50 protein-coding genes, 2 pseudogenes and 1 riboswitch (2 of these 53 only partly in view) are annotated in these 57671 nt (G+C 58.5%); of the genes and pseudogenes, 23 read left to right on the top strand and 29 right to left on the bottom strand.

Features of this window, described 5'->3' with window-relative positions:
* A protein-coding gene (locus ACVWZ1_RS03605; protein ID WP_457502536.1) for a DUF58 domain-containing protein crosses the window boundary here: on the top strand, positions 1-88 show its 3' end. 956 nt of this gene lie to the left of the window's left edge; the window shows 88 of its 1044 coding nt (coding positions 957-1044); its start codon lies off the left edge, out of view; it ends in the stop codon at positions 86-88.
* 103 nt (positions 89-191) lie between these two features.
* Here ACVWZ1_RS03605 and ACVWZ1_RS03600 read toward each other — a convergent pair whose 3' ends face one another.
* The 3 genes from ACVWZ1_RS03600 to ACVWZ1_RS03590 form a co-directional block, all read right to left on the bottom strand.
* Positions 192-1151, bottom strand: coding sequence for a patatin-like phospholipase family protein (locus tag ACVWZ1_RS03600; RefSeq protein WP_457502535.1), 960 nt, complete (start codon positions 1149-1151; stop codon positions 192-194).
* 64 nt (positions 1152-1215) lie between these two features.
* Complete coding sequence (locus tag ACVWZ1_RS03595) at positions 1216-1854, bottom strand: histidine phosphatase family protein (RefSeq protein WP_011432118.1); 639 nt, start codon at positions 1852-1854, stop codon at positions 1216-1218.
* A 59-nt stretch (positions 1855-1913) separates the two neighbouring features.
* Positions 1914-2882, bottom strand: a complete 969-nt coding sequence (locus ACVWZ1_RS03590) for an NAD(+) kinase (RefSeq protein ID WP_457502546.1) — start codon at positions 2880-2882, stop codon at positions 1914-1916.
* Positions 2883-3291: 409 nt separating this feature from the next.
* Between ACVWZ1_RS03590 and ACVWZ1_RS03585 the strand changes: the two genes are divergently transcribed.
* The gene (locus ACVWZ1_RS03585) at positions 3292-5517 is read left to right on the top strand and encodes a serine/threonine protein kinase (RefSeq protein ID WP_457502534.1); all 2226 of its coding nucleotides are present in this window, start codon (positions 3292-3294) and stop codon (positions 5515-5517) included.
* Here the strand turns inward: ACVWZ1_RS03585 and ACVWZ1_RS03580 are convergent.
* The 3 genes from ACVWZ1_RS03580 to crtH form a co-directional block, all read right to left on the bottom strand.
* On the bottom strand, positions 5514-5843 hold the full coding sequence (locus ACVWZ1_RS03580) for a hypothetical protein (protein WP_457502533.1): 330 nt from the start codon (positions 5841-5843) through the stop codon (positions 5514-5516). The genes ACVWZ1_RS03585 and ACVWZ1_RS03580 overlap by 4 nt on opposite strands.
* Positions 5844-6471: 628 nt before the next feature.
* Positions 6472-8445, bottom strand: a complete 1974-nt coding sequence (locus ACVWZ1_RS03575; protein WP_457502532.1) for an O-linked N-acetylglucosamine transferase, SPINDLY family protein — start codon at positions 8443-8445, stop codon at positions 6472-6474.
* A gap of 264 nt (positions 8446-8709) precedes the next feature.
* Entirely contained in the window at positions 8710-10266 is a 1557-nt protein-coding gene (gene crtH, locus ACVWZ1_RS03570; RefSeq protein ID WP_457502545.1) for a carotenoid isomerase, read from the bottom strand.
* Between the two features lie 213 nt (positions 10267-10479).
* On the opposite strand from crtH, the gene ACVWZ1_RS03565 reads away from it, so the two are divergent.
* Complete coding sequence (locus tag ACVWZ1_RS03565) at positions 10480-11499, top strand: aromatic ring-hydroxylating dioxygenase subunit alpha (RefSeq protein WP_457502531.1); 1020 nt, start codon at positions 10480-10482, stop codon at positions 11497-11499.
* Here the strand turns inward: ACVWZ1_RS03565 and ACVWZ1_RS03560 are convergent.
* On the bottom strand, positions 11482-12432 hold the full coding sequence (locus tag ACVWZ1_RS03560) for an ABC transporter permease (protein WP_414342559.1): 951 nt from the start codon (positions 12430-12432) through the stop codon (positions 11482-11484). The genes ACVWZ1_RS03565 and ACVWZ1_RS03560 overlap by 18 nt on opposite strands.
* A complete protein-coding gene (locus ACVWZ1_RS03555; RefSeq protein WP_238376942.1) occupies positions 12426-13556 on the bottom strand; it encodes an ABC transporter ATP-binding protein in 1131 nt (376 codons plus the stop codon). Before ACVWZ1_RS03555 ends, ACVWZ1_RS03560 begins: the two co-directional genes overlap by 7 nt.
* A gap of 288 nt (positions 13557-13844) precedes the next feature.
* Here ACVWZ1_RS03555 and ACVWZ1_RS03550 point away from each other — a divergent pair, with 288 nt between their 5' ends.
* A complete protein-coding gene (locus ACVWZ1_RS03550; RefSeq protein WP_457490156.1) occupies positions 13845-14810 on the top strand; it encodes an acetamidase/formamidase family protein in 966 nt (321 codons plus the stop codon).
* A gap of 44 nt (positions 14811-14854) precedes the next feature.
* Here the strand turns inward: ACVWZ1_RS03550 and ACVWZ1_RS03545 are convergent, their stop codons facing one another.
* The 7 genes from ACVWZ1_RS03545 to ebsA form a co-directional block, all read right to left on the bottom strand.
* Entirely contained in the window at positions 14855-15718 is an 864-nt protein-coding gene (locus tag ACVWZ1_RS03545) for a PD-(D/E)XK nuclease family protein (RefSeq protein ID WP_414417217.1), read from the bottom strand.
* Positions 15719-15956: 238 nt separating this feature from the next.
* Entirely contained in the window at positions 15957-16496 is a 540-nt protein-coding gene (locus ACVWZ1_RS03540; protein WP_414331790.1) for a hypothetical protein, read from the bottom strand.
* Between the two features lie 53 nt (positions 16497-16549).
* Entirely contained in the window at positions 16550-18889 is a 2340-nt protein-coding gene (locus tag ACVWZ1_RS03535; RefSeq protein WP_457502544.1) for a DNA polymerase III subunit gamma/tau, read from the bottom strand.
* 122 nt (positions 18890-19011) lie between these two features.
* Entirely contained in the window at positions 19012-19530 is a 519-nt protein-coding gene (locus ACVWZ1_RS03530; protein WP_414332021.1) for a hypothetical protein, read from the bottom strand.
* 36 nt (positions 19531-19566) lie between these two features.
* The gene (gene coaE / locus ACVWZ1_RS03525) at positions 19567-20277 is read right to left on the bottom strand and encodes a dephospho-CoA kinase (protein WP_457502530.1); all 711 of its coding nucleotides are present in this window, start codon (positions 20275-20277) and stop codon (positions 19567-19569) included.
* 74 nt (positions 20278-20351) lie between these two features.
* Positions 20352-22046 (bottom strand): citramalate synthase, encoded by a 1695-nt coding sequence (gene cimA / locus ACVWZ1_RS03520; RefSeq protein WP_457502529.1) that lies wholly within the window; start codon positions 22044-22046, stop codon positions 20352-20354.
* The gene (ebsA, locus tag ACVWZ1_RS03515) at positions 22036-22407 is read right to left on the bottom strand and encodes a type IV pilus biogenesis protein EbsA (RefSeq protein WP_457502528.1); all 372 of its coding nucleotides are present in this window, start codon (positions 22405-22407) and stop codon (positions 22036-22038) included. Before ebsA ends, cimA begins: the two co-directional genes overlap by 11 nt.
* A gap of 467 nt (positions 22408-22874) precedes the next feature.
* Here ebsA and larE point away from each other — a divergent pair, with 467 nt between their 5' ends.
* The 3 genes from larE (at position 22875) to ACVWZ1_RS03500 (ending at position 26243) form a co-directional block, all read left to right on the top strand.
* Entirely contained in the window at positions 22875-23795 is a 921-nt protein-coding gene (larE, locus tag ACVWZ1_RS03510) for an ATP-dependent sacrificial sulfur transferase LarE (protein WP_457502543.1), read from the top strand.
* Between the two features lie 52 nt (positions 23796-23847).
* Positions 23848-25680, top strand: a complete 1833-nt coding sequence (locus tag ACVWZ1_RS03505) for a DUF3769 domain-containing protein (protein ID WP_457502527.1) — start codon at positions 23848-23850, stop codon at positions 25678-25680.
* A gap of 278 nt (positions 25681-25958) precedes the next feature.
* Positions 25959-26243 (top strand): DUF1830 domain-containing protein, encoded by a 285-nt coding sequence (locus ACVWZ1_RS03500; protein WP_457392674.1) that lies wholly within the window; start codon positions 25959-25961, stop codon positions 26241-26243.
* A 24-nt stretch (positions 26244-26267) separates the two neighbouring features.
* Here ACVWZ1_RS03500 and ACVWZ1_RS03495 read toward each other — a convergent pair whose 3' ends face one another.
* From ACVWZ1_RS03495 to ACVWZ1_RS03470, 6 genes are all read right to left on the bottom strand, one after another.
* Positions 26268-26663, bottom strand: a complete 396-nt coding sequence (locus tag ACVWZ1_RS03495) for a hypothetical protein (protein ID WP_414343192.1) — start codon at positions 26661-26663, stop codon at positions 26268-26270.
* Positions 26664-26694: 31 nt separating this feature from the next.
* A complete protein-coding gene (locus tag ACVWZ1_RS03490; RefSeq protein ID WP_457398352.1) occupies positions 26695-27420 on the bottom strand; it encodes a hypothetical protein in 726 nt (241 codons plus the stop codon).
* A gap of 41 nt (positions 27421-27461) precedes the next feature.
* Positions 27462-28007: a DUF3110 domain-containing protein gene (locus ACVWZ1_RS03485; protein ID WP_414374936.1), complete on the bottom strand. Its 546-nt coding sequence runs from the start codon at positions 28005-28007 to the stop codon at positions 27462-27464.
* Positions 28008-28120: 113 nt separating this feature from the next.
* A complete protein-coding gene (locus ACVWZ1_RS03480; protein WP_457502526.1) occupies positions 28121-28372 on the bottom strand; it encodes a hypothetical protein in 252 nt (83 codons plus the stop codon).
* Between the two features lie 247 nt (positions 28373-28619).
* Complete coding sequence (locus ACVWZ1_RS03475) at positions 28620-28964, bottom strand: ArsR/SmtB family transcription factor (protein WP_414330075.1); 345 nt, start codon at positions 28962-28964, stop codon at positions 28620-28622.
* A 376-nt stretch (positions 28965-29340) separates the two neighbouring features.
* Entirely contained in the window at positions 29341-30534 is a 1194-nt protein-coding gene (locus ACVWZ1_RS03470) for a metallophosphoesterase family protein (protein WP_457502542.1), read from the bottom strand.
* A gap of 219 nt (positions 30535-30753) precedes the next feature.
* Between ACVWZ1_RS03470 and ACVWZ1_RS03465 the strand changes: the two genes are divergently transcribed.
* Positions 30754-31188, top strand: a complete 435-nt coding sequence (locus ACVWZ1_RS03465) for a Fur family transcriptional regulator (protein WP_414331897.1) — start codon at positions 30754-30756, stop codon at positions 31186-31188.
* Positions 31189-31235: 47 nt separating this feature from the next.
* Here the strand turns inward: ACVWZ1_RS03465 and ACVWZ1_RS03460 are convergent, their stop codons facing one another.
* The 3 genes from ACVWZ1_RS03460 to ACVWZ1_RS03450 all read right to left on the bottom strand — a co-directional run bounded on the left by ACVWZ1_RS03460 (position 31236) and on the right by ACVWZ1_RS03450 (position 34497).
* Positions 31236-33341 carry a thioredoxin domain-containing protein gene (locus tag ACVWZ1_RS03460; RefSeq protein WP_457502525.1) on the bottom strand — a complete coding sequence of 702 codons (2106 nt, stop codon included), beginning with the start codon at positions 33339-33341 and terminating at the stop codon, positions 31236-31238.
* Between the two features lie 96 nt (positions 33342-33437).
* Positions 33438-33953 (bottom strand): GNAT family N-acetyltransferase, encoded by a 516-nt coding sequence (locus ACVWZ1_RS03455; RefSeq protein WP_457502524.1) that lies wholly within the window; start codon positions 33951-33953, stop codon positions 33438-33440.
* Positions 33954-34029: 76 nt separating this feature from the next.
* Complete coding sequence (locus ACVWZ1_RS03450) at positions 34030-34497, bottom strand: SRPBCC family protein (RefSeq protein WP_414423780.1); 468 nt, start codon at positions 34495-34497, stop codon at positions 34030-34032.
* A gap of 294 nt (positions 34498-34791) precedes the next feature.
* Here ACVWZ1_RS03450 and ACVWZ1_RS03445 point away from each other — a divergent pair, with 294 nt between their 5' ends.
* Positions 34792-35568: a DUF502 domain-containing protein gene (locus ACVWZ1_RS03445; protein WP_238376947.1), complete on the top strand. Its 777-nt coding sequence runs from the start codon at positions 34792-34794 to the stop codon at positions 35566-35568.
* On the opposite strand, the gene ACVWZ1_RS03440 is transcribed toward ACVWZ1_RS03445, so the two are convergent.
* The 3 genes and pseudogenes from ACVWZ1_RS03440 to aroA all read right to left on the bottom strand — a co-directional run bounded on the left by ACVWZ1_RS03440 (position 35565) and on the right by aroA (position 37867).
* Positions 35565-35915, bottom strand: coding sequence for a TIGR03792 family protein (locus ACVWZ1_RS03440; RefSeq protein ID WP_457502523.1), 351 nt, complete (start codon positions 35913-35915; stop codon positions 35565-35567). The genes ACVWZ1_RS03445 and ACVWZ1_RS03440 overlap by 4 nt on opposite strands.
* Before the next feature lie 122 nt (positions 35916-36037).
* Positions 36038-36434, bottom strand: a pseudogene (locus ACVWZ1_RS03435) (IS630 transposase-related protein); the annotation flags it as partial.
* Positions 36435-36532: 98 nt separating this feature from the next.
* Positions 36533-37867 carry a 3-phosphoshikimate 1-carboxyvinyltransferase gene (gene aroA / locus ACVWZ1_RS03430; RefSeq protein WP_457466602.1) on the bottom strand — a complete coding sequence of 445 codons (1335 nt, stop codon included), beginning with the start codon at positions 37865-37867 and terminating at the stop codon, positions 36533-36535.
* Positions 37868-38083: 216 nt separating this feature from the next.
* Between aroA and rsmH the strand changes: the two genes are divergently transcribed.
* Entirely contained in the window at positions 38084-39013 is a 930-nt protein-coding gene (gene rsmH / locus ACVWZ1_RS03425; protein ID WP_457502541.1) for a 16S rRNA (cytosine(1402)-N(4))-methyltransferase RsmH, read from the top strand.
* A 176-nt stretch (positions 39014-39189) separates the two neighbouring features.
* Positions 39190-39738: a hypothetical protein gene (locus ACVWZ1_RS03420; RefSeq protein ID WP_457502522.1), complete on the top strand. Its 549-nt coding sequence runs from the start codon at positions 39190-39192 to the stop codon at positions 39736-39738.
* 129 nt (positions 39739-39867) lie between these two features.
* On the opposite strand, the pseudogene ACVWZ1_RS03415 reads toward ACVWZ1_RS03420, so the two are convergent.
* Positions 39868-40051 (bottom strand): annotated as a pseudogene (locus tag ACVWZ1_RS03415) (hypothetical protein); the annotation flags it as partial.
* 295 nt (positions 40052-40346) lie between these two features.
* Positions 40347-40498, top strand: a riboswitch (cobalamin riboswitch).
* 38 nt (positions 40499-40536) lie between these two features.
* Between ACVWZ1_RS03415 and ACVWZ1_RS03410 the strand changes: the two are divergent.
* From ACVWZ1_RS03410 to ACVWZ1_RS03355, 12 genes are all read left to right on the top strand, one after another.
* The gene (locus ACVWZ1_RS03410; RefSeq protein WP_457466599.1) at positions 40537-42507 is read left to right on the top strand and encodes a TonB-dependent receptor plug domain-containing protein; all 1971 of its coding nucleotides are present in this window, start codon (positions 40537-40539) and stop codon (positions 42505-42507) included.
* Between the two features lie 107 nt (positions 42508-42614).
* Positions 42615-43043, top strand: coding sequence for a DUF1636 domain-containing protein (locus ACVWZ1_RS03405; RefSeq protein ID WP_457466598.1), 429 nt, complete (start codon positions 42615-42617; stop codon positions 43041-43043).
* Positions 43044-43054: 11 nt separating this feature from the next.
* Positions 43055-43924: a (2Fe-2S) ferredoxin domain-containing protein gene (locus ACVWZ1_RS03400; RefSeq protein WP_457502521.1), complete on the top strand. Its 870-nt coding sequence runs from the start codon at positions 43055-43057 to the stop codon at positions 43922-43924.
* 237 nt (positions 43925-44161) lie between these two features.
* The gene (locus ACVWZ1_RS03395; protein ID WP_238376949.1) at positions 44162-44569 is read left to right on the top strand and encodes a hypothetical protein; all 408 of its coding nucleotides are present in this window, start codon (positions 44162-44164) and stop codon (positions 44567-44569) included.
* Positions 44570-44691: 122 nt separating this feature from the next.
* Positions 44692-46740, top strand: a complete 2049-nt coding sequence (locus ACVWZ1_RS03390; RefSeq protein WP_457466595.1) for an ArsA family ATPase — start codon at positions 44692-44694, stop codon at positions 46738-46740.
* Positions 46741-46772: 32 nt separating this feature from the next.
* A complete protein-coding gene (gene ligA, locus ACVWZ1_RS03385; protein ID WP_457466622.1) occupies positions 46773-48833 on the top strand; it encodes an NAD-dependent DNA ligase LigA in 2061 nt (686 codons plus the stop codon).
* Between the two features lie 828 nt (positions 48834-49661).
* A complete protein-coding gene (clpX, locus tag ACVWZ1_RS03380; RefSeq protein WP_457466594.1) occupies positions 49662-51008 on the top strand; it encodes an ATP-dependent protease ATP-binding subunit ClpX in 1347 nt (448 codons plus the stop codon).
* A 70-nt stretch (positions 51009-51078) separates the two neighbouring features.
* Complete coding sequence (locus ACVWZ1_RS03375; RefSeq protein WP_414329043.1) at positions 51079-51768, top strand: potassium channel family protein; 690 nt, start codon at positions 51079-51081, stop codon at positions 51766-51768.
* 11 nt (positions 51769-51779) lie between these two features.
* The gene (locus ACVWZ1_RS03370; protein ID WP_457502520.1) at positions 51780-53252 is read left to right on the top strand and encodes a TrkH family potassium uptake protein; all 1473 of its coding nucleotides are present in this window, start codon (positions 51780-51782) and stop codon (positions 53250-53252) included.
* A gap of 78 nt (positions 53253-53330) precedes the next feature.
* Positions 53331-54437 carry a phosphotransacetylase family protein gene (locus tag ACVWZ1_RS03365; protein WP_457466592.1) on the top strand — a complete coding sequence of 369 codons (1107 nt, stop codon included), beginning with the start codon at positions 53331-53333 and terminating at the stop codon, positions 54435-54437.
* Positions 54438-54902: 465 nt separating this feature from the next.
* Positions 54903-55403 carry a ribonuclease H family protein gene (locus ACVWZ1_RS03360; RefSeq protein ID WP_457466591.1) on the top strand — a complete coding sequence of 167 codons (501 nt, stop codon included), beginning with the start codon at positions 54903-54905 and terminating at the stop codon, positions 55401-55403.
* A 95-nt stretch (positions 55404-55498) separates the two neighbouring features.
* Complete coding sequence (locus ACVWZ1_RS03355; protein ID WP_457502519.1) at positions 55499-57145, top strand: DUF3352 domain-containing protein; 1647 nt, start codon at positions 55499-55501, stop codon at positions 57143-57145.
* A gap of 45 nt (positions 57146-57190) precedes the next feature.
* Here the strand turns inward: ACVWZ1_RS03355 and ACVWZ1_RS03350 are convergent, their stop codons facing one another.
* Positions 57191-57671: the 3' portion of a response regulator transcription factor gene (locus ACVWZ1_RS03350; RefSeq protein WP_011432966.1), read on the bottom strand. The gene runs 263 nt beyond the window's last position; 481 of the gene's 744 nt are visible here — the last part of the coding sequence; the start codon falls outside the window, past its right edge — the gene reads right to left on this strand; its stop codon occupies positions 57191-57193.

Below are 57671 nucleotides of genomic sequence, written 5' to 3'. Positions count from 1 at the left end.
GCTGGCCCATCCCGACCAGGATGGAAAATCTGCCCCGGCCCATCTCATCCACACGGGATCGCTGTTGCAATTTATCCCAATTGAGTGAGCTTCAGGCCCATTTTGATAGCAGGATCCATCTGAGATTGTTTGGAAAGCTTGGGCGCAGATCCTTGCAAAGCTTTAGGTTAAACTGCTGAAGAAGTGGTGGTTCACTGCTCCAACTTTTGTCGCAATTCTGGAATGGCCCGCCGCATTTGTCGATAGCCCTCCTGAATAATCGGATCTGCTTGATGAAAATCGAAGATCCCATACTGGCTCAGCTTGGGTTGTAAGAGCAAATCCGGCGGATGTTCGGCTAAAACACTGCGGGTAACGATTTGCTCCATCACGTTCAACGTCTTGCCAATAACGTCGAAAATATTGGGACCAGAGGGCTCATCTGGAAACCATTGGCTAATTTTTTCTTGGATCCCTTGTTGTAGGGATTGATAGCGTTTGCGAATGCGGGTGATGAAGTTGGTTTCTTCTTCGATCACTTCTCCTTCAGCATTCAAGCGCTGTCGCCGTTGAAGGGTTTCTTCCACCTCTGTTTCTTCCAGTTGCGACTCCACATCCGCAGGATCCACATGGTTGAGATTGACCGCGATGACAACATCGGCCCCCATCTCCCGCACCACCCGCACTGGCACCGGGTTGACAATGCCCCCATCTCCGAGATAGCGCCCTTCGTAGTAAAAGGGTGTAAAGATCCCTGGGATAGAGATGCTGGCCCGCACGGCATCTGCCATTTTGCCCGAGCGCAACAGCACCTCCTGGCCTGTGATCAAGTCGGTAGCCACACAGCAAAAGGGGATCCCGGCCTCTTCAATACACAGCTCTTGCAAATGTTCTGTCAGCAGCTCATAAATTTTGTTGCCATCCAGCAGGCCACAGGTGGGAAAGACCACATCAAACAAAGACAGGATCATCTTCCAGTTGAGATCTCGCACAAAGTCTTCCAGCTCATCCAGTTCTCCCGCTGCATAAATGGCTCCCACAAAAGCGCCAATGCTCGTCCCAGCAATGTAGTCAACGGAGATCCCAGCCCGCTCTAGAGCTCGAATCACACCAATATGAGCCCATCCCCTCGCTCCGCCGCTGCCCAGTGCTAATCCCAGTTTTTTGCCCATGATTGCTCCCTCAAAAAGAGACCCAAAAGACCTCAAGAATCCTAAACCTTGCTCCCTCTAACAATTAGGTACCTGCCCTTTCCCGCAGATCGGAAGGCAGATAACTGCGTTCCCCTAAGATTTCCAGAAGGGGGCCATAGCGGTCGAACTTGACCACGCTGACCGAGGCGGCCAAAACCTCAATGCGATCCCGGTAGCGGCCCAGGTCAATGCCCAGCAGGCTGCAGAGAATAACCCGAATGGTGGCCTTGTGGGAGACGATCAAGACGTGGCCGCCTGTCCATTTTTCCTGGATCTCGGCCACAACCGGCATAGCCCGATTGGCAATTTGCACGGCGGTTTCGCCCCCCGGAGGGGCGTTCCAGGCTGGCTCGGTCATCCAGCGCCAATAGGCTTCTGGGTAGGCTTCTTGCGCCTCAGCGTGGGTTTTGCCCTCCCACTCGCCGTAGTGAATTTCTCTTAGGCCCTCTCGAATCTGCATCTCCAAGCCAACTTTCTCGGCCAGGGGGCTTAGGGTAGCCAAGGCGCGCCGCATTGGGCTGACGTAGAGAGCTTGCCAAGGGATCCCAGCATAGGCTGCGGCAAAGGCTTCTGCCATTTGTTTGCCTTCGGGGGTGAGGTCGGGATCGAGAGCGCCGCAAAAGCTGCCGGAACGGCTGTAGGGAGTTTCTCCGTGTCTAAGGAGGTAAAGTCTCAGGCTCATGGGAAATATGCTTATGGGAGCGAACTTTGCCACTCTAGCTGCCCAACTTTAAGCTCTCCTTATCCCCCCTCGGGGCGGTGGTTGGTGGTGGGGATGTAGATGCGGCTGCCCGCCCACTGCAATTTTTCCCGCAGAGTGCGAAAGTAGGAGAGCTCTTTTTCCAGGATCATCAGCTTGGCCGGTGTAGGCGCTTGCTGAATGTGAACCCACTGGCCGGGATTCACCGACTGAGCCAACACGCCATCTGTCCACAAGCGGGTCAACCCTTCGGGATCGGCAAGAGGCCAAATGTCCACCCTGGCTGTGCCGCTGATGACAATAGGACGGCTAGACAAACTCAGGGGACAAATAGGGGTGATGATGATGGCGTCGAGGGTGGGCTCGAGGATGGGGCCATTGGCTGCCAGAGTGTAAGAGGTGGATCCCGTCGGTGTGGCCACCAGCACGCCATCCCCGTGGTACTGATCCAAAATCTCTCCGTTGACCTCGATCTCCATGATCGCGGCAGGCAGCCGTTCTCGGTTGATTGGCTTCAGGCAGATCTCATTGAGGGCATAGTAGACTTCGCTGGCCGGACGGCCTTGCGACTTTCCCTCTCCACGGGCGGCCAAGGGATCCCCTTGCCCCAACTGCGGCTGTTCCCAAATCTGGGCTTGCAACATCATGCGGGCTTGCAAGAAAAAATCCCCTGCCTGAATGCGATCCCAGGGATCCTGCTGCAATACCCGCTCCGACTGGGCCAAAAACCCCAGCCTACCCCCCGCTTGGATCGGCAAAATCGGGATCCCATGGGGGGATAGGTATCGTGCCGCCGCCAACACCGAGCCATCTCCCCCCAGCACCACTGCCAGATCGATGGGATCGGAGGTGGCCTCCAAAAAGACTGGGTAGGGGTTGTGGTGCAAGCCGGTGGGAGCTGTCAACACCGTAACACCGCGCCGGCGCAACTGCTCCGCACACCTCTGGCAGGCGGCTTTGCTCTCCCGATCCCCCTCTTTGTAGGCAATCACCACCAAGCCCAAGTCCATGGTCAACCTCATCAAGGGATCCCTGTCGATTGTCCCCTTCTTCAGACTGGGGATTGCTCAGGATAATCCAGACTATCCCCCCAAAGTTAACCAGAAAATGTTCTCTTGGACGGTGAAACCGATCACCGCAGCTCTCCCTTGAGCGTCACTGCCCCCGCCAGAGCTTTCTTCTACAACTTTTAAGTAACAGTTAAGTAAATCTGAGAAGTCACCTTGAAGATTAAGTAACAGTTAAGTAAATCTGAGAAGTCACCTTGAAGAATCAACTGAAAACCTCGCCATTTCCAACAGATGGCCCCAATCCGGATCCCTGAGTTCAGCCACCAGCGTAGGCTGGTGCAGACCTCAGCAATTCGGTTTATGGTATGGACATTCCCCCTGCAATTCCTCTTCTCCAAGCTGCAAACCCATGACCGCAGATCTCACCAACCGCATTTTGGGCAACCGCTACCAGCTGATTCAAGAAATTGGTAGCGGTGGTATGGGATCCGTCTTCCGCGCCTTAGACTTACACAACAACGGCCAAGAGGTAGCTGTCAAGATCTTATATGCCCCCATGCTGCTGAGCCGGGGCGACTTCCAGACAGACTTGCGCCGTCGCTTTGCCGAAGAGATCCGCGTTAGCACCCTTCTGGGGCAGCATCCTCGCATCGTCAAGGTTTTGGATCACGGCCAAGAGGGGGAGCAGGCCTACTTGGTGATGGAGTACCTCAAGGGGCAGGATCTGGGCAAGCTGATCCGAGAAAAAGGGGCTTTGCCGGTTCGACAAGCCGTTCGACTAGCCTTGCAGGCCTGTGAGGGGCTGCACTTTGCCCACACGTTTCAGGCCAAGGTAGAGGGTCGCGAGATTCGAGGCGTTATCCACCGCGACATCAAACCCAGCAACCTCTTCATCGAGCAAGTTTTTCAAAACGGCAAGCTCATCCCCCAACTGAAAATCCTCGACTTTGGCGTGGCCAAAACCCTGGCGGATCACACCCTCAGCCTGGGCACCCAAAAAGGGGGAGGATTTATCGGCACAGCTCGCTACGCCTCTCCCGAACAGATACGGGGCAAAGCCTTGGATGCCCGCTCGGATATCTACTCCTTTGGGGTAGTGCTCTACGAGATGCTGACGGGATCCATGCCCTTTCAGCTGGAAACCGACTCCCTGCACAGCTGGATCCACGCCCATTGCTACGAAAGCCCAATCGAGATCAACCCGAAGGCAGCCCCCCAGCCGATCCCACCCCCTTTAGCAGCCGTGGTGATGGATTGCCTGAAAAAAAACCCAGACGAACGACCGCAAACGATGCGGGAGCTGGGGGAACGACTGCTGCAAGCCTATGACCTGACGGCAACCACCCAACTCTCTAGTGGCCAAGCCAGCACTGTGATCCTGCCCACCGGCAGTGCCAAGCCTCAACAGGATGCTCCACCCTCTTCTGAGTCCAAGCCACCGATCCAAGCCACCCGCAATACAGGATCAGCTTCTGGAGCCTTTGAAGATATCCGCGATGAGGATCTGGATCTCATCGAAGATGAGCCGGTCTCTCCCCCCTCCCCAGGTGCAGGGATCCCCTATTACATCACCGAGCGGGAACCCTCCTCAGCAGAAGCTTCGCCGGAAACACCGGATCCCTCTCCCCAAAGTGGGGGCGAAACTCCCAAAACGCCCTCCACAGTGATCCCAGCCAGCAACGCTCTCCCGACCGTTCAGGATCCCCCCGTCGCTCGCCCTGCCACGCCGGCACGAACCGATACTCCCCGCACTCGCCCTCTGCGGCAAGCTGCCCCCCAAACGGTTCTGCAACCTTCCGACAGCAACCTGAAGTGGGTTTTGGCCGGGGGATCCCTAGGCGTCATGGCTCTGCTGGCCGCCTTTTTGCTGTGGCCACGCCCAACGATCCGCGATAGCCGGGAAGAACCGGATCCGATCCCTACCGCTGAAGTAACCCCAACACCTACACTCGAACCTGCTCCCACTCCAACGCCGACACCCACCCCGACTCCAGCGCCAACACCCACTCCGACACCGACGCCCACCCCGACGCCGACGCCGACGCCCACCCCGACTCCAGCGCCAACACCCACTCCGACGCCGACGCCCACCCCGACTCCAGCACCAACACCCACTCCGGTGCCAACGCCCACCCCGACGCCGACGCCGACACCCACCCCGACTCCAGCGCCAACACCCACTCCGACACCGACGCTTACCCCTATCCCTCAATTCACCCCGCTTGTCCCTCGTACTCCTACCCCCACCCCGACTCCATCCCCCACTCCCACTGCCACACCTGCCCCGGCAACGCCAACACCTGCGGCAGAGCTGGCCCTCAGCGGCGAGTGGCTTTACGAGGGAGGATCTTTTATCTGGCAGGGATCCCTGTGCAAGGTCAATGTTGCGGCTGGCGTCCAGGAAACCGTCTCCATTCGTCAGGAGGGCAACCAGATCAGCGTTTCCTCCCCCAGCTTTTCTGAGCGCAGCGGCCAGCTTATCGGCAGCCAACTTTCTGTTAGCGGCAGGATAGGGGGTAGCGGTACCCCAACCGTTGCTTGGAGTGGCACGGTCAGCCCTGACGGGCGCGTGATTCGCGGCAGAGCCACCTGTGGCAGCGCTGACTTTGCCATCAAGCTCACCCGCCAGAGCTAGAGGCCGACACCCCCCCCTCGGTCTCCGCCACCGCCGTTTTCTCTATCCTCCGGTTTCTGTTGCCGTTGAGGCGGTGGAGGAGGAGCAGCAAAGCTTTCGCTCACAACTTCGATGGTGTAAGGGCCTCGCCCAGGGCTACCCGGCCCAGCCGTTGGAGAGGCATTTTGCGCCCAGTAGCTTTCCACCAAGAGCAGGTAGCAGCGGTCTTGCCGTACTGGGATCGTCAGCTCGGAGGTGGTGAAATCACCAGGCTTTGCGTCATCGTTGATGAAGAAGAATTCCGGATCAGTCTCCCTGTTGACATCAAGACCAAAGATGACCAGCACAGGGTCGAAGACTGGACTAGTTAGGCGGATAGTAACTCCTGTAACATTGGCTGCAGAAGGAAAGTAAAGGAATCCATCGACATAAAAGGTAAACGTGCCAGGGGGAGGTGGAACTTCCCGGGCATTTATGACATTGTCCCTCTCATCGAAGTAGATCTCCAAGTCGCTATTTGGCCCCAAGGTTCCACTGCGCCTATCCCCCTGTCGGCGCAGACCAATCGATGCAAAAAGGCCTGGACTGAAGGCTTGTTCGCAGACGTTCACCAGAGGCGGTATTGTACTCCCTCCACTTCCTCCACAGCCTGCCAAAACCGCAGCTGAGGCCAAAAGGCCCAAGAAAACCCTCTGCAGGGATCCCTGCGGAGCTCTAGAAGCATTCGATGCTGGCCCTGGCATAAGCACTCCTCCGGACACCGGATGTCAATGTTCCTCTAGATTACGATGCTCTGAGCAATTCTCAGCAAAATGCAGATCACTGACAGGATTTTCCCACGTTTAGGCTTGCACCGGCCTGGGGGGGCTGTTCCGCTGTTGACCTCGAGAAGGGAGCTTCAAGGGCGTAGTGGGGCCGTTGAGCCAATTTTGTCCTCAGGAAGGGATCCAGAGCAAAACCCTTTTTCGCGGTGGGCTAATCACGACCAGCGTCGGGCTTCTTGGTGAGGGTGAGAAAGAAATGAGCTAGGGCTGCCACACATTCTCGATCTTCAAAGAGTAGGTCGCGTCGCTGCCGAACCTCCTCAGCCATGTGGTAGCGAAACTCAGAATCGGATCCCAGTTTTACGGCCAAATCCTCATAGCTTTTCAGATCCGAGGCAATTAAGCTGTCCAGCTCCATTCTTTTGAGAATGGCATAGGTATGCCGCCCCCGCATCAGCTTTCCAGGGCAAGTGATCACAGGCAATCCGACCGCAACGGCCTCTAAGGTGGTGATCCCACCTGACCAGCCATAGGAATCTAACATAAGATCGGCACAGCGGTTGAGATCCAAGTAGTCTTGATAATCCAATCCGGGCAGGATCAGGCAGTGGTCTTCTACATTGAGGCCATACAAAGAAAAAGCCCGGGTGAGCCGTTCCCGAAATTGTCGGGCAATAGCAGCATTGGGTAGAGTCAAAAAAACAAATTGAGCGTTGGGCACTCGTTGGGCAATAGCGGCAAAAAGATAGTCGTATTGGGGCAGATATTTACCCAAGTATTGACAAGTTAGGTAAACCACTGCATCTTCACGCAGGCCGAAATCCTCTCGATAGCGCTTTTGCTGAGGCAAAACCGGCTTTTCGAAGCAAGTGCCCAAATGAGGTAAACGAATCAGGGTTTCACTATAATGTTCTTGAGCATCCTCTGGCTCCATTAAATCGCTGGAGAGGAAATAGTCAATCGTAGAAAGTCCAGAAGTTATAGGATGAGCCCAAGTGGAGCACTGTATCGGTGCCAGTCGCAGGGAAGCCAGTTGCAGAATGAGAGGCGAAAGGCCGATCTCCAAATACACCAAAATATCTAGCTGATCCTGCAGGATTTGTCGGGCTGCATCCTCGAGGCTGCTGGGAATGTGCCTAAACACATCGGCGTATTGACGATACCGGTCTGTCATGAAGTCGGTTCTGGGATCCAAGTGATAGGCGAAGACTTGAAACTTTCGCTCCGAGTTAGCCTGTCCATCAGCCCAATTGGCGTTCAGGTACTTAACCCAACCCAGAGATAAGCGACTGTAAGAGCAAGCTCGCATGGAAGCTGAGGCAAACCCAACTCGGAGGGGATCCCCTGGTTGGGATTGGCAAGGAAGATATCTCCAATCGGGATAACAGGCGTTGACTATGCGTTGAACAAACTGGGCATATTTTTTCTGCAAATCCAGGTCGTTGTAGCCTTGGTACTGTAGGTAGTGATTGGTTCCCAGTCCTGACGCCCACAGCGCTCTGCGACGTTGCTCCTCCGTTTCTAGGGGAGTTTCCTCAATAAGACAATCCAGATGCTCGATAAAGCGAGCACGAAAGGAGTTGAGTTCTTCCTCGCTCCGATAGACTGCTGGCAGATACAGATGATAAAACCAACGAGCCTGTTCTAACTGGGGATCCAAAGCCATTGCTTTCTCCAGGTGATCCAACGCAACAGCGTGTTCTCCTTGATCTCGACAGGCGATGGCCAGATTCAGATGCACCTGCGCCAAAGGGATCCCTGTCTGTTCATCCGAGTTTTCCAGTAGAGGATTGAGTAGGGCAATGGCTTCTTCGCTACGTCGCAGGTTAACTAAGATTTTTCCAGCTTGAAAGGCAGATCCAGCAGCGTGTGGATTCAGTTTCAGGCTTTGCTGATAACAGGATAGCGCTTCCTCCAGTTGACCCAAAGACTCATAGACGACACCCAAATTGTGGTGATACAGAGCCACTTCGGGATGTTGCTCAATGGCTTCTGCAATGAGAGCCGCTGCCAATTCCGAGTCTCCTCTGGCTTGAGCTACCGTTCCCAACAGGTGAAGGGCATCTGCATGCTCAGGAAAATCCGCCAAGATTTCGGAGTAAATGGCCTCTGCTTGCCGCAGATCTCCTGCCTGCTGAGCTCGGATCCCGGCCAGAAGTTTGTCTGTAGGTGTCAAGTCCGACATCCGCTACAAAGTGGCTAGAAATTCCCCAGATTTCTCTGCCCAGTATAGTCATTTCAAGTGGATACAAACATCCCCCAAGCTCCACCATTAGCCCTTTTCCCAGAGGAAGAGGGGAGTTGGGGATCAACGGAACAACAGTTTCACTGCTATTGGGAATGCCCCCCGTTGTGTTGCTTCTGAGTTGTTGATGTTTGGATGTCTATGTCGGCATTTCGAGGACTTGTAACTCGCTTTTCCAAACCGGTAAGCGAGGAGAAGGGCAACCTAACTCAAATCCGCTGCCACCCGGTGGGCGCAGGCAAAGCCGGAGAAGGCAACGGCATTGAGCCCTTGGCCGGGGAATGTGCTATCCCCCACGCAGTATAGGTTGGGGATGGCGGTGCGATTGAAAGGCATGCCCAGCAAGCCCCAGGGATCCCGGCTGGGGATGGGCCCATAGGTGCCGTTGCTGCGGCTCAAGAAGCGGCGGTGGGTGCGGGGGGTGCCTATCTCTCTGAGCTCAATGTGGGATCCCAGTTGAGGCCAAAGGGCCTCCAGGCGGCGGATGAGGCGGTCGGCGGCTTGCTGTTTTTGGATCTGGTACTGGCTTGGGTTCAACCCTTGCCAGGTGGACATCCAACTGGGGGTAAAGGCATGAACAATGTGGCGGCCCGGGGGAGCCAGGTCGGGATCCAACAGGGTGGGGATGGAGACAAAAAGGGTGCCCTGCTCAGCCTCCATCTGATCCCAATCTTCCAGGAGAATGTGGTGACAATAGCGTTCGCCGGACAGGGCCTCGGCCCGCACCCCCAGGTGCAAGCTCAAGAAGCTGGGGGATTGTTGGTAGCGTTTTTGCCACTGCCGCTCCGCCGTGGGCAGGGATCCCGGCCATAGGCGCTCAAAGGTGTCCCAGCGGGTGGCATTGGAGATGATTGTGCGGGCAAAGAGCTTTTCCCCGCTGGCCAGTTCTACGCCCACCGCCCGACCTCTTTCTTCTAGGATCCGCCGCACGGACGCTTTGTAGCGGATCTGCCCGCCATGGGCCTCTAGTCCCTGGGCCAACTTTTGGGCGATCTGCCCCACCCCCCCTTTGGGATAGTTAATACCGCCGTAGTGTCGGTCACAAAACACCATCCCGGCATTGATGATGGGCGTGCGATCCGCCGGCACCACCGACCAGCAGTAGCACTCCATGTCCACAAAGCGCAGCAAATCCGGATCCCGCAGACAGCGCCGCGCCACCTGGCCCACATTCACCGGCAAATAGCGCGCCAAGGTCAGGCAGCCGAGGGGATTGCCCACAAAAGACCGAAACAGATAGCCCCACTCCTCCAGCGAGAGCAGCTCCATGGCATTGAGGCTGTTGAAGATGGGCCACAGGCTGTCGTAGAACCGGCGAATGCCGGCGGCTTCCTGGGGAAAGTAGCCGGATAGCTCCTGCAAAAACTGCCCGTAATCCCGGTGTACCCGTGGATTGAGCCCCTTGGGCAGGTGGTAGGCAATCTGCACCGGATCGGGGATAGAGTCTATGGACTGGCCCACCGCTGCCAAAGCCCGTGTCAGCAAGTTAGTGGTGCCTTGGGTGCCCAATCCAAAGATCATGGAAGCGCCCACGTCAAAGCGGTAGATCCCGTTGCCTAAGGGATCCGGACGCTCAAAATAGCCGGCACTGCCCCCTGGAATGAGGTATTTTTCCAGCACCAGCACACGGTATCCTTTGGCAGCCAACTGGCTGGCCGCGACCAATCCCCCGATCCCCGCACCGATGACGATGGCATCCCAAGCAGGGGAAGGGGTGTACAGAGCCTGCAAGAGGGTCTGAGAAGGCAAAGTTGAGGTCAAGGGATCCCTCTGGAAACTCAAACGCAAGACCGATACCTTCACCCTACCAGAGGTTCCCAGGTTTCCCCACAAGGTCGGGATCCCCTGGGAGTGGGTTTGCTGGGATCTGCAAGATCCCCAGTATCCCAATATAGAGAGTGTGGCGCGGGCTACGGAACCGAATTCACGAATTTGCTATACAGAATCCGGCCACACGACACAGATGGTTTTGCCATGTTGGTGACCCAGCATCCTGTCTTTCGGCGCTTTTGGTACCCGGTGATGCCCCTCAGCCTATTGGAGCAGGGATCCCCGCAACCTTTCGAGCTGCTGGGAGAGAGGATCGTCCTTTGGCTGGACAAAGCCGGACAGCCCCAGGCAGCCGCAGATCGCTGCTGTCATCGGTCGGCGCAATTGTCCAAGGGAATCGTCTGTGATGACCATATCCGCTGCCCCTACCATGGCTGGGAGTTTGATGGCACGGGAGCCTGTGTCAAGGTGCCGCAACTGCCGGATCAGGCCCGCATCCCAGAGAGCTACCGCATTCCCGCCTATCTCTGCCAGGCCCGCTATGGCTATGCTTGGGTGTGCTTGCATCCCCAGCCTCTACGGGGGATCCCGGTCATCCCAGAAGCCGAGGATCCCAGTTACCGGCTCATCCACGAGTTCTACGAACGCTGGGAATGTGCCAGCTTGCGCATCTGCGAGAACGAGTTCGATGCCGCCCACATCAGCTTTGTACACCAGAACACCTTTGGCAGTATGGAAGACTTGGTACCCAGCCACTTCGAGGTCGAGGAGCTGGACTACGGGATCCGCACCCGCACAGTGCTCGGTGTAGCCAACCCAGAGCTGCAACAGCGCAACCTGGGCATTGCTGCCGCCAAAACCGAGCGCACCACCACTTCCACCTGGCATTTGCCCTTCACCAACCACCTTCACATCCGCTACCCCAATGGCCGCAGCCATGTCATCGTCAACATCCCCACCCCCATCAACGACCGAGCCTCCCAAGTGGTGCAGTTTTGTTTGCGCAACGACACCGAAGCCGATACCCCAGCCGCCGAGGTTATCCGCTTTGACCGGGCTGTAACTTTGGAAGACAAAGCCATTTTGGAGACCACGGATCCCGACGTGCCCCTCACCCTCAGTAGCGAACAGCACATGCTCACCGATAAGCCCGGGATCCTGATGCGCAAGCAATTGGCGGCTCTGCTCAAAGCCCACAGCAGCTCCTCAAACCAGATTTTCTAGGCTGCGGGTGCCAGCGTAGCGGCTGTAGGCGTAGATCAACCCCAGGGTGAGGCCGGTAACCAAAAAGCTGAGGGCCGCCCCGAAAGGGTAGTCCAGGCTAGAGCCAAACTGCAACTGAATCACATTCCCAATCAACAGCGTTTTGCTGCCCCCCAACAGATCCGGCACCACGAACATGCCGAAAGCCGGGATCCCCACCAGAATGAGGCCCGCCGCCAGTCCAGGCAAGGTCTGGGGCAGAAGCACCCACCAAAAGACCTGCCAACCCTTGGCATAGAGATCCCGTGCCGCTTCCGCCAGCCGCCAATCGATGCGCTCCACCGCCGTGTACAGGGGCAAGACCATGTAGGGCAAAAACGTATAGACCATGCCCAGGTAAACCGCCAGCCAACTGGGATACAGAGCCGTTTGCGGCGGGATCCAGCCCAGCCAGGCCGCCAAGCGAGCCGGCCACCCTTCCGGGGCCAGCACCACCATCCAGGCATAGGTGCGGATCACCAGGTTCGTCCAAAAGGGCACCACCACCAAGGTGAGCAACAGATCCCGTTGTCGGGGTGGGTGGGCGGCAATGAAGAAAGCCAATGGGTAGGCCAGCAGCACGCAAAAAAAGGTGGTTACCCCCGCCACCAGCAGGCTGCGGCCCAAGATCTGCCAGTAGATGGGCGTCCATCCCAAGGGGCCAAAGCCGAGAATGCGCAGATAGTTCTCCAGGGTCAGGGGCAGTTGAATCTGGCCAAACTCCCCGCGGCTGAGAAAGCTGCACACCAACAGCAACAGCCCCGGCAGCACCAGAAAAAACATCACCCACAGCACCCCTGGCCCAGCAAAAATTAGGCTGCGCCCCAACTCCTGCCAAGGGGTGAGCAGCTCCCCAAATCGCACCTGGGCTTGGCCAGGGATCCACTTGCCCACAGGAGATGGCAGCTTCAACATCCAGTCTCCTCCTGACGGGGATCCGGTCGCAAACGGATTAGGCTTTTCGGGGGTAGGTGGGCCACCAGCGCTGCGCCGATCTCAAACCCTGCATCCTCAATATCGGTGTTGAGGGCCGTGGCCTTGAGCTGCTGACCTTGGTTTGTCCGCAACAGGTATTGGTTCTCAGCCCCAGTGTAGATGAGGTTTTCCACCCGCACCGGCACCTGGTTGGGCAGCAGATCCCAGCCGCTGCGAGAGAGCTGGATCTTTTCCGGGCGAATAGCCAATTGCACCGGTTCCGAGCTGGCCGGGATCCCCAAGACCTTCAGCTTTCCCAAGGGCGTATCCACACAGTCCGTCCCACAGGCGATCCCCTCGATCAGGTTGCTGGCCCCTAAAAAGTCGGCTACGAAGGCCGTCGCCGGGCGCTCGTACACCTCATCGATAAGGCCCACTTGCTCAATGCGCCCCGCCCGCATCACCGCCACCCGGTCGCTGGTCACCAAAGCCTCTTCTTGGTCGTGGGTAACGAAAATAAAGGTCATGCCCAGGCGGCGCTGCAACTCGCACAACTGCACCTGAAGCTGCTTGCGCAACTTGGCATCCAACGCCGACAGCGGCTCATCCAACAAGAGCACTTCCGGCTCGTTCACCAAAGCCCGAGCCAAGGCCACCCGCTGCTGCTGTCCCCCCGACAGCTCATGGGGCTTCCGCTTGGCCAGAGCTGCAATCTCCACCAATTCCATAGCAGCCGCTACCCGCTTGCGCAGAGCTTCTCCCCGCACACCCCGCATGCGCAGGCCGAAGGCGATGTTGTCCTCCACCGTCATAAAAGGGAAAAGGGCATAGCTCTGAAACACCGTGTTGACGTTGCGCTTGTGGGCGGGCAGGTGGCCTACCGGGCGACCTCGAATCACCACTTCCCCAGCATCGGCCATCTCCAGGCCGGCCAGGATGCGCAGCAGGGTGGTCTTGCCGCAGCCGGAAGGGCCCAGCAGGCCGAAAAACTCCCCCCGCCGGATGTTCAGCTCAATGCCATTGAGGGCCACAAAATCGCCAAAACGCTTGTAGAGGCCCGCCACTTCTACATCCCAGTCGGGATCCCGGACGGTGGAAGTACTGGAGATGACACTCGCGATCACAGTTGACAGCGCTGACAAACCTATCGAACTCAGTATGCAAGTCTCCGAGAAAATTGCAGTTATCCTCCACACCAGGGGCACCAGTTCCACGCTCAGCCCTGCAAACGGGGATCCCTGCCCACAGCCCTTCAAGATAGCAAGTCAAGATAGCAAATGTGGGGAACATTGTCGCCACGCCACCCCTGGGCAAACAGTAGCCAGAGATACCGGCTTGAGGAACAGTCTAATTCAGGATTGGAGGGGATTTTTCTTTAGATTGAATGGGTCTTTTGCAAGGGATCCCTGGCCGTGCCCGTTCACACCCTCAAAGCCACTCCCCATACCGTCCACTTGGGCGGCTTTTCTTCCCAACTGCCCCCGGCCTTGTATGTGCAATCGGGCGATGTGGTGCAGGTGGAAACCTACTCGGGGTTCGCCCACTACGGCAAAGCGCCGGACCGTTTCTTCACGCCCGAATTCCTCGAAATTTGCCAAACCTTGCCTGCCGAGCGCCGAGTGGGGCCGGGCCCCCATCTGTTGACCGGGCCGATCTACGTTGAGGGAGCTGAACCTGGAGATGTGCTGGAAGTGCGCTTGCAAGCGATCACCCCCCGCTTGCCCATCGGTTTCAATGCCATCCGTCCCGGATGGGGGGCTTTGCCCGGAGAATTTGATCAGCCGCGACTGCGCTTCATCGACCTAGATATAGACCAGGGGGTAGCGGAATTTCCTCCCGGCAGCGGCATCCGCGTCCCCATTCGCCCCTTCTTTGGCATCTTGGGGGTGGCGACCGAGGAAACCAGCCGCAGCTCTATCCCCCCCGGCAACTATGGTGGCAACATCGACAACCGCCAATTGCAGGCGGGATCCCGAGTTTTTTTGCCGGTCTTTGTGCCCGGTGCCCTTTTTTCGGTGGGGGATGGCCACTCGGCTCAAGGGGACGGAGAAGTTGATGTAACGGCCATTGAAACTTCCATGAATGGCACTTTGCAGTTGATCCTGCGCAAAGATCTGCCGCTCGAGGCACCGCTGGCGGAAACCCCGACCGATTTCATTACCATGGGCTTTGCCGAGGATCTGGATGCGGCCTTTGAGCTTGCCCTAAGGCGGATGATCGATTTTCTGCATCGGTTTGTCGGCATTGGGCGAGAGGAAGCCTATGTGCTTTGCAGCATTGCTGTCCACTTCCACATCACGCAGGTGGTGAACAGCCCCATGAAAGGTGTGCATGGGTTGCTGCCAAAACAGATCCTGCCCCGCCCTACCCTGATCTAATCGGATCTAATCGCGTCAGCGGGGCGGAGTCCTTACTGCTCCCATTACTGCTCCCAATAAGTATCGGCGATGGGATCCGCAGGTGTCGCGGGCTCCTGCATTGGCCAGACCCAATCCGTGAGGTCTTGAGAGGGGATCCCTTCCGGTAGCAGCCCATGGCAGCGGGAGCGAAACAGACAACTGTTGCAGCGCTCAGTGTGGGGGGTCATGGGAAAGTCTTGCGCCTCCAGTTGCCGCAGGTGGTTCAGAGTGGCTCTTAGGTGGGCCAGGTCTTGCTCATAGGCGGCGGCGCTGTAATACCGGTGGAAGGGCTGCTGCGGATGTTGCACATACCAAAAGGTCAGTTGCACCTGCTCCGGCTCAAAAGGGCCTTCCAGGGGCAGCTGCTGGGCCACCTCGCAGAGCAGCAGAGGGTAAAGGCGCACCTGCCAGTCTTGGGCCAACTGTTCATCGCGAGGACGTTGACGCTCAGTTTTCCAGTCCAGGATGTGCAGGGATCCGGGGATAATCACCAGCCGATCCAAACGGGCTATCAGCTTAAAGCCCTCAATCCGTTGCCACAGGGGCAACTCCGCCAACACCCGTCCCTGGGGATGGGCATGGGAGCTGGCCAAGAACACCTGCCACCACTGCTGCACCCCTTCATCCAGGGCAGACAGACGCGGCTCCACCTGCCGCCCGCGGCTGTGCCACTCCACCAAACGGTGAAACTGCCGTCCGCGCCTCTGCTCCAGCTCGTGCTCAAAAACACTGGCAGCGGGCCAGATCAACCGCTCCAGGTACACATAGCGAAACAGGCGGGGGCAATGGTCCAGCAAGGCCAGCGAAGAGGCGGAGAGGTTGACCTGCTCAAGACTCAACCTCTCCAGAGAAGGGGCAGCAGGGATCCCAGACAAAGTGCTCCGCACCGCTGTCGCGAAGGGGAAGAGCTGGCAAGAGGGGGCTAAGTTCCACTGCTCTTAGGATACCCCCACCGCCACCAGGGGTCGCCCAGCGGAGGAGCTCATTTCCAACCTGCTCCAAATTTCCATCCTGCTGCTCCGCAACGCTTGCGCAGAAGGGCGTGGGCGGGATCTGGACTGCAACCGCCCGCTGGAGCTGGGATCCCTGTCGGGATGGCTAGACCCGGAACCGTCTGTGGTTGCGCTAGGTTCCCACCGGACTTGCCCAGACCCAGATGGCGACCATCCCATCCCAGAGCAACAGAAGCAGAGCAAAACATCCTAGGAGCCCGTACATCCAAGGCTGAACGTAGGGGCGCAGCCCGCCAATCTCCAGTTGAGCGTGCCGTCGAATCTCAGCCAACAGCTGCTTGAACCTGGTCACCCGCATCGGCAAAAGTACGCGATCCCCCCCTCGGCTGACCAAGTAATACACCATACCACCCTGGCTGGTGGAGCGGGGCTCAATGCGCTCGATATCGGCCCACCGGATCTGCCACTCCTGCCGCACAAAAGGCGGCACCCAACTGGGGTAGGTGGCCTGCATGCCCTCTTCGTCCAACTGAATCTGCTGGCTCAGGGATCCCAGGACTACCCCCCATCCCAGCAGCAGAGCAATCCAAAGGGATCCCAGCTCAAGAGGTGTTGCCTGTTGCCGAGCCAGCAGGATGGGTAGGGGCAGAACCAGTCCCCAGTACAGAGCCTGCACAGCGCAACGAATTAAGGGAGAGATGGGGAAGGTCATCGTCGGCAAGATGAGGCTGGCTTTATCAAACTTAAGATAGCGCTAGATAGCGCTTAAAAAGGCACCTCCTCCTCCAAGGACTCCGTCCCGCTGAGGCGAACGGCAAGCTGAGAAGACTGCTCACGCCGGTAGGACGGATTCCTTACTGCATTGGGAAAGTCTACGGGATGAGGACTCCGCCCCGCTGACGCGGACGGCTCTGCTCCTGTTGGCGAGCCGTAGGTCTCACCGGAGAGCAGGTCAGGGGATCCCTCGGCTTCTATAGCCTCTATTGAGGAGAGCTCTTCCGTGGATCCCGTCACGTCAGACTCCAACACCCCTTCCAAATCCACCAAGCTGCCGTTGAAGTGGTCGGCAAAACAGCGGGCAATCTCCGCCAGCTCCTGGGTTAGCTCGAAGGACTGCCCACCGTGCAGGGTGTCGCGGCGCTCTGCACGACTTGGAGAATCGGTCGCGACAGCGGTGCGGAGCACTTTGTTCGCACCGGCGGGAGAAAGTCCTTGGGTTGCCAAGCCGGCCACCTTGGGGCCACCCATAGGATTGTCCCGCTCAGGCTCTGGCGAAGGTGGGCTGGAGTCAGAAGGGGAATGTTGCTGTCGCCGGGCAAGGCCGTGGCTCTGCGGTTCTGCTCTGGGCTCCCTTGAGGAAGCACGACTGTTGGTGCTATCGCTCTGCAACCCCGGCGTGGTGACAGGATCCGGGGCCACGGGGGCGGGGGGCAGGTCTGTTTCTCGGCTGAGCAGTGCCGAGGACTCCGCACCGCTGACGCGAATGGAAACATGCGGCCCGCTGGAGCGCTGCACAATCAAGTTGAGCTGCACAGGGCGCTGCAGCAGGTTGTGGAGCACCGACCGCAGTTCGGCTTCTTTGCTGCGCACTTTTTCCACCAGACCCTTGCTGGGAAAGGCGAGGGTAATTGCTTCAGGAGTCTCTTGGTGCAGGTGGCCGGATCCCATCAGAGCCTTGGTGAGGGGAGAGAGGCGCTTGAGGAACTCGTCCCAGTGGGGGCGCAGCAGCTTGACTGTGGCGGCGTCCCTTGCCGGTTCTCTGGGCTGCTCCGAGGACTCCGTCCGAGTAGCGCGATCTGCCTTCTGGCTCGACGCAACAGCAGGGGAGGCTGAAGGCCCAACAGTTAATTCATCTATCTCACCAACAGTTGATGGGCTTGATGGGCTGATGGTCGCAGCAGGGGCCGGAGGGGCTGTCCCGTCCGGGGGAGTTCTCTGGGGTGCAGGAGATAGGTCAAGGGCTGGGAAAGGACTCCGTTCCGCTGAATCCTCAGCCACCATGCTTGGGCGCAGCTGGCCCAGCAGATCCACTAGGGCAATTTCCAACCACAGTTGGGGCTGTCCGCTTTGACGAATTTGCGGCTCACACTGGCGCAGATGGCTCTGGGCTGCCAGCAGTATCTCCACCGAGTAGCGAGGGGCCCGTTGCTGCAGGGCTGCCCAGGTGGAGTCCGTTACAGCCACCAACTCCCGTTGCTGGGGGGCTGTCTTGACCAGCAGCAGATCCCGGTAAAGGGCCACCAAGTTCTGCAACAGGGCTAAGGGCTCTTTGCCCCGCTCCAACAGTTGCCGAGTTTGGCCGAGTACCGCCTGCACATCCTGAGCCAGCAGCGCATCCATCAGAGCCAAAAGCTGCTGTTCCGGGATCCCGCCCACCAAGTCCCAAACCGCCTCCGGGGTGATGGATCCTTCCAAGAGGCTGAGCTGGTCCAGCAGGCGTTCGGCGTCCCTCAGGCCCCCTTGGGAAAGTTGGGCCACCAGTTGCAGCGCCTCCGGCGTGATAGGGATCCCTTCTTGGGCGGCGATCTTGCCCAGGTGGGCCACCATGGCGTCGAGGGGGATGCGGCGGAAATCGAAGCGCTGACAGCGAGAAACGATGGTGGGCAAAACCCGCTGCGGGTCGGTGGTGGCCAGCACAAACACTACGCGGGGGGGCGGCTCTTCCAAGGTTTTCAGCAAGGCGTTAAAGGCGGCATTGCTGAGCATGTGGCACTCGTCGATGACGTAGACTTTATAGCGGCTGTTCACCGGAGCAAACTGGGCTCGCTCGATTAGCTCGCGGATGTTATCTACGCCGGTATTGCTGGCAGCATCGATCTCAATGACATCTAAGGAGGATCCCGCGGTGATGGAGCGGCATTGGCCGCACGTCTGGCAGGGATCCGGCGTCGGCCCCTGTTCACAATTCAAAGACTTGGCCAAGATGCGGGCGCTGGAGGTTTTTCCCGTGCCCCGCGGCCCGCAGAACAAATAGGCAGGTGCCACCCGCCCCAGCCGGATGGCATTGGCCAGCGTTTGCACCACCGCTCCTTGGCCGACCACATCGGCAAAGCGCTGCGGGCGGTATTTTAAATGCAGGGGTTCATAGTTGCCAGCGGTGGCCATTTCCGGGATCTCCAAGCAAGCAGCGCCCCAACCGGAACCGCGCAAGAGCTCTGCTCTGCTGACGCGATCCCACCGGGGCTCCCCTATTCTGGCTTCTCGATGGCGGGATCCCTCCCTGCCCATCAAGAGCAGGGCTGGACACCAGGGGGGGAGACCGGCAGAGCTTTTGTGCTCCGCTCCGCTGAGGACTTGGGATCCCGGCGACGCAGAGAGGGAAGCTGGGGCAGTTGCACTCTCCAGCCGGGCGAGTCAAGCTGATCCATGTGCTGCACGCGGTAGCTGAGCTGGTACAACTCCTTCCTAAGCTGGCGATTCTCGGCCTGGATGGCGGCGATGCGCTCGCGGATGGGCTGCAGGCGGGCCTGCAGCTTGCGCCGGTAGAGCTCTGGCAACTCTTGAATCATCTGCTCCAGCAACTGCTTCTCTTGGTAAAGCTGCTCGATCTCCGCCTCATAGCTGCGAATTTGCCGGTGTTGCTTTTCTTGGCGCAGCTCCAGAAGGTCTATCTGGCCCTGCAAGATGCGATTGCGCTCTCGCAAAAGCTGGATTTCCCGCTCCCGCGCGGCCAGAGCTTGAGCAAACTCCGTCTCGCCAACGCAGCCTGCTTCCTGCATCGTTTCTCCCTCAACCCACCCGTACATGGCTACCCTCCGTCCCACCGGGGCGTAGGGGATCCCCTATCCGTCACTGTATCCGGCCTGCCGAGGTGAGGCAAATGGCCTCTCTAACGCCAAAGCCTGCTTCACCTGGGCTTCCAGCTCGGCCAGGGATCCGGAGTTGTCCAGCACCACATCGGCACGGCGCACTTTTTCCACCAAAGGCCACTGGCTGGCGATGCGAGCTTCGATTTCTGCCGGTGTAAGAAGATCCCGGCGAGCAAGGCGTTGCCGCTGCTGCTCTGGGGTGCAAGTCACCACCCAAATCTCGCTGGCCCAATTTTCCATGTGGGCTTCAAACAGCAACGGGATCATCAGACAAACGGTTTGGGATCCCTGGGCAGAGGAAAACCCTGGCCCGCTGTTCTTTTGGGAACCAGGCCCTTCCTCAAGCAACACGCCATGCGCCTCAGAGCTCTGCTCCGCTAACCCGAACAGAAAATCTTGCAGTTGAGCTTTAACAAAAGGGTGGATCTGGGCCTCTAGCCAAGCCCGCTCAGCGGCATCTGCAAACACGATCTGGCCCAACCGCCGGCGATCCAGATCCCCGGAGGGTGTTTGGATGGCCTTCCCATAGCGTTCCAGTACCCGCTCGCGAATGGGGGATCCCACCGCCAAGGCCTGGCGGGCCATTTGATCTGCATCGGCCACCGGGATCCCGTGCTGCTCCAGGATGCGGGCCACCGTGGATTTGCCCGTGCCCACTCCGCCCGTCAGGCCGATGATTCGCATAGCTGTCGTGGTTACGGTTTAGCTTGCTGGGGTAGAGGGGCGCTGCCAGGGTAAAGCCAGTTGAAGGTTTTTCTTCAAGGGGAGGCCGTTTTTGCAGCCAGCGGAGAAGAACGGTGCTCTGCCGCAGCCGGCAAAGGAGAGCTGGGCGGCAGCAGGCTATACTCAAAGCCCTCCACCAAGGCCCGACAGGAGGCTTCGATGATGTTGGTGGAAACCCCCACCGTGGTCCAGCGGCGGTGACCGTCGCTGAACTCCACCAGCACCCGCGTTTTGGCCGAGGTGCCGGCCCGCCCGTCCAAAATGCGCACCTTGTAGTCGGACAGGTGAATCGCTTCCAGTTGGGGATAAAACTCCAGCAGCGCTTTGCGTAGCGCCCCATCCAGAGCAGCCACCGGCCCATTGCCTTCCGCCGCCGTCACCCGAGTCTGCCCCTGCACCGCGATTTTCACCGCTGCCAACGATTGCACATCCGTTGCCTCGCCACTGGGATCCCGGTCTTTGCTGTTCCAATCGGAGCGTGTGGTGGTCGTCACGTTGAAGCTGAGCACCTCAAAAGGATGGGAGCGTTGTCCCAGCAAGCCCCGCACCAACAGCTCAAAGCTGGCCTCAGCAGCCTCAAACTGATAGCCCTGCAGCTCCAAAGTTTTCAGCCGCTCCAAAATCAAGCGCGCCTGTGGATCCGACTTGTCCAGCCGGATCCCGAATCCGGCCATTTTGTGGAGAATGTTGCTCAGCCCCGCCTGTTCTGAGACCACGATGCGGCGACAGTTGCCCACTTGCTCGGGGGCGATGTGCTCGTAGGTGAGGGGGTTTTTCTGAACGGCGCTGACGTGGATCCCGCCCTTGTGGGCAAAGGCCGATAGGCCCACAAACGGAGCATGGTCATCCGGGGCCAAATTGACCACCTCGCTGATGGAGCGGGAGATCTCCGTCAGGTGCTTCAGCTTCTCTTCCGGCAGACAGCGATAGCCCAGCTTCAATTGCAGGTTGGGGATGACACTGCACAGGTCGGCATTGCCGCAGCGTTCCCCATAGCCGTTGATAGTGCCCTGAACCATGCGCGCCCCCGCCTGCACAGCAGCCAGGGCGTTGGCCACAGCGGTGCCGGAGTCGTTGTGGGTGTGGATCCCTAGGGGCAAGTGCTGCAGGTGATGGGATTCTGCCAAGACAGCTGCCGTGATCGCCGCAATCTCGTGGGGCAGGGATCCGCCATTGGTATCGCAGAGAACCAGCCACTCTGCCCCTGCCTCGGCAGCCGCCACCAGGGTTTGCAGGGCATAGTCGGGGTTGTGGCGATAGGCATCGAACCAGTGCTCGGCATCGTAGATGACCCGCCGCCCCTGGGATCGCAGATAGGCAATGGTGTCGCGGATCATGGCCAGGTTTTCCTGCAGCGTGGTGCCCAGGCCCTCGGTGACGTGGAGATCCCAAGACTTGCCGAAGACGGTTATATAGCGGGTGCCCGCCGCCAAAATGGCCTGCAGCATGGGATCGTCTGCCGCCCGCCGCCCCGGCTTGCGGGTAGAACAAAAAGCCACCAGCTCGGCTTGCTCTAGGGGCTCTTCCCGCATCTGCCAGAAAAACTGCACATCCTTGGGATTGGCTCCTGGCCAGCCCCCTTCAATAAACGGGATCCCCAGCCGATCCAGCAGCTTGGCAATCTGTAACTTGTCTTGCACCGACAGCGATAGCCCCTCTCCCTGGGCCCCATCTCGCAGTGTGGTGTCGTAGAGGGTGATGGTGGCTGAGCAACCCAGATCAATCTTCATATCGCATCAGTTTCTTGTAAAAGGCGGTGGAGAAATCCGGCGGTTGTCCGCGCTGCACCAAAGCGACCACATCGATCAGATGATCCACAAACTCGTAGTTGGCAATGGAGAGCTGATAGGTGAGATCTGCATCCTGAGCAAAGATCACCTGAACCACCGTCAGATCCGAGGGCAACGGGGACGTATGCCAACTGGCCAAGAAGCGGACAGGCCCCTCTCCCTCGATGGCCCTCTGCCCTTCCAGGCTGGCTTTTTTGTAGAGGCCCACCGCGAGGGCTAGGTACTGTCGGCGGGCAACGGCGTAATAGGGCTGATAAACGGCCACTTCTGGCGGGCTGGCGGGTTCAAGTTGCAAAGCCATGGTGCGCTAGGAGAGGGGTACCGCTTTTTCTAAGTTTCATGAAGTTCTGCAAGATAGGTGGGATCCCTATAACCAAGTAGATATCTCTGCATTGGCTGTAGCAAGTGTCGCCGGAAAAAGCTGTGAGGTCAATTGCGGCAGAGAACCCAGAAAAAATTATAAGGGGCCACTGCAACCCATTCTATTCAGCGTATCGCGAAGCGGTGCGGTTCCCGGTAGGGTGCCGGAGGCATAGCACCATCGCGACAGCGGGTGAGCGGACTACGGATAGATTGCCCAATTGTCTACTTTTCCTTGAGGGATCCCGCATCCCATGCTGGGGAGAAGCGTTGGAAAGTCGGGGATCTCTAGGAAAGAATAGAAAAGGAGAGATCCCTGCCCCTGCTCGCAACCGGCTCTTCTCCTGCCGGCAATAGCGAGATGGCATCCTTGCCTGGTTATCCAAACGCTTGGCATCTTCTGTCTTCATGAGCACAGCCCAAGGCCCAACCGCCTCTCGTCTCGACCCTCTCCCCCCGGGAGAGGGAGGAATAGCGGCCAACCCCCTGCTGGAGTGGGATCCCGTCCTGCAGCACAAGTTCCAGCAGCTTGTCCAGATCTTCGCCGAGATGGAGCGGGTCTTGGTGGCCTACTCGGGGGGAGTTGACAGCAGCTTGGTGGCCAAGTTGGCCTGGGATCAGTTGGGGGAGCGGGCCCTGGCCGTCACCGCTGCTTCTCCTTCGCTGCTGCCGGAAGATTTGGAGGAGGCAATTCAGCAGGCTCGGCAAATCGGGATCCGCCATCAGATCGTCGAAACCCACGAGCTGGAAGATCCGGGCTACGCCGCCAACCCCGTTAACCGGTGTTACTTCTGCAAAAGCCACTTGCACGATACCTTGCGCCTGTTGGCCCAAGCCCAGGGATATAACCATGTGGTGGATGGTCTCAATGCCGACGATCTGGCCGATTACCGACCGGGGACACAGGCAGCTCGGGAGCGCGGCGTGCGTTCCCCCTTGGCGGAGGTGGGGATGAGCAAGCTGGAGGTGCGGCAATTGTCTCGCCACCTGGGGCTGTCTTGGTGGGATAAACCGGCCCAACCCTGCCTCAGCTCTCGCTTTCCCTACGGGGAGGCAATCACCCCTGAGAAGCTGCGTCGGGTGGGAGCGGCGGAGCGCTACTTGCGCAGCTTGGGTTGGCGGCAGGTCAGGGTGCGCTCGGAGAAGGACACCGCCCGCATCGAACTTCCTCCGGATCAGATCGTGGAGTTTGTGCAGAAAACCAATCTGGAAGCGCTGGTCAAGGCCCTGCAATCCTTCGGCTATCTCTATGTCAGTCTCGATTTGGAGGGCTACCGCAGCGGCAAGCTCAACCGAGTCCTCAACCTTTCCCAGTTGGCCACAAGCTAGCGGGCTGGGGAAGCCGTAGGGGATCTGTGTTGAAGTTTTGCGCCGGGTGATTATGAGAGGGTTGCGGTTGCTCTGGCTCTGCTTGGGGGTGCTGGGGTTGGCAGTTGCCGGCCCTACTGCGGCTCAGGTGGAGTCCCAGAAGAAGGGGGGCGCTCAGCCCATGGATACGACTGACCTCAGCGCCGTTGCCGACCGAACGTTACGGCTGCGTTCTGACCGGCAAACCTTCGATCAACGGGCGGAAGTCTTCCAAGCAGAAGGCAATGTGGAGATGCGGCTGGGCCGCTCTGTGTTGCGGGCGGATCGCCTGCGCATTGAACTGCGACAGCGGCGGGCTGTGGCCGAGGGCAATGTTTCTATTCAACTGGATCGGCAACGCATTCAGGGATCCCGCCTAGAATACGACTTTGAGCAGGAGCGGGGATTTTTGGAAGAGGCCTTCGGGCAGGTGGATATTGGCCAGTTGCAGGCCAGTGGATCCCCGGCAGCCGCTTTGGCGCCAGAGCGGTTGGTGCGCTTTCGTGCCGTTCGCATCCGCTTCGATGCCACCACCTGGGAAGGAGAACAGGTGCGGCTGACCAACGACCCGCTGGATCCGCCGGAGTTGGAGATTCGTAGCCCACGGGTGACCTCCACTCTTCAGGCAGATGGTTCCAGCCTGCTGATTGCCGAGGCCGGCCAACTGGCCTTCGACCAGGTCTTGTTTCTGCCTCTGCCCATTCGGCTGCGCTTCGACTCATTAAACCGTCAGCCTCCGGTCAGCATCTTCTACGATGATTTCGACAGGGAAGAATTGCGGCGCGGCTTGATCCTCCAGTCCAACATCGAGCTGCTGCGGGATCCCAATGTGAGCTTGGTGCTCTCCCCGCAACTGTATCCGCAGCGCCTTTGGGGCAGTGAGCAGGGCCTTTTGGATGGGATCGGGCTGCGGGCCGATTTGCGTTGGCGGCAACCGGAGGCGAATGCCCAAACCTCCCTGTTTGCCGAGCTGCGGGGGATCGTCTTCCAGGAGTTTGCTCAGCGCTTGCGAGCTCAGGTCGAACACCGCATCACCACCGGCGATGGTGGAGAAGTCGCCTACACCTACGCCTATCGGGAACGCTTCTTCAGCGGTCGCCTGGGGTTTCAAATTGTGGAAAACCGCCTCGGTGCCAGCTACCGCTCCCCCACCCTGCGCCTAGGGAATACCGGCTTGGATCTCAGCTACCGCATAGCCGCCGACTACATCGATGCCTTGGGGCAGCCGGATGAAATCGACACGGATCCGGAGTTGGCCTTAGCCAACACCACCGACCGCATTCAGCTCTCCCGCCTGCAACTGGGGGCAACCTTGAATCGCTCCTTTCCCCTCTGGAGCCCTCCCAAGACGGCGGCGGATCCCCCACCCCGCTTTTCCGCTCTGCCCATCGAGCAAGGGATCTGGCTCAGCACCGGTGTGAGCAGCAGCCAGTCTTTTTACTCTAATGGCCGAGCCCAGAGCTATACTGCCGGCAGTATTGGCATTGATGCGGTGATTGGGGCTTTTGTGGCCGATACCTTCGACTACACCAACCTGAGGGTGACCTACTCCAACGGTTTTTTGGCCGGAGCCTCGCCATTTTTGTTTGACCGCATCACCACGCGGGAACAGCTCGTCCTGGGCTTTTTGCAACAACTGTACGGCCCGCTGCGGGTAGGGGCAGAGACAACGGTAGATTTGCAGTCGGGCCAGCAGGTGGATGTCGTCTATCGCCTGGGCTACGACCGCCGCACCTATGGCTTTAGCCTGCAGTACAATCCGGTGCGCCAGTCGGGGGCTCTGGAGCTGCGGGTGGAGGGCCTGAACTGGGATCCCGGCCAATCCTCGCCGCAGCCGACGACGGGATCGAGGATCCAAGAGCCCTGATCCCCAAACTCCAAGGCAGCTTAAAAGTGTAGTCTTGACTACTACTCTGCGGAGATTTTCTATGAGAAATTGTCCCATATTGGGGAAAAATCCTAATTCAAATCTTCCTCGAATTGCAGAACCCTCTTGGAAATCGAAACAGTAAGGTAAAATACAGAAGTTATTTTTTCCAGGATTGATTTCTGCCAGTTGGGATCGCCGTATCGCAGACTACCGCAGTGATCCCCAGACGGTGTTAGGGTAGATGGTAGGCTGAGCAACGTGGGCTGGTAATCTGAATTATGCAAACACTCGATGCAATCCCCGATAAAAAACGAGCAGAGCGAATAACCTGTAGCTACATCAATGCGACCAGCTCCATTCAGGTGGTTCGCATCACGAATATCGAAAACTGGTACTTTGAGCGGGTGGTCTTTCCAGGCCAGCGGCTGCTCTTTGAAGCGGTGCCTGGAGCCAAGCTAGAGATTCACACGGGCATGATGGCCAGCTCCATTCTGGCAGACACCATCCCCTGTGAAAAGCTGCGCGTTCGAGAAACGGAGCCGGCGACCGTAGGCGCCTAAATCCCCAGAGGCCAGCGGTGCGGACTAAGTTTCCCGGCCTTGTTGCCTTCTCTCCTCACTCTCTGGGCTGGGGGAAGGCTGAGGTGAGGGGCTGGCGGAGCGGCGCGGCTTCGGGGGTAGTGGGATATCCAGGAAGCGGGCGCTCAACCTCACTGGGCTGGTTTCTTGCCGCTGGGGAGGCCAAGGGATCCCCAACCAACGGGCTGTGAGCTCCAGCAAGCTGGGGGGTGGTGTCGGCGTAGGAGTTGGCGTGGGTGGTGGGGTGGGGTACAGATCTAGGCGCGGTGGCCGTGGGGTGCTAACCCGAAAAGCATCGGGAGGGGGTTGGGTCAGAGGTACATTCGGATCCCCGCATCCCAGCAAGCCCAGCCCGCCGGCAAGCAACAGGCCGTACAATTTTCGAGTGCCTCTACTGCCCATGAGTACGCTGCTGGACACCTCCAACAGGGTATCATCGAGAGCCCAAGGTTCTGAGCTGAGCTTGTAGATCTGCCTCCAGGCCGGACAGCTCACGAGCCAGGGTTGCGTAGCGGTTGCCAGTCAAGTTTTTGGCGGTAAATTGCTCCAACAGTTGCTGATCCCGGGCAACCATTTGGTTGAGATACTGAGCCACAGAGGCTTGTGGATCCTCGATCAAAGCTCGGCACACCTGTAGGGCCATCACCAGTTGGGCCCGCACCTGCAAAAACAGCGACTGGATGTACTTTTGCTCAGCCTCACTGAGTTGCCGAAAATCCCGCCAATGCTGCCCCCCCTGCAGCGATTGCCGAAGCTCGTTGACCCAGTGGTTGTAGTCTTTTACCTTGCGGGCCAGATCGGTGGCAAACTTCATCACCTCGGGGGTGCTGTTGAGCAGATGGGCTTCCTGCCAACGCTGCCGGATGCGATGCAGGCTTTTTCCCAAGCGCAGGCTGACTCTCAGGATCCCCAACAGGAGCAGCAGTAGGATCCCGGCAGCCGCGGTATAGGACACCCAAGAGCCGGGATCCCGCATCCCCAAGAAGATGACCAAGGCTATTGCTATCAAACCAAAGGCCAGCATGCCCCAGGAGCGTAGCCGCTGTTGCTGCAGACGCAGGTACTCTGCCCGCAAATCAAAGGCCTCGCAGCAAGCGTCCAGATCGGCGGCCATGAGCTGGCGAAACTCGTCCACAGAGATCGGTTCCACACTAATCATCGAGGGCACCCTTAACGCAAGTGGATCGAGGCCGAACGGCATCAAGACCTGCCCTGCCAATCACGGGCAGCTTCCGTGCTTTCTTGTAGGGGCTCCAGCGTTTCGCTGGCCGGAACCACCATCAACCCATACCCTCCGCTGCGGCAAAAATCGACGATCTCCTGCGTGTCAAAGCGTTCTGCCACGGGCTTGGGCAGTCCCTGTTGAGCCAACCGCTGCGCATATTTTCTTGCCGCAAACGAGCTCTCGAAAGCAATGACGATATCTTGACCCCCAACCTGGCGCGTGCAGATTCCCTCCTGCCCATTGGCTTGGTAAAGCAGCACAATCACCTGGGGGGGCAAGTCCTCTGGGCTGACCCAAGACAAACCCTTCTCAGCCTGGGATCCCCCGCTAAGCAATACATCCCGCGCCTCATTCAGCCGCGCCAGTTGCGCCTCTAGCAAGGGTCTTTGTCGCTCGTCCTCCAGTTCTGCGAGGGCAGTACTGAGGGTTTGGTATTCCTGAAACAGTCGCCCCCGGATCTGCCGCTCGGTTGCGTCCGGCGGAAGGTTGAGAATCTGAAGGGCTTCGGCGGTGTTCATCATGGGCTCTGATTTATTCAAAATCATTGCCTAGACTAGCTGCTTTGAGAGTCTCTGGAGAGAAATTCTCCTATGATCGTGGCTGCCCGCTTTCTCGGCCAGAAGAGAGGGTGGACTCACCGATCGCGCCAGCGGGCCGGAGGCCTTGTGCGGCGATGATGACTTCCATCTTGAGGCTGCTCAGCAGGGGAATTGACCTGGGGTTGGTCAGATAAAGAGGGAAGGGGGAAGCCCAACTCAAAAGCCTCTCGTGCCAGCAAAGCCAGCAGAGATGGATTTAACTGGGCGCGTTTCACCCGCTCCTTGAGGCGATTCCACAGGTGTGCTCGGTGGATGCGTTCCAACTCTTCTCGCTGTTCACGTATCATGTTGTTCCCACCTCTCTTGTATCAATCCTAACTAAGCAACAGGGGAGCTGGTGTCAGGGAACTTTGATGGATTTTAGGAGATGGGATCCTCATTTTCTCCGAGTTGACCCGCCGGGATCCCTGGGGTTGCCAGCAGGGAACACCATTCACATCTGTAATTTCTTGTGTTGCAGCAAGCCCGTCTTCGGAATGTACAAGGGCGGGATCCGACAGTTTTTCTAGGGACATTTTGGGATCCCTGCGCGCCTTAGAGGTCTTCCACACAGGGAACTGCGGCCTTGACAGGGCCAGCTTGCCCCAATCTATCCAAAAAATGCTGCAGGAGCTGAAAACCGGGTGGGTTGAGGCTGTAGTAAATCCAGCGCCCCTGCTGGCGAGCATTGACCAATTTCGCATCCCGCAGGGTTTTTAGGTGAAACGAGAGCTTGGATTGGCTCACCTTCAGCTCCTCGCAGAGATCACAAACACACAACTCACGCCCCTGCAGCAGTTGCAGCACGCGCAGGCGAATCGGGTCCGAGAGGGCGTGGAATCCCTCCCGCACCTGCTCATCTGTCAAATTCCCCTCTACCTCAACCAGGAACGAAACCATCATTCAACCAGGGTAGCAGGAGTTTTGCGCTCCAGTTGTCGGTCAGTTGGACGGCAGGGAAAAGGCGCAACAGTCAACCGGCTCAGCGACGGTAGGTCAACCGCGCTTGAAGATAACACTGCCAACATTCCGTTGCCAACTTTGTGTTCTCTTTAACGTTTCTTGTTGCTGCCTTCACAAGCTCTCTACAGTTTCGCTGGAATCAATCACCGGCATCCGTTATGCGAGAGACACAGTTGCACCGGCTATGGCTGGTGTTGCTGGAAAAAGCTGCTTTGAATCATCTGTTGAAAAGCCTGGGCTGCTCGCGAAGTGTGCAGAACCCTCGCGAGAGCATCTACAAACGGCTCATCAATCTTTTGCCAAGACGGAGACGTTAATCCCGACACAGGGATCCAATACGAGCTTGGCAGGTGGCGATTTCTTCAGGGGTGAGGTTGTCCCAATTGACGTCGCGGCGCAGCACCAAGCCATTGTGCCCGGTGATGAAGCGGGGCAGCTCTGCTTGGTCGATCACGCTCAGATCCCGCATGTGATAAGTGGTGTAATAGGTAACATCTGGGGTCTCGAAATCCACGTCAATAAGAGTGAGGGTCTTGCGGGGGGGCAGAGGGCTGCCCAAGAGGGGACGAGGGCCAGAGCCGAGAATGCCGCAGTGAAGCAGTTGCAGTTGCCCTTTGTGGCCAGGGTAGTAGCCGTGGTCGTGGCCGCTGATGTAGGTGTGGACGCGGTACTTCTCCAGCAGAGCCCGTTTGGCATCCGCCTCCAGCAGCACTTCTCCCGGATCGTCGCGCCCGACAGTGATGGCGTAGAGGGGCAGATGGCCGATGACAATGCGCAACTTGGCCTTCTGAGCCCGTTCGCTGGCCAGAGCCGCTTCCGCCCAGGCCATTTGTTCGGGCGGGATGTAATTGCAGGTGGCATCCCAGACTAGGTAAAACACATCGTCTTTTTCAAAGGTGTAGTAGAAGGGAAAGTCCCCCCGATCCACAAAGTTCAAACCTGGGTCGTGGGCCGGATCGTTCCAAAACTCGCGGGCCAGATCCCGTTCTTTTTGAAAGAGAAAGCCGCCCCGCGTGGTGCGGGCACAGGAAGCATCGTGATTGCCCAAGGTAAAGCCGTAGGGAAGTTTGGCCGCACGGATTGGGCCAGCCACATGCCGGTCGAAGGCTGCCCACATGGCGCGAATGCGCTCCTCCGACAGGCGGGGATCCTGACCGGCCACCATATCTCCTCCTCCCAAAACAATATCCGGCTGAAGATAGGGGATGAGGCCGATGCCCCGATCCACCTCTGGGTCGTATTCCACCGAGCCGTAGATGCCGTTCATGTCACTGATGACCAAGAGGCGCAGATCTCGGCGGGGGGGGATGTAGAGGCCATGGGGGGCATCTGGATGGGGGACGACGGTGGGGGTGGGCTGGGGGGTAGGAGAGGGGAGAGCGGCTCTAGGGGATCCCATCCCTGGGGCTAGATGAGAGGGCTGCTGCCGACTGGCCCAATAGGCTCCTGCCAATCCACTGCTGCTGGCCAACCCCAACAAACCCAGAATTACCTTGCGCCGCCGCATGATCTTTGCCCCCAACACTCCAGCGGTATTGTAGAAAATCAAAAGGCTGATGTTGGGCTCTTCCATCTGCGCACGGCCTGGACTCGGCTCGAAGATGGCTATGCGCGGCAGCTCTTGTAGAGTTCGGGGTGTTTTTTGAACAACTGTTGACGCACAAATGCTACCTTGGTAGAGATGAGCAACTACCTATCTCAGACTCGGTATGACTTGAGGTTTTCCATGCCTCGCCCCTTGGATTCTTTGGAAGCTGCCTTGGAACGGTGCCGGGAGTGCAATCTGCGTTTGAGCCGACAGCGCCGTTATATCCTGGAGCTGCTGTGGCAGTGTGGCGAGCACCTCTCCGCCCGCGAGATTTACGATCGCCTAAATCAGCAGGGCAAACCGATTGGCCACACGTCCGTTTATCAAAACCTGGAAGCTTTGGCCAGCCACAACATTGTCGAGTGCTTGGATCGTGCCGATGGGCGCCGCTACGGCAACCGCACCCATCCCCACAGCCACGTGAACTGTCTGGATAGCAACCGCATCTTGGATGTGGACGTGGAGCTGCCGCCTGAACTGCTGGCCCAAGTGGAGCAACAAACGGGCACCCGCATCCAAAGTTACCGCATTGAGTTTTTTGGGGTGGAAAAGCCTGCGGAGCCCCAGCAGTAACCTTGGCAAAGGGATCCCTGCTGCCCTGAGCAAAAGTTGGGCAAAGGTCAGTAAGCTCGATTTTGGCCTTTGGTGATTTGGGACTGGATTTGCTCGAGAGAACTGGCAGGGGCCAGGCATTTGTTGCCCCAGCACACCAGCCCTAGAGCTCCTTCCGGCAGAGGTTCGGCTTCGGTGGGGAGAGCAAAGACGGTGGTGGGCCAAGATCGTTGCTGAAAGGCGGGAATGGAATCGGCCTCCAGGGTGACTTTCACCCAATTGCTATACCAATCCAGTCCGGCAAAAAGGCTGGGGCAGGTGCGCGGCTGGGTGCTCATGATGTGGGCAAAGGTTTTCAAGGCCTGCTCTGCCCGCTCCAGGTAGTCCAGATCTCCAGTGAGGGCGGCCAGGCGCACCAGGTTGGCAATGGCCACCCCATTGGCTGCAGGGGTAGCGTTGTCCTGGAACTCCTTCTCTCGCACCAACAGCTCAGGGGCACTCTGGGCATCGCTGACAAAGTATCCCCCCCTGGCCGGATCCCACAGTTGCGCATCCATCTCCTGCTGGAGCTGGAGGGCAGCCTGCAACCAGTCTTGAGGGGTGGGATCCCCCAGCAGGGGCAGGCAGGCTTGCTGCAAGTCCAACAGGGCCTTGATCAGCAGGGCGTAATCTTCTGACTTGGCGGGCACCTGCGCTGTGCCATCGTAGTTCAAGCGCAACAGGGATCCGGTCTCGGGGTGGCGTTGCCGGCTGAGGATGAATTGGGCTGCCCGCAGAGCCAATTGCAGATAGTCTGCGTTGCCGAACACTTGATAGGCCCGCGCCAGGCCGGAAATCATCAAGGCGTTCCAAGAGACGATCATCTTGGTGTCGGTGACAGGTGGGATTCGCCCTGGCCAGGATTGCAGACGGGCCGATTGGGCATCCACTGCCGGAGGGAAGGGAACTCGTCGATCCGCAGAGCCATAGCGTGCCTGAAACAGATGGGTGGTCAAGGCGGCTTCAACTTCTGGCGGCAACGCTCCTCCCTGTTGGCGCTGCAAGACGATGCAGCCGGGCCGATCGGGGAAGTTGCCCCCCGGCGATAGGTCAAACGCCTGCTGCAAGGCGCGGAAGGTTTCTTCCCCCAAGAGCTCCTGCAGCTCCTGCCAGCGCCAGACGTAGAACTCTCCCTCCTCTGGCTCTCGATCCTCTGCCCGGGCAAAGCTGTCGGCATCTTGAGCGGCGTAGAAATACCCGGCAGGGGCGGTCATCTCTCGCGCCACCCACTCCACCGTCAGCCGCACCGCCCGCTCGATGGCCGGATCTTGGATACCGTGCGCCCACAGATCGGAGAGAAACTCTAGGATCTGCCCGTTGTCGTAGAGCATCTTTTCAAAGTGGGGCACCGTCCAGGTGGGATCCACAGTGTAGCGGTGAAATCCTCCGGCCACATGGTCGAAGATCCCTCCCAACACCAAGGCCATGCCCCGCTCTTTGGCCCGTTCCAGAGCGCTCTGCGAGCCGGGGATCCCTTCCGGTGGGTCGAAGCGGGCTGAGCGCAACACCAACTGGGCGTAGGGCATCATGGGAAATTGCTGCACCGCCCCGGCATTGGAGAGCAAAGGCTGGATCTTGGGGATCCCAGAGCGCAGCAGGTCGGCGGGAATGTGGTCTTCCGGCACTAAGTCGCTGAGGGTGGTCAGAGCCGTCAAAATCTGGCCTTTCATCTCCTCTATTTTTTCCTTTTCCTGCCGGTAAAACTGCAGGATGCGCTGCAGCAAGGCCAGAAACCCCGGGCGGCCAAAGCGGGGCTCTACGGGAAAATAGGTGCCGGCGTAAAAGGGCACCAGGTCATCGGGCGTGAGGAAAACATTGAGGGGCCACCCCCCCTGCCCGCTCATGAGCTGCAACGCCTGCATGTAGATGCTGTCGAGATCCGGCCGCTCCTCGCGATCCACCTTGATGGGCAAAAAATGGGCATTCAAAAAGGCGGCAATTTCAGGGTTGGAGAAGGCCTCGCCCTCCATGACCGTACACCAGTGGCAACTGGAATAGCCGATGGATAGGAAAATCGGCCTATCCTCGGCCCGGGCTTTCTCCAGAGCCTCGGGGATCCAAGGCCACCAATCCACCGGGTTCTCGGCGTGCTTGCGCAAGTAAAGGCTGGAACTTGTGGCGAGGCGATTGGCCATAGGTACACCCTCTCACCTTTTTTTGCTTTTCAGGCTAGCGCGTTCTCCTGCCGAGGCCGAACCAACCCACTGTTGTTCGAGATACACTCACCTGCCTCATTTCCCTGGGATCCCCTGCTCCTGCTCGGCAGCCGGGATCAAAAACTCCAGAGGGCGCCCGTGCAAGACCAAGGTGGTGCTGGGATTTTCCACAAAGCCGATTCGCTCGTAAAAGCCACGCTGATGGGTTGTGAACAGGTAGATGCGCTCCACCGACTGCAGGTGGGGATGGCTGATCAGGGTTTCCACCAACTTGCGCCCAATGCCCTGACGTCGGTAGTCGTGATCGACCACGATATCCCAGAGGACGGCCCGGTAAACCCCATCGGAAGTGGCGCGGCCAAAGCCAATCAGGCGTTCCCCATCCCACACGCTGACCACCGGATGGCTGTGGGCAACGGCCCGCTCCATCTCCTCCCGCCGGCGATTCTGCGCCCAAAAGGCGTTGCGGTTCAACAGCAGGAGAAGCTGATCCAGATCCAGCTCGCCCCGCTCCAGAGAGAAGCGAATGTTGCGGTTGTCCACCGGCTGATGAGAGGGCGCGATAACAGGCTCAGGAGAGGGATCTGACATGAAGCGGCCTTTGCAGTGGCGAGGGTTGGCAAGGAAGGGGGAGTTCAGCAAAACACTTGGGCCTGACAAACTGAGGCTAGCTGGCCGAGGCATTGTCGGCGGTTGGCCCCGCATGCTCTAGGGCATAGGCTTTGAAGCGCTCCAGATCCGCCTGGATGGTGCTCTCCACCACTTTGCCCACAAACAGGCCATCCAAGATTTTGCCGAGGATCCCCGGGAGCTTGTAGGCCACCGACAGCTTCACAATGGTACTGCCTTTGCGGTCGTAAAAGCGCAGCGCGCCCCGATTGGGCAGCCCCTCCACCGAACTCCAGCCGATGTGTTGGTGTTTCACCACCGTGTGGGTGCGGGAGATCCAACTGAAGGTGAGGCCGCGGGTATCCAGTGTCCACCGAGATAGCTCCTGATCCAGCAATTCCACCGAGCGGATCCACTTCATCCAGCGGGGCATGAGGGTGAGGTTGGCCCACAAATCCCATACCTGCTCGATGGGAACAGGTACCTCCACCTGACAGGTATGCTCTAGCCAATCCGACTCTGACATAGGGCCTCCCACGCAACACCCAGCAGAAACACAAACCATCCAGGGGCTTGGCCACAACGCCTCGGGACGGGATCCCTGCCTTTACAAAATTTTATATCGACCTAAGATAGCATTATCGGCCTCGTGAAAGTTTGGGGCTCTGCGCTTTTTGGCAGCCCGGTTTCTTTTTCGAGCAAGTTGCGGCTGCCCCCCATGAGGGCAATGCAGAAGGCAGGTATCATGATTGCCATCTGCAAGCTCCACTTGCAAAGGTTCGGTGCATCCACTCGGTTGACTTGACGGAACGACCTCACCATGGTTTCTCAATGGAAACAGCATCTGAAGAACTACTTCGTGGCGGGGTTGCTGGTGGTGATCCCTCTGGCAACTACCATTTGGCTGACGGTGGAGGTGGCCACCTGGAGCATTGGCTTTCTGACCAGCATTCCGAAGCAGTTCAATCCCATCCAGGGTTTGCACCCGATCTTGATCAACCTCATCGATCTGGCGGTGGGCCTGTTGACGCCGATTGTGCTCATCCTGTTGATTGGCTTCATGGCCCGCAACATTGTCGGCCAGTGGCTGCTCAATCTCAGCGAACAGTTGCTCCATGCGATTCCGGTGGCGGGGCTGGTGTACAAGACCTTGAAGCAATTGGTCAGTGTTTTGTTTGCCCCCAACAATCAGCGCTTTCGGCGGGTGGTGCTGGTGGAATATCCCCGACCAGGAGCTTGGGCGCTGGCCTTTGTGACGGGCACCATTCAAACTCCCATTCGGCCCGATGGGCCGCAGCGCTCCCTTGGCCTGTTTGTGCCCACCACCCCCAATCCAACGACGGGCTGGTACGCCATTGTGCCGGAAGACCAGGTGGTGGAAGTGTTCATGCCGGTGGAAGATGCTTTTAAGATGCTCATTTCCGGCGGCATTGTCACCCCTGAGAGTTTTGAAGCGGGGCTGCAGCGGCGAGAAGGAGCTTTGGCCGTGACCATGCCCAGTTTGCGGGAGCTGGTGGAGCAGGAGCGGGTGGCAGGATCCCCCAGGGCTGACTCGGTGGGCTCTGAGGTAGGTTTTGAGACTGAAGGGATCCCTTAATCCTGCTTTCCTGTCCCTGCAGAAGGGCCGGGCTGCCAGAGCTGGTATTCTTTGGCCTGTTCCAAGCGCACATAAAAAGGCCGCATTTGCCGATCCAATGCCTCCACTTGCTCGGAGGGAAAGGCCTTCCAGTCAGCACGGCTGGCCCAGCGGAGGATGAGGTGGACAAGTTCAGGATCCTGCTGATCCAGCCAAACTTCTTTGCCCAGAAAACCCGGATGCCGGCGCAGGGCGGATCCCCAAACCCGCTCGTCTTGCTCAAGAAAGGCTGCTTGCCCACCGGGAGGAACCCGGAAGCAGAGATGTTCGATGGCGATAGGGCCGGGCGGGCTGGGATGGGTTGACACAAGAACAAGGGCGACAAAGTTAGAGATGGGGATGTGGTCAATTCAAATAGCAACAAGACACTGGCCAGTGCAACAGCTCTGTTCGCGAAAGCGGGCCGTAGGTCTTATCCCTTCACCAACGGAACCAGGCTCTCACTCCCGTACTTCTGAACCCATCCCCTCAAGACCCTGGAGTGCTGAATTCTCTCTTCTCGATCCCGCTCTCGATACCCTAACTCTTTTTTTTCGTGTTATTTGCAGCTTCCTGAGAGCATAGTAAATAGCACTGGGTTGGACGCCGAACCTCTGGGCTCTCTCCTTCAGTCGAGCTTCTGGGTACTGGTCCACATCTTGCTGCAGGGCGGCCAAGTCTATCTTGCGTTTCCGGGTCTTGACTTTTGTCGGCCTAAGATCCTCTCGATTCAGCCAGCGATAAACCGTTGCGCGACTGACTTTGTAAATCTGTGCGGCTGTGGTGGGGCTGCCCCCTTCCTGGACATACCCTACGACTCTTTCTCTCAGGTCTAAGCTGTAGCCCATGGAGCTTTCTCCTGAGTCTGCCTTCATGCCATCTTACTTTAATACCGTCTCATCATCAACTGAATTGACCATAGATCTTCGCTCCCCACAAGATCCTCTCAAGACTCGAGGGAAGAAGCTGTCAATCGTTGCAGGGTGGGAATGAAGTCGGGGTAGGAGATGCGGGCACAGTCGGCTCCTCTGAGGAGGGTGGATCCCTGCGCTCCCAGGGCTGCCACCATCAGACTCATGGCGATGCGGTGATCCTCGTGGCTATCGACCTCAGCTCCATGAAGGGGGATCCCTCCTTTGATTTCCAGGCCATCGGGATATTCGGCGACCTGGGCTCCCATGCGGCTCAACTCTTGGGCCATGGCTGACAGGCGGTCGCTTTCTTTCACCCGCAGCTCTGCGGCATCGCGAATCACCGTGATCCCTTCGGCAAAGGCCGCCGCCACCGCCAAAACCGGGATCTCGTCGATCAGGGTGGGGATGAGATCGCCGGCGATGGTGCAGCCGCGCAAGCGGGCCGAACGCACCCGCAGATCTCCCAGGGGCTCGCCGGCCATTTCCCGGCAGTTTTCAATTTGAATATCGGCCCCCATCTCCTGCAACACCCGTAGTGCACCGGTACGGGTGGGGTTGAGGCCCACATCCCTTAGCAGCAATTCGCTCTCGGGCACAATGGAGGCGGCCACCAGCCAAAAGGCTGCCGAGCTGATATCTCCCGGCACCTGAACTTTTTGGCCCACCAGGTGGGATCCTCCCACCACGGCCACGGTTTTTGTTTCCGGATCCACCTGAATGTTGGCCCCGAAGGCCCGCAACATCCGTTCCGAGTGATCCCGAGAGAGAGCCGGCTCGGTGACTTGGGTGGTGCCTTCCGCCAGCAGACCCGCCAGCAAGAGGCAGGATTTTACCTGCGCTGAAGCCACCGGGGAGCGGTAGTGAATGCCCTTGAGGGATCCCCCTTGTACGGCCAAAGGTGCCAAGGTTCCACCGGCCCGTCCCCAAATGCTGGCCCCCATCTGCCGCAGTGGTTCTACCACCCGTCCCATGGGCCGCGAGCGCAGGGAGCGATCGCCAGTGACGGCAAAAAAGCGCCCGGCCTGGCCAGCCAGGATCCCCAGCATCAGGCGCAAGGTGGTGCCGGAGTTACCTGCATCCAACACGTCTGCCGGTTCTTGCAGCTGGCCCAGGCCAACTCCCCGAATGCGAACACACTCGCTGTTGAGCTCCGAAATATCTGCCCCCAGCGCCCGAAAGCAGGCTGCCGTACTGCGGGGATCCTCTCCCAGCAACAGCCCTTGGATGGTGGTTTCTCCTTCGGCCAGGGATCCCAGCATCAGGGCGCGGTGGGAAATGGACTTGTCGCCGGGGATGCTCACTTGGCCGCGCAGGCCCTTGGCCGGCGAGAGAGTGAGGATATCGGTAGAAGAAGAGTGAGTCAACACAGCAACTCTGATGGCAGACTGGGCAAAAGCGGCAGCAGTCTCATCTTACTCAGGCCCGGACTCATGCCCCAGAGATCTTACCAGGGATCCCAAGACAGCCTGTCTTTTGACGGCCACCCCTCTTTTCCCAGAGGATCACCTTAACAACATGGATTCCTCGGTCGGGGCCTGGCCTCGGCCTTTTTTTTGCAGATACTGAACTTTGTAGCAGCAGAAATAGAACCCCCGCAGACCGTGCTTGGCAAGGTGTATCAACACGATTCCGTTTTGACCGAGGAGGTGATGGCCTACCTGCAACCCCAGGGGGGCGGCACTTTTCTGGATGTGACGTTGGGAGGGGGTGGGCACAGCTTGGCGCTGCTGCGGGGGGGAGCTGCCCGAGTGGTGGGGTTGGATCGGGATCCGGCGGCTCTGCAGGCGGCGCAAGCGCGTTTTGCAGCAGAAGGGATCCCCGGCAGCCGCATCCAACTGTGGCACCTCAATTTTGCCGATTTCGATCTGCAGCAGCATGGCTTTCGGGATGAGCAGGGGCAGGGGATTCCCTTCGATGGCATCGTGGCCGACTTGGGGGTGAGTTCGCCGCAACTGGACTGCCCTGAGCGGGGATTTAGCTTTCGCGGAGAGGGGCCGCTGGATATGCGCATGGATCCCAGTGCCGCTCAGGAAACCGCTGCCGATTGGGTTAATCATCGCCCGGTCGAAGAGTTGATCGAGATTTTCACCCGTTACGGCGAAGAGCGATTTGCCCGCCGCATTGCCCATCACATCGAGCAGGCTCGTCCCCTCGCCACAACCACTCAGTTGGCCCAGGTGGTTTGGCAGGCAGTACCTCCGGCAGCTCGGCGAGGCCGCATCCACCCGGCCACCCGCGTCTTTCAGGCGTTGCGCATTGCCGTGAACCGAGAACTGGAGGCTTTAGAAACCTTGCTGGCCCAAGCCCCCACTTGGCTGAAACCCGGCGGCAGGTTGGCCGTGATCAGCTTCCATAGCCTTGAAGATCGCTTGGTGAAATGGGCCTTCCGCAGGGATCCCCGTTGGCAGGTGCTCACCCCCAGGCCCTTGTCCCCTTCCGAACTGGAACGGCAACGTAATCCACGGGCCCGCTCTGCCAAACTGCGAGTGGCTGCCCGCAGCAGTCAGATGTAGGTTTAGGTTGGTTCTCCCGCTCTCAAGAGATCGGCTACCGTGAAGCGGACAGCTGTCCTGCTGAGGCCGGGAATCGGGAGAAGGGGGTTGCTGTTGGGGGGCGCGGGGAACTAGGGTGAAGCGGAACCGGCAGTCCTGCACCGTCGGATCCCTTGGTGTGTGTGAGGTTAAGCCCCATGGTTAGCCAGCCTTTGAACGCAGGTCTTGATCGTCCCAAAAACCCTCGTCGCCACAGACGGTCTTCTGCTCTGAGCCGACCCCTCTCCGGTACAGTTCAGGCCAGCCGCACCCAGCCTTTGGATTTGAAGTTGAAATCAGCCCATCCTCGCAGCCGACATTCGGCTTGGGCAGAACACCTAGCTTGGTGGAAGCAGATCTCCACAGGGATGGCTATCCTCTCTGGGGTTTCAGTGTTAAGCCTTTACAGTTGGACTGTGCATACCCAAAGCCGGTGGAGCCAGCGTTACCAGGTGTGGCAGCAGATGCAGCGCAACGAACGACAGTTTCTGCTGACTCAGGAATCCATCGCCAATTCTCTGCGGGAAATTGCCGACCGCTCCGAAATGGTGCCGCTGGTACCGGATCGGATGATTGAGGTGCCGATTGCCTCTTCCGGCCAAGTTGAGCCGGATCCAGCCCACCAGGCAACGGCTTTGCCAGAAAGAGCGCTCCGCGCCGCTCACGCGACCGAAAAAGCCCCTCTTTTCTATCCGGTTGGGTACTAATTCATACGGATCCCGCCCATGACGGCTAGGCCAGCGTCCCCATCTTGCTTTCCCAAAAGCTGTGGGTCTTGTGAAGTCTCAGCGTATCTGATACATTTACGCTGAACACTGCTGAACATCACTGTTCAACTATGCAGCGATAGCATTCTGTTTGTTTCCAACCAGAATGGCGGTATCCCGCAAAGCTTTGAGTAGAATACCCAAAGCGCAGTTTCCGTGTCGTCTTACTACCAATTTTCTGCTTTGCTTTGGCTACCATGTTGGCAGACTCGAAAGTAAACAGAAAGATCAACTGGTAGTAATCCGTACTGAACATATTATACATTATTTTCAGTATAGTTGAGCTTATTATTGACTAGAGTCATGCTCTGTTCTCTAAAAGGCTAAGGGATCCCTGGGCCTCGCGATCTGGAGTAGCAGCGGGCTATCCTTCAACTGCTTACAAAGCAGTGAAGAAATCTGGCCTAAATGGGATGTGGCCCATCCGAAGCCCTGGGATTGCCGTTGGGATCCCGTTCACCCCTGGGGATGACATCCCCCCTGGCAGGATAGGAACTCCAGAGCAGGGGATGTATGATGCCTAGCACGGCTTTTTCGGAGCAATCGCAGAGAAAGCTGTACCGACAGGTTGTCCTGGGGATCAGCCAGGGCATGTAAAGGGGAAAGTCCGGTGCAAATCCGGCGCTGTGCCGCAACTGTGATGGGCTTGGGCTAGACCCATGCCCTCAGTCAGGATGCCCGCCTGCGGTTTTGGCTCGCATTTCTTCCGCGTCGCACGGAATCAGGAGCTTTAGGAAAATGAATCCCATTCTAGGTCTCAGCCTGGCGCTGGGGGGCTTTGTTTTGGGGATCCCAGCGTGGGCGCAGCCGGCAGCTTCCCCGCCCTCAGCTCAAGAGGTTTTGGAAACCGGCGTTAGCGCCGAGATTTTAAATCAACCCGTCACCACGCCTTTTCGTCGCCCCGGCTTGCTGCGGGATTCTTCCCGCCCGGTTTACGTCATTACCCGCCAGCAAATTCGAGAGCAAGGGGCAAGAACCGTTCAGGAGGCCCTGCGCTACCTGCCCGGGATCCTCAGCGACGGCACGGCGGGAACCCAGTTGGGAGCCCTTAGCTCCCAGTTTATGCGGGGAGGACGAACGGCCCAGGTGTTGGTGCTCTTGGATGGCCGCCCCATTAACGACCTGGGCTTTTTTGGCGGGTTCGATCTGTCTCAGATCACTACAGATGTGGTCGAGCGTATTGAGATCTCTCCAGGTGGGGGCTCCACCTTATACGGCTCCGATGCCGTTGGCGGGGTCATCAACATCGTGACGCTGGATCCAAAGCCGGGATCCGAGACCGTGCTGGAAGCGGCTATCGGCAGCTACGGCCTCAACGAGCAAGGGATCCAAAACCGCGGCCAGGTGCAGGATCTGGGCTGGGTGGTCAGCTATCGCCGTCTGCAGAGCAACAACGACTTTCCCTTTGAAATTAGGCGTTTGGGCAAAGCCGGCAGGCGGGAAAACTCGGCGGTGGAGTACCACAACCTACAAGCCAAGCTCACCTGGCAATTGGCAGAAGGCCAAGTCCTAACCGGAAATGCCCTTTATCTCAACAAAGCGTTTCAGGTGCCTGGCAGCACCGAGTTTCCCTCCCCCGATGCAGTGCAAAACACCAACGACCTGCTGTTAGATCTCAGTTGGCTGTGGAATCAAGAGAAGGGATCCCTGCAAGCTAGGGTATTTTTTGACGACCTCAACTATCGCTTCAGCGCCCCACAAAGCCAGGGATCCCGGGATGAGATCCTGCGAACGGGGTGGGGATCCCAACTGCAATACACCTGGAAGGCTGCTGAAAACCTGGAGCTTACTCTAGGAGCAGACTACCGATCCATTTCAGCTCGCAACACCACCTTCTCCTTTGCCAGGGGATCCACCAATGTCAACTACGACAATACCGTGAACCAAGGGGCCCTCTTTGCCCGCCTGGATTACAAGCCACAGCCCAACTTTTATCTCAACTTAGGTGTTCGCCAAGATTCGAGCAATCTGGTCAACGGTTCGGCCACCTCTCCTGCCGCAGGGATCCGCTGGGTTTTGGCAGAAGGCACCACCCTGAGGGCCAATTATGCCGGCAGCTTTCGCACCCCCTTGATCTCAAACTTATTCTTTCGTTTGCGGGGCTTTTTTGAAGTCGACGGCAACCCCAATTTGCGCCCGGAGCGGGGAGAGAGTTTTGACATTGGCCTGGATCAGGCTTTGGGAGATTTTGGCCTACTGCGCTTGACCTTTGCCCATAACCGCATCCGCGATGGCATTACCTTTGTCAGCACTGGCCCGCGCAGGGGAACCTACGAAAACATTGAGCTCGTGGAATACACGGGCTTGGAAGCAGCCCTGGATTTGCGATTGGGGGAAAACTGGACTCTTTTTGCCAACTACACCCTGAACGATCCCATCATCCGCTCGGCGCTGGATCCCAAAGCGGTTGGCAAACAGCTAGCCTTCGTGGGAGCAGACAGCTTCAACCTGGGCCTGAGCTACCGCGATGCAGAGGATCGGTATGCCTCAGTTTTCCTGCATCACATTGGCACTTTCTTTACCAACAACGCCAATACCCAATCTCTGCCCGGCTACACCAACCTGGCTCTGCGGGGAGGGATCCCAGTAGCAGAAAATCTCGCTCTCGAGGTGGGAGTCGATAACCTGCTGGATGAGCAATATGAGGTTTTCCCCGGCTACCCCGGAGTGGGTCGCACCGTTCGGCTTAATTTAAGGGGCCAATTTTAGAGCGACTTGAGGCTGACTTTTAGCTGTCTAACTCACTGCTGAATCCTTGGCCAAGACATTGAGATCGTCTTTGCCTCTTCTCACACCCTTTGCTTGGACAGAAACCTATGACTATATCAAGGAGCACCATGTCTCGATCAACTTCCCAGTTGCCAGTTCAAGCTGGCAGCGCTGCTCAGCAACCCAGCGGTCATTATCTCTGGGTTTGCATCACCTGCGGATCTCAGTGGGTTAACGGCCAAAAAGAAGGGACTAGCAAGGGAGAAATGCTGCTGTCTGCCCTGCAATCCCAAACCCTCCACCCCCAACTAACTCTAAAACCAGTTGCCTGTATGAGCGCCTGCAGCCATGCTTGCGTTGTTGCGTTGGCAGCACCTCAAAAGATGACCTATGTTTTTGGAGATCTGGATCCAAAAGATGTGGAGCTGATTCTGCAGACAGCAGAGCTCTACCTCACCAAGCCAGATGGGATCCTACCCTGGGCCGAGCGCCCTCTCAAAAAAGGGGTGATTGCTCGTATTCCACCACTGCACTGAGGAGCTTTCTCATGGCCACTTTTACCCCCTGGATAACCCCCCTCCATCAAGCTTGGCAGGAAGTTTCTTTAACGGGTTGGACAACCCTTTATGAAGGGATCCCTGCCCACATCGACTGCTTGGGGCCGTTGCTCTACGAGCTGTTTCAAGAGCACTGGGCCGAGATCCAGGTGGGCCATGTGGCGGAAGGCGGGGTGCTGGAGCTGGCTTTCAAGAAACCTCCAGCTTTGTGCGTGCTCTACGATGGCTATCTAACCGTTGCCACCGAAACTTGGCACCTGCATTTGTGCCTGGAGGAGCACCAAGGCGGCCCCCATCGCAAGACCCCACCCGAGCTGCGCCGCAAAAGATTGGTTAGCCGTGCTGCTCTCTACCGGCGCCTCAATCCCCAAGGTCAGCCCCGCATGTGGGGAATCCAATTCTGGAATGGAGCAGAAGAGCCTTTGCTGCAGATTTTTCTGCCCAGCCCCTTTTTGGGGCCAGAGGAAGACTACCTGCCGGAAGGCAAAGCAGATTACCAAAAGCTTTCTCTTTACGAGCGCATCCGCGCCATCTATGTGCAGGGGAAAGAGCGGATCCCCTATGAGGATAACCCTCTTAAACGTCCCTACCTTGCCGTCTGTCGTTCCAGCCGTTGTTATCCTTCCCGCAACTACCAACCGGTTGTGGAAGCTCTGGAATTGGCTCTTCGAGAAGCCAACCTAGACGTACAGGTTATCACCTCAGGCTGCTTGGAAGTTTGCCAACAGGGGCCCGTGGTTTTTTACTCTGGGGATCGCACCTGGTACAAGCGGGTTACTCCCCAAGTAGCTCGGCAAATTGTTTTTGAGCATTTGCTTAATAGCTGTCCTCTGAAAGACCACCTTTTTCCAGGAGATTAAAGCATGATTGGCCTGCAATCGAGTGCTCAACCTATCCCCAGATCTTGCCGCTTGATCTCAGCCCCACTTTGGATACAAGCTGCTCAAGATTTGGCCCAAGGCTGGTTCTGGCCCAGCTTGTTTACCACCGTCGGCTGTCTCAGCAATATTGCTTATACATGTACCCTTCCTTTTGTAACTGTTGGTATTGTTGCAGGCACAACTTTAACCCGCCAAAGGGCAATCATTAGTGCTTTGATGATTTGGCTGGCCAACCAAATCTTTGGCTACACCTGGCACAACTATCCCCGCACTCCCGATTCGTTTGCCTGGGGGTTGGTGCTGGGGATCGGCACGGTGGGGATTGCTCTTGCTGGCGGTTACCGACCTCTGTTTTCTCAGTCCAAGCCGCTTCGGCCAAGGCAACTGCTGCTGAACTATCTCTGGATCCCGGCCATGCTCATCTTGGGGTTTCTGGCTTTTGAAGGGCTGATTTTGGCCGCCGGCCTGGTTTTGGGGGGAACGGAGGGCCTGACCCTGCCCATTCTGGGCAAAATCTGGCTGCACAACTGGCTGTGGACAGGACTTTGGATCGGGATCCACGCGCTGCTGGTGTGGGACAGAGGACGTCGCCGGGTGTGGCTGGGAGAGGAGAAACTGCGGTGAGCTGCTCCCGTACAAGCTCTTCCCATCCCGTCAGCGGTGCGGAGCACCTTTGCAGTGATCTAGAGCATCCCCAAGAGGGATCCAGGCCAAAATAGGGGCGACCTATGTGGGAGGGGATCCCTTTGCAACTCAGTCGCGTTAACAGTGAGGAGCATTCCTGCCATCCTCTGCTCTTGGCTTCCCAACGCCTCTTGCTGTTCAGCGGCAAGGGAGGAGTGGGCAAAACAACCTTGACCTGCGCGCTGGCTCGCCAACTGGCCCAGGTGGATCCCCAGCGCCGTCTGCTCCTGATGTCCACAGATCCCGCCCACTCGTTGGGGGACGTGCTGCAAATCTCGGTTACGGATGTGGCCCAACCCCTGCCGGATCGCCCCAATTTGCAGGTGCGGGCTTTGCAAGCGGAGATTTTGCTGCGGTCTTTTCGGCAAACCTATGGGCCGGCCCTGGAGCTCATTGCCGAGCGGGGCAGTTGGTTTGGCCGAGAGGATCTGCTGCCAATCTGGGATTTAGCCTGGCCGGGGGTGGATGAGCTGATGGCGATTCTGGAGGTCAACCGGCTGCTGGCTGGGGAGGAGGTGGATACCGTTATCTTGGACACGGCCCCCACCGGGCACACCCTGCGGCTGTTGGAGCTGCCCGACTTTTTGGATAATCTGCTGGCCGTGTTTGCCACCTTTCAGGCCAAGCACCGGGAAATCGCCCAAGCCCTGACGGGCACCTATCGACCGGATGAGGCGGATGCATTTTTAGCCCAGTTGCAGAGGGAACTGGAGGGGGGCAAAGCCCGCTTGACCACTCCGGAGAGCACCTCTGCTTGGCTGGTGATGATCCCGGAGCAGTTGAGCGTGGCGGAAACCCGCCGCTTTTGTCAGCAACTGCAAAACCGCCGCGTGCCCATCGGCGGTCTTCTGGTCAATCAGGTGCTGCTTGCAAGAGAGAATAACAGCCAACCTTCGCTGCCCGCTGCTCTCCCCTCTCCTCTCTACTTGGCGCGGCAACAGGAACAGCGGCGTGTGCTCAAAGCCCTACAGGAGGAGCTGCCCGGATATCCTATCTGGATCTGTCCCTATCAACTGCAGGAGCCAATTGGGTTAGCGGCCCTGGATGAGCTGGTTCAGCAGCTTCGCCCCTTGCCAGAGGTGCTGCTGGAGTTGGAAGGGATCCCAGAGCAAAAAGCAGAGAGCCAAGAGAAGAGAAAGTCTCTCTTCTCCACCCTCTTCCCTTCCTTCAAGGGGATCCCGTCCCTACCGGATTTTTTGACCCAAGGGATCCGACTGGTGTTGGTGGGGGGCAAAGGGGGTGTGGGCAAGACGACGGTGGCCGGGGCCCTGGCTTGGACCTTGGCCAAGCGCCATCCCGACAAGCAGCTCTTGCTGGTCTCCATCGATCCGGCCCACTCGTTGGGGGATCTGTTTCAGACGAAACTGGGTCAGGATCCCATTCCCCTGCTGCCCAACCTGCTGGGGCAGGAGGTCGATGCGGCGGCGGTGCTGGAGCAATTCCGGCAGGATTATCTGGAGGAGGTGGCGGCCATCTTGGCAGGGGAGGGGACGGCAGGGGTGGAAGTCCAATACGACCCACAGGCGTGGCGGCAACTGCTGCAGATGCCCCCACCCGGCTTGGATGAGGTGATGGCCCTGTTGAGTGTTCTCCGACAGGAGACGAGCGGGCAGTTCGACCTGGTGGTGCTGGACACGGCTCCCACAGGCCATCTCCTGCGGTTTCTGCAGATGCCCCAGGCTCTGGAAGGTTGGGTAAGCTTGGCCCTGAAGCTGTGGCTGAAATATCGGGATGTGGTGGGCAGGTCGGAATGGGCGCAGCGGATGCGGGAGCTTTTGGCCCAGGTGCGGCAGCTTCGGCAGCAGCTCCAGGATCCCCAGCTTGTCACCTTTATCCCCGTCTTTAACCCCGAGCAGGCGGTTCTGGCAGAAACCGAGCGTCTTTTGGCGGAATTGGATGCTTTGGGGATCCCTCATCCCTACGCCGTTCTCAATCGAGTGTGGTTAGAGGATTCTACCCCCTTTGGAGAGGCCCTCCGCCGTCGTCACCAGGCTCTTCTGGCCCAGCTCCCCCAGCTATTTTCCCAGCAGGCTATCTTGATCATTCCCTCGCTGCATTCTCCCAGCGTGGAGAATATCGGCTCCTACTTATTGGCTCCTCAGGAGCCCTAACCTAGGGGTAGACCTTGCTCACCCAAAGCGTTATGGATCCCAAGTTGGAAGAACGCGCCCGCGAGCTGCGCACCCTGCTGCAGAAGGCCAGCATTGCCTACTATGTCCACGATGCTCCCATCCTGGAAGACAGCGTTTACGACCGCCTTTACCGCGAGCTGCAAGAGCTGGAGCGGGCTTACCCTGAACTGGTCACCCCCGATAGCCCTACTCAGCGGGTGGGAGAAAAACCTGCAGAGCATTTTCCCACCGTCTTCCACCGCATCCCCCTCTACAGTTTGGAAAACGCTTTCAACCCAGAAGAACTGGAGGAGTGGCAAGAGCGCCTGCTGCGAGTTTTGGGCCGTGCCCCTGTTCCCGACAGCAGGACAGAGGGAGAGCTGGAATATGTCTGTGAGCTGAAGATTGATGGCGCCGCCTTGGCCCTAACCTACATCGAGGGTCTTTTGGAGCGGGGCGCTACTCGGGGGGACGGGCAGGTCGGAGAGAACATCACCCCCAACGTGCGCGCCATTCGTTCCATTCCCCTGCGGCTGGCGACAGCAGATCCGCCTCCCGTTTTGGAGGTGCGGGGGGAAGTCTATCTGGCCCTAGCCGAGTTTGAACGGATCAACCAAGAGCGTCGTTCCGCTGGGGATCCCCCCTTTGCCAACCCGCGCAACTGTGCTGCCGGCACCTTGCGGCAGTTGGATAGCCGCGTTGTGGCTGCCCGCAAGCTCAGCTTCTTCGCCTACGCCCTCCACTGGCCGGAAGGATGGCCCGCCGGGGATCCCCCGCAAACCCAGTGGCAGTGTCTGCAGCAGCTCAAGGAATTGGGATTTCCGGTCAACCCCCTCTCCCAGGTCTGTCGGGGCTTGGGGGAAGTGATCCAGTTTTACGAGCGGTGGCGGGGTGCCCAGCTCCCCTACGCCAGCGACGGGGTGGTGGTGAAATTGAACTCCTTGCGGCTGCAGGAGGAGGCCGGCTTTACGCAAAAATTTCCCCGCTGGGCCATTGCCCTCAAATACCCAGCTCAAGAGGTTCCCACTCGCATCCGCGCCATCGTGGCCAGCGTGGGCCGCACCGGCGCCGTCACCCCGGTGGCAGAGTTGGAGCCGGTTCCTCTGGCCGGCACCCTTGTCAGCCGCGCCAGCCTGCACAATGCCGATCGCCTGCGGGAGCTGGACGTGCACATCGGCGATACTGCCATCGTGCGCAAAGCCGGGGAGATCATCCCGGAGGTGGTCGGGATCCTAAAAGAATTGCGCCCTGCCGATGCCGTTCCCTACAGCCTGCCCAGCCAGTGCCCGGAATGCCACACCCCCTTGGTTCGTCCCCCCGGCGAAGCCGTGACCCGCTGCCCCAACCCCGAGTGCCCGGCTAAGTTGCGCGGCCAATTGCAGCACTGGGCCAGCCGCGATGCTTTGGATATCGAAGGCTTGGGGGAAAAGCGGGCAGCCCAATTGGTGGAGAACTTGGGAGTGCGCACCGTAGCCGATCTCTACCGCCTCACCCCAGAGCAGTTGCAGGGCTTGGAGGGGATGGGATCCCGCTCCAGCCAAAAGCTGGTGCAAGCCATTCAGCGCTCTCGTCAACAGCCCTGGGAACGAGTGCTCTACGGGCTGGGGATCCCCCATGTGGGGGTGGTCACCGCCCAGATTTTGGCCGGCCATTTTCCCACCCCTGAGCTTCTGGCCCAGGCCAGTGCAGAAACCATTGCTCAGATCTACGGGATAGGCGCGGAAGTGGCCGAAGCGGTGGTGGCCTGGTTTGCCAAGCCGGCCCATCGTCGCCTGTTGCAGGAGTTGCAGGCGCTAGGGATCCCCGCTCTTCCTCAGCAGGAGAACCCTGCCGTCTCCCAGATCCTGGCCGGGAAAAAATTCGTAATCACCGGCACCTTGCCCACCCTCTCCCGCCAGCAGGCCAAGGCTTGGATTGAGAGTCGGGGGGGCAAAGTCACCGCCAGCGTCAGCCGCCAAACCGACTACGTAGTGGTGGGCTCTGACCCCGGCTCTAAGCTGGAGCAAGCCCAACAACTGGGGATCCCCCTGCTGACCGAAGCGGAGCTGTTGGCGCTGGATCCCACCGTGGAATCCGGTGATCTGCATCCTTGACAGGGTGGATCCCCGAAAAACTTGGGTAGGGTGGGTTGTCTTAGCGGCAGGGATAATTTATGATTCACCTCTAGTGAGGAGTGGACGCCAATAGGGGGAAGCGAACGCAACACGGACAGTTCCTTCCCCTTTTTGGTTGGAGAAAGGCGCGATTACTCCCAAAAGTATCCAACTTAGCTGAAAGATTCCTTTGCCTCCGATGACTGCCTTTGCCAGTGCCAGGTAAGTTCAACTATGATGGGATCAGCGGAGACGCATGTTTCCGTTCACTCCTCACACCATCTTCCGCTCGGCGTCAAGTCGGGCGGTTTTTCTATAAATCCGTCCAAAGGATGTATGACCATTCCCGATAGCAGCGAAACGGCTCACCCCTTCCATTTCCAGTTTTCCTCCTTGTAAGACACTTGGGGAGAACCGAGGCTGTGGCGTTTGCACGGGTAGCGCAGAGCGCTGGAGAAGCTTATGGTCACTTTGAAGCAAGAATGAAACACCTCCGTTGCATTGCTTCCCAGCTCCCTTTTGAAGAGTGGGTGGTCGCGGAAGCGACACGGAGCGCTTGGGAAGTGTCTCAATCCAGTTTGAAATGACTATATCTCCAGTCTTTCCAGTTGATCCCCATGGGAATCTCTTGGCACCCTGCCCCCTTGGGGATCCGGAAACAAGCCCTACGAGCCCAGTGGAGATGCTAGACTAGTATGTCAGTGAGATTCCACCAACTTCGGCCTCCTTACGCTTTCGCAGCCAATTTGCGACTGGATTGGAAGGTTTAGTTTTCTTCTGGCTTTTGCCGGATTAGGATAGCCAAGAGCAAGCAGCAACGAGGATCCCATGGCCAAATATGACTCCCATCTAAAGTGCTCCTTCTGCAACAAGTCACAGGATCAGGTGCGTAAGTTGATTGCGGGGCCGGGGGTCTACATCTGTGACGAGTGCGTGGAGCTCTGCAACGAGATTTTGGATGAGGAACTCTACGACGGCAACACTCCTCCTGCTGCCGCCCCTGCCGGCGGCCGGCGTGAAGCTCCTAAAAAATCCTCCCGCAGCCTGCCTTCTCTGGCTCAGTTGCCCAAGCCGCAGGAGATCATGCGCTATCTCGACCAATATGTGATTGGCCAAGAAAAAGCTAAGAAGGTTTTGTCGGTGGCGGTTTACAACCACTACAAGCGTCTGGCTGCCAAGGCCAACCCCGGTAGCGTCGGAGTTTCGGAACTGGATGAGGTGGAGCTACAGAAGTCCAATATCTTGATCATTGGCCCCACCGGCTCCGGCAAAACCCTGCTGGCGGAAACCCTGGCCCGCATGTTGGATGTGCCTTTTGCGGTTGCGGATGCCACCACCCTTACGGAAGCTGGCTATGTGGGCGAGGATGTGGAAAACATCCTGTTGCGCCTGCTGCAGGTGGCGGACATGGACGTAGAAGAGGCCCAGCGCGGCATCATCTACATCGACGAAATCGACAAAATTGCCCGCAAAAGCGAGAACCCCTCCATTACCCGCGATGTCTCCGGCGAGGGGGTGCAGCAGGCTTTGTTGAAGATGCTGGAAGGGACAATAGCCAACGTGCCTCCCCAGGGAGGGCGCAAGCACCCCTATCAAGACTGCATTCAAATCGACACCTCCAACATCCTCTTCATTTGCGGGGGGGCTTTTGTTGGCCTGGAAAAAGTGATCGAGCAGCGCATCGGCAAGAAATCGATGGGCTTTATCAAGCCAGGGGAGCAATTGTCGGTTAGCCGCGAGCAACGTATGGCCAGTGCCCTCAAGGCTTTGGAGCCTGAAGACTTGATCAAGTACGGCATGATTCCCGAATTCACGGGGCGGCTCCCGGTAGTGGCGACTTTGGATCCGCTGGATGAGAAGGCGCTGGAGGCGATCCTGACGCAGCCCAAAAACGCCATTCTCAAGCAGGCGCAGAAGCTGTTGCGCATGGACGGGGTGGAACTGGAGTTTGAACCTGCCGCCATTGCTGCCATTGCCAAAGAGGCTTATCGCCGCAAGACCGGGGCTCGCGCCCTGCGGGCTATTGTGGAAGAGCTAATGCTGGATGTGATGTACGAGGCACCCTCCCGCCGCGACCTAAAGCACATCCGCATCACCGCAGAGATGGTGGAGCGCCGTTCCACCCGCGAGCTGATTCCTCACCCCTCTACGCTGCCCAAGCCTGAGTCGGCCTAGAGTCGCGGCCCTTCCGATCCCTGCTGGATGAACTTATGATCTGTTCTTGAAAGAGGGGGCAGGAGATCCTATGGCAGGGACTGCGTTCCGCTGGCGCGAACGACAGCGGGTGGATCGTGAATATGCGGTAATTGGTCTGGGGCGCTTTGGTTCTAGCTTGGCTCTCACCTTGATGGAGCGAGGGCACAATGTCTTGGGGATCGACCGCAGCCGTGAGATCGTGCAGCGCCTGGCGGATCAGCTGACGCAGGTGGTGGCCCTCGATTCCAGCGATGAAGATGCGCTGCGAGCGGTGGATATCCTCTCCTTCGACACGGTGGTGGTGGCCATTGGCAGCGATTTTGAGAGCAATTTGCTGACGACGGTGGCCCTGAAAAGTCTGGGGGTGCGCAATGTGGTCTGTAAGGCGTCGACCGAGCGGCAACGCTCTATTCTCCTGCGAGTGGGGGCAGATCGGGTGGTGTTGCCGGAGCAAGAGGCAGGGCGCCGTTTGGCTCAGGTGTTGACAGCACCGGGGATCCTAGATCAGCTAGAGCTGGAGCCGGGCTACAGCATTACGGAATTACAGGTGCCGGAGGCGTTGGTGGGCCATACGCTGGCGGAGTCGGATCTGCGTCGCCGCTTCGGCATCACGGTGCTGGTGGTGAAGCGAAAGCAATCGCTGGTGGTCTCTCCCCCCGCAGACTACCTGCTGGAAAAGGGGGATTTGCTGGTGGTTCTGGGGGCCAATACCAACATCTCGCGGCTGAATGAAATGTAGGGAGGGCTCCGATGAGAGAGGGCTCCGTCCCGCTTCCGCGAGAGGAGGGCTCTGAGCGCTTGGTTCCACCGGTACCATCCCGCGCCCGCCACCTGCCGACACCGGGCTCGGCATTGTCTCAGTCCTCTAGGGCCTTTGGGAATCGTCTGCAGTGGTTTTTCGGGGGGGACAGGCGTCGCCCGCTGCCACCGCCATTGCGCCTGGTTGTAGGGTTGGGGCTCTTGGCAGTGGTGGGAACTTTGGTGCTCATGTTGCCGGGGATCGGGCGCGGGGATCCCTTGAGCTGGAATGAGGCGCTGTTTACGGCCATGTCGGCCCTGAGCGTGACGGGGCTCTCGACGATTGTGGCGGCGGAGGATCTCACCCTGTTGGGCCAGATTGTGCTGCTGATCCTGATTCAGATTGGCGGGGTGGGCTTCATGGTGTTGGCGGTGGTGGTGTTTCAATTGATCGGGCGGCGCATTTCCCTCCTCAATCGCTTGGCGCTGTGCAATTCGCTGGGTCTAATCGATCCGGGGGCGATCCTGGAATTGACTCGGCGGGTGCTGCTGGGGGTCACTCTCATTGAGTTGGGGGGGGCTCTGCTGCTCTGGGTGCACTGGCGGGATCTCTATGGGCCGGGGCGGGCAGTTTTTCTGGCTATTTTTCACGCGGTGTCGGCCTTTTGTAATGCAGGATTTGACCTGTTTGGCCGGGAAGGGATCCCTACAGACGGTCTGTCGCTGGCGATTTTGGCCGGTCTGATTTTTATCGGCGGTTTGGGCATCCCAGTTTTGTCGGATTTGTTAACCTGGCCACGGGGCCACCGCCCCTCTCTGCACACCCGGATTACCCTGGGCGTGGTGGTGGTTTTGCTCTGCACGGGCGGCATTGGCTTGTTTTTGGGAGAGAGCTTGCCCGGCGGATCCCTGCTGGAGGTAAGCTGGCCCCGCCGCTTGGGCCTGACGTTTTTTCAGTCGGTTTCTGCCCGAACGGCTGGGTTTGCCGGGATCCCCATTGAGGATTTGACCCCGGCAAGCCAGTTGCTGCTGATGGCTCTCATGTTTATTGGGGCAGCCCCAGCTTCTATGGGGGGCGGCATGACCACCGGCACCTTGGCGGTGTTGGTGTTGGCCCTCTGGGGCTATGCCCGCGGTTTGCCCAGCGCTCAGATTGCCGGGCGCAGCTTGGATCCCTCCATGGTGCGCAAGGCGGCAGCGGTGTTAACGGTTTCTCTGTTTGTGGTATTGTTGGCGGCTTGGTTGATTTTGCTGACCCACAGTAACAGTAGGTTGGATCCGGTGTTGTTTGAAGTGATCTCCGCCTTTGCCACCTGCGGCCTCTCGACGGGCTTTACCGGGGAGCTCAACTGGTTTGGCCAACTGATCATTGTGCTGGTGATGTTCTGGGGCCGGTTGGGGGCATTGACGATTGTCTTGGCCTTGGCTCAACAACAGCCCCGCCCGTTGGTAACCTACCCTGAAGAGTCGATCCTAATCGGTTAGTCCAGAACTGAGGAGAGAGCAGCCTCCGTTAGACTGAGTAAGGGATCCCTTCGTCCCTCTCGTTACCGGGAGCCATCCGTGTCCAAGTTCCTTTTAATTGGTTCTACTGAGCCCTTCAGCGGTAAGTCGGCTGCCATCTTGGGTTTGGCCAAGCATCTGCAGCAGCAAGGGATAAAAGTCACCTATGGGAAGCCCATCGGTTCTTGCGAGCGGGAAGATTGCTCGCTGGAAGGGGGCGATCCGGATATGCGCTTTGTGGCGGAGTCTCTGCGGCTGACGATGGATCAAATGCCGCCGATGCTGCTCCGGCTCAACGAAGAGGCTTTGCTGGCTCAAATGAAGCGAGCTCCCGGGGATCCAGCTCCAGAGTGCCCGGTTGCCCCTCTGTTGGAGTTTGTCCAGCGCTCCCCTGCCGATTTGGTGCTGCTGGAAGGCCCAGCCGATCTTTACGAGGGGGAATTGTTTGGCCTGTCGCTGGCCAAGATGGCCCAAGCCCTGGATGCTCCGGTACTGCTGATCAGTCGCTACCATTCCTCCTTGGCTGTTGATTCTCTTCTCTTTGTCCATCGTCAACTGGGATCCCGCTTGGCAGGCGTGCTGCTGAACGATGTGCCACCTGACCAAATGCAACCGGCAAAAACGATCATTCGGCCTTTTTTGGAGGGACACGGGATCCCGGTGCTGGGGATTTTGCCCTCCCATCGCATTTTGCGCAGCATCAGCGTTGGGGAGTTGGTGCGGCAACTGGGTGCCGAGGTGCTCTGCTGTCCGGATCGGATGGACCTGATGGTTGAAGACATTGCGGTAGGGGCGATGAACGTCAACTCGGCCTTGAAGTACTTCCGTAAGCTGGATCACAAGGCGGTGATCACCGGCGGAGACCGCACCGATATTCAACTGGCCGCCCTAGAAACTTCCACCCTCTGCCTGATCTTGACCGGCAAGCTCCCTCTGGATCCCCGCATTCGGTCTCGAGCAGAAGAGCTGGAAGTGCCGATTCTCTCGGTGGATCTGGACACCTTCACCACCATCAACCGCATCGAACGGGTTTTTGGGCAGATTCGCCTACACGAGGAGGTGAAAGTCCGCTGCATCCAAGAGCTAATGTCAGCAAATTTTGACTTTTCCCGTCTCTATGCCCATTTGGGCTTAACACAACCCCTAGTGTCGGCGGCAGGTGCGTAGGATAAAGTCATTAAGGCTTCTCTACATCTGGTGTCTAAATAGGTAGTTCTCCGAGAGCGAGCACTATACCTGATCAAGATGAAATAAGCTCAGTTTTGACGCGCTGGTCTCTAGTGTCTGATGCTTTCCAGTATCTGCAATGATTTCTGCAAAAAAACGCAGGGATCTATCGCCGGTTTGGCCTACTCACCGAATTCGAGAGATATCATGCGAGTATTCATCACCTCAACACACCACTCCTCCCCCAGATTTTCTGGGGGTTTTTGTTCGTACTGTTTTTAACCTTGTGCGTCAGTGTCACGTAAGCTGATGTTGACGGGGTTTATGCTGCTAATAGTGTGAAACAAAGCTTTTCTGAAGCTGAATACACTAAACAGTGGTGCCGGCACGCCCTTCTGCAATAAGATGCAGTGTCTGTTGTCGAGCCGGGATCCCAAATGTTGCCGTTAGCGCCGGATGAGCACCATGACCAAGGTTTCACGGATGCACAGCCGCAAAGGAGCGGGCCCCAGCCGTCTGGTTGCCTGCCCCCACAGTGGCATCTTCACCGACGGGGGATGTTCTCCCAATCCGGGGCCAGGGGGATGGGCTGTGGTGGTGGTTCAAGATGATCAAATTGTGGAAGAGTTTTGGGGAGGGGATCCCGATAGCACCAGCAACCGCATGGAACTGACCGGCTTAATTCGGGCTTTGCGGTATTGCCGTGACACCCAAGGCAACAGCGTGGACACCATCTACAGCGATTCCCACCTCTGCGTGCAAACCTACAACCGTTGGATGTCGCAGTGGGCAGCGCAGGGGTGGCGGCGGCGCACAGGCCCGGTGGAAAACCTGGATTTGATCCAGGAACTGTATCGGCTAAAGCAGCAGTGCCCTCAGGTGCAGGTGGTTTGGATCCAGGCTCACGAAGGGTTGCGCTGGAACGAGTACGTGGATGAGTTGGTCGCTCGCGCCCGGCCAAAGTAACAATTTCTACATATTCCGATGTATGAGGCTGCGATCACAGACAGGCTCTGAGTCCATCGCCTATCCTCAAGAGGACGGCTCGTCGCAGGTGTGATATGAAGACCCAACTTCAGTGCCGGTTTCGTCCTCTCTCCCTTACGTTGATGGCGGTGGGGGGCTCTTGGCTCCTGGGATCCTGCCAACTCAGAGGGCCACAGGTACAGTTGCCCGGCGATGTTCTGCCGGAAACCGCGCTGGTTCCCCAGTCGGCGCCCCTGGTGCTGACCTTTTCTACCCAACCGGAAGAATCTTTTCGCACTCACCCTGACCTTTTGGCCCAGTGGGAGAGCTGGACGGCAGAAGCTTTGGCTGAAACCGGCAAGGAGTTCTCTCGGGAAGAGATGCAAGCTTGGGCTGGCGAGCAATTCACGATGGCAGTGGTGATCCCCAATCTGGTGCCCGGAGCTGCCGAGCCGGTGCCTGGGATCCTGTTTGGAGCCAGCACCCGCAACGCTGATTTGTCTGGGCAATTCTTGGCCCAGGTGCGGCAACAGGCAGCAGCAGAAGGGGCCAACTTCGAGCAGCGCCAGGAGCAAGGGGTCACCTTGTATGTGCAAACCAACGGAGAGCCGGGCGAGCGATGGGTAACTGCTGAGTTTGGCAACCGCTTTGTGGCGGTGGCCAACGACCCGAGGGTGATGCAGCAGGCGATTGCTGTGTATCGCGGCGAAGCAGAGCCGATTGGCCGCTCCGAAAGTTTCCGCACCGCCGTTGGCGATCTCTACAAGAAGAGCGGCACGCTGGCCTTTGCCTACTTCAACTTCCAGGCTTTGCAGGAGGATCCCGAGTCTTTCCAAGACTGGATGCAGGATCTGGATCCGGCGACGCTGGGATCCCTGCAACCCCTGCGCTCTTTGGCCATGGCTGCCCACTGGCAGGAGCAGGGCCTGCGGCTGCGCATGTTGACCCAGACCGATCCGAAAACCCAGGGGCAGGGAGGGTGGCAACCGGCTCGCGGCGAACTTATTCAGCGGCTGCCCGGCAATGCCCTGGCGGTGCTGACCACCCAACAGATCGCCCAGCGCTGGCAAGCCGTTGTGCCTGAGCTGGAGAAAGATCCGCCGGTCAAAGAGTCGTTAGAGGAGCTGCGGGCTGAGTTTCGCGCCAATACTCGCTTGGACTTGGAAAAAGATCTGCTGGCCTGGATGGATGGGGAGATGGCCTTGCTGGTGGCACCGGATGCCCAGGCCCATCCGCTGTTGCAGGGCATGGGAGCAGCCCTGGTGATCGAGACCAGCCAAAAAGACAAGGCCAACGCGGCCCTGACTCAGTTGGATCGGCTGGCCCAAGAATCGGGAGTAGGGGTAACGGAAGCCGGTGGGCAGGTGATCTGGGCGGATCCCTTGTTTAACCGCCCGCTTTTGACCCGCGCCTGGGAAGGCAACTATTTGATCGTGACCAGCAGCACGGCGGCGCTGCAAACCCTCGCCCAACGCCAGGGCAATTTGCTTCCCCAAACCGAGCCGCTGAAAACCCTCTACGATCAGTTGCCCAAGCCCAACTACGGCTACTTTTTGCTGAATTGGCAAGGGATCCGAACAGTGCTGGAGGCCACACTACCGGGTGGTTTGGCAGGCTTGGAGCCGGAGGCCCGTGAGCTGCTGACCCGCATCGATGGGCTGGGGATTACCAGCTACCCTGCCGGGGATCACGCCTTTGGGGTGGAGCTGCTGGTCACCGTGCCGCCCAAGCCACAGCCGTAAGCTCTTTCCCCCCTCTCCCTTGGGGAGAGGGGCTGGGGGTGAGAGCTACAGCCGAATCAAGCCATAGGTGAGAGCATAGCGCACCAGCTCGGTGCGGCTGCTGGTGCCTGTCTTGTTCAGCAGGCGGGTGACGTATTTTTCCACGTTGCGCACGCTGGTTTGCAGCTGCTTGGCAATCTCCTTGTTCATCAGCCCTTCTGCCACCTTCTCCAACACCTGTTGTTCCCGCGGCGTCAGCTCTACCTTGATGGGTGGGGGCAGGGGGGTGGGGGCAGAGGTCTGGGCAGGCGTGGCTGTGGCAAGGGTGCGCTCCGACAGCAGGGCGCGAATCGAGGCCAGCTCGCGGGCCACCACCTCCGAAGGGCTGGCAGCGCGGGATCGCTCAATGAGATTGGAGACGATGGCCACCAGCTCCTCCGGATCGAAGGGCTTGGGCAAATAGGCATCGACACCGGCCCGGTAACCCTGGATGCGGTCGGCGGTCATCCCCTTGGCGGTGAGGAACACCACCGGCAGATGGCTGTAG

The organism is Thermostichus sp. MS-CIW-25, assembly GCF_054060015.1.
Note: the sequence above shows the minus strand (reverse complement) of the source record. Positions and strands in the feature narration are given on the sequence as shown.

Coding starts and splice junctions, on each gene's coding strand:
- ACVWZ1_RS03600 (WP_457502535.1), bottom strand. CDS start 1,151: ATGGGCAAAAAACTGGGATTAGCACTGGGCAGCGGCGGAGCGAGGGGA.
- ACVWZ1_RS03595 (WP_011432118.1), bottom strand. CDS start 1,854: ATGAGCCTGAGACTTTACCTCCTTAGACACGGAGAAACTCCCTACAGC.
- ACVWZ1_RS03590 (WP_457502546.1), bottom strand. CDS start 2,882: ATGGACTTGGGCTTGGTGGTGATTGCCTACAAAGAGGGGGATCGGGAG.
- ACVWZ1_RS03585 (WP_457502534.1), top strand. CDS start 3,292: ATGACCGCAGATCTCACCAACCGCATTTTGGGCAACCGCTACCAGCTG.
- ACVWZ1_RS03575 (WP_457502532.1), bottom strand. CDS start 8,445: ATGTCGGACTTGACACCTACAGACAAACTTCTGGCCGGGATCCGAGCT.
- ACVWZ1_RS03565 (WP_457502531.1), top strand. CDS start 10,480: ATGTTGGTGACCCAGCATCCTGTCTTTCGGCGCTTTTGGTACCCGGTG.
- ACVWZ1_RS03560 (WP_414342559.1), bottom strand. CDS start 12,432: ATGTTGAAGCTGCCATCTCCTGTGGGCAAGTGGATCCCTGGCCAAGCC.
- ACVWZ1_RS03540 (WP_414331790.1), bottom strand. CDS start 16,496: ATGACCTTCCCCATCTCTCCCTTAATTCGTTGCGCTGTGCAGGCTCTG.
- ACVWZ1_RS03535 (WP_457502544.1), bottom strand. CDS start 18,889: ATGGCCACCGCTGGCAACTATGAACCCCTGCATTTAAAATACCGCCCG.
- ACVWZ1_RS03530 (WP_414332021.1), bottom strand. CDS start 19,530: ATGTACGGGTGGGTTGAGGGAGAAACGATGCAGGAAGCAGGCTGCGTT.
- coaE (WP_457502530.1), bottom strand. CDS start 20,277: ATGCGAATCATCGGCCTGACGGGCGGAGTGGGCACGGGCAAATCCACG.
- cimA (WP_457502529.1), bottom strand. CDS start 22,046: ATGAAGATTGATCTGGGTTGCTCAGCCACCATCACCCTCTACGACACC.
- ebsA (WP_457502528.1), bottom strand. CDS start 22,407: ATGGCTTTGCAACTTGAACCCGCCAGCCCGCCAGAAGTGGCCGTTTAT.
- larE (WP_457502543.1), top strand. CDS start 22,875: ATGAGCACAGCCCAAGGCCCAACCGCCTCTCGTCTCGACCCTCTCCCC.
- ACVWZ1_RS03505 (WP_457502527.1), top strand. CDS start 23,848: ATGAGAGGGTTGCGGTTGCTCTGGCTCTGCTTGGGGGTGCTGGGGTTG.
- ACVWZ1_RS03495 (WP_414343192.1), bottom strand. CDS start 26,663: ATGGGCAGTAGAGGCACTCGAAAATTGTACGGCCTGTTGCTTGCCGGC.
- ACVWZ1_RS03490 (WP_457398352.1), bottom strand. CDS start 27,420: ATGATTAGTGTGGAACCGATCTCTGTGGACGAGTTTCGCCAGCTCATG.
- ACVWZ1_RS03485 (WP_414374936.1), bottom strand. CDS start 28,007: ATGATGAACACCGCCGAAGCCCTTCAGATTCTCAACCTTCCGCCGGAC.
- ACVWZ1_RS03480 (WP_457502526.1), bottom strand. CDS start 28,372: ATGATACGTGAACAGCGAGAAGAGTTGGAACGCATCCACCGAGCACAC.
- ACVWZ1_RS03475 (WP_414330075.1), bottom strand. CDS start 28,964: ATGGTTTCGTTCCTGGTTGAGGTAGAGGGGAATTTGACAGATGAGCAG.
- ACVWZ1_RS03470 (WP_457502542.1), bottom strand. CDS start 30,534: ATGCGGCGGCGCAAGGTAATTCTGGGTTTGTTGGGGTTGGCCAGCAGC.
- ACVWZ1_RS03465 (WP_414331897.1), top strand. CDS start 30,754: ATGCCTCGCCCCTTGGATTCTTTGGAAGCTGCCTTGGAACGGTGCCGG.
- ACVWZ1_RS03460 (WP_457502525.1), bottom strand. CDS start 33,341: ATGGCCAATCGCCTCGCCACAAGTTCCAGCCTTTACTTGCGCAAGCAC.
- ACVWZ1_RS03455 (WP_457502524.1), bottom strand. CDS start 33,953: ATGTCAGATCCCTCTCCTGAGCCTGTTATCGCGCCCTCTCATCAGCCG.
- ACVWZ1_RS03450 (WP_414423780.1), bottom strand. CDS start 34,497: ATGTCAGAGTCGGATTGGCTAGAGCATACCTGTCAGGTGGAGGTACCT.
- ACVWZ1_RS03445 (WP_238376947.1), top strand. CDS start 34,792: ATGGTTTCTCAATGGAAACAGCATCTGAAGAACTACTTCGTGGCGGGG.
- ACVWZ1_RS03420 (WP_457502522.1), top strand. CDS start 39,190: ATGGTTAGCCAGCCTTTGAACGCAGGTCTTGATCGTCCCAAAAACCCT.
- ACVWZ1_RS03410 (WP_457466599.1), top strand. CDS start 40,537: ATGAATCCCATTCTAGGTCTCAGCCTGGCGCTGGGGGGCTTTGTTTTG.
- ACVWZ1_RS03405 (WP_457466598.1), top strand. CDS start 42,615: ATGACTATATCAAGGAGCACCATGTCTCGATCAACTTCCCAGTTGCCA.
- ACVWZ1_RS03400 (WP_457502521.1), top strand. CDS start 43,055: ATGGCCACTTTTACCCCCTGGATAACCCCCCTCCATCAAGCTTGGCAG.
- ACVWZ1_RS03395 (WP_238376949.1), top strand. CDS start 44,162: ATGATTTGGCTGGCCAACCAAATCTTTGGCTACACCTGGCACAACTAT.
- ligA (WP_457466622.1), top strand. CDS start 46,773: ATGGATCCCAAGTTGGAAGAACGCGCCCGCGAGCTGCGCACCCTGCTG.
- clpX (WP_457466594.1), top strand. CDS start 49,662: ATGGCCAAATATGACTCCCATCTAAAGTGCTCCTTCTGCAACAAGTCA.
- ACVWZ1_RS03375 (WP_414329043.1), top strand. CDS start 51,079: ATGGCAGGGACTGCGTTCCGCTGGCGCGAACGACAGCGGGTGGATCGT.
- ACVWZ1_RS03370 (WP_457502520.1), top strand. CDS start 51,780: ATGAGAGAGGGCTCCGTCCCGCTTCCGCGAGAGGAGGGCTCTGAGCGC.
- ACVWZ1_RS03360 (WP_457466591.1), top strand. CDS start 54,903: ATGACCAAGGTTTCACGGATGCACAGCCGCAAAGGAGCGGGCCCCAGC.
- ACVWZ1_RS03355 (WP_457502519.1), top strand. CDS start 55,499: ATGAAGACCCAACTTCAGTGCCGGTTTCGTCCTCTCTCCCTTACGTTG.